Source organism: Streptomyces sp. NPDC049915 (assembly GCF_040656475.1).
In the GTDB taxonomy this organism is placed as follows: Bacteria; Actinomycetota; Actinomycetes; order Streptomycetales; family Streptomycetaceae; genus Streptomyces.
In genome coordinates this window covers 1-54511 of the sequence record NZ_JBFAMH010000022.1, presented here as the reverse complement: position 1 = coordinate 54511, position 54511 = coordinate 1, and the positions used below count along the sequence as shown (strand labels likewise).

The following is a 54511-nucleotide window of genomic DNA, read 5'->3' as shown; positions in this document are numbered from 1 at the left end:
CGGGAAACCCTGCCGGGCTGACCCGACGGGGGCGTTTCCCGGCTGGGGGCGTTGTAGGAGACGGGGCGTTTCCCCGCCGGGGGCGTATCCCCAGGGGCGTCTCCGGACGGGGCGTCTCCCAGGGCGGGTGCCTCCCGGCCTGAGGTGGCTTGCGGCCGGGGGCGCCTCCCTGACAGAGGTGCGTCTCCCAGGGCGTCTCCCGGACGGGGGCGTCTCCCGGCCACCCCCAGACGCCTCACGCGGACGGGGCCTCTCCCGGCCCGACGCCCTCCGGAATGGACACGCCTCCCGAACGGGGCACCGGACGGGGCATCCCCTGGGGGACGTCTCCCGGCCGCCGCGCCCCCACACGCCTCACGCGGACCGGAGCCTCTCCCGGCCGAGCGGCCCCCTTCCGGACACGGACCTCCCGGTCGGGGCCACCTCCCCGGCCGCCTCGCCCGGACCGGGGCTCCCGGTCAGCCGCCCCTCCCAGCCGGCGCCTTGCGCCGGCCTCTCCCCCACCCGGTCGCCTACCGGCGGCCGGGTTCCGCCATGCACCGGGCACCGGTACCGGCAGCCGGGCCCACGCCCGCCTGAACCGCCCGCCCGACCACCGGTGGTGACGAAGCAGGGTCCGCCGCGCCGGTGGCACGGACGACGGCAGGACGGTGAGCCCGGCAGCAAGCCGGTGCCGTGTGCGGCGCCGCCGGGCGGCGCATCCCGTGACCGGCAGGGACGGCGCACGACTCAGCCGAACCGCCGCCTCGACCGGCAGCGCCGCGGCGGGGGTGTCGCCCGCCCGGGAGCCCATCCCCGCACCCGGCCTCCCGCCACCAACCGAAGTCGTGCCCCGGGCACCGCACCGGCCCGGCCGGCAAGGCCCGGGGCGCCACCCGCCGGGGTCCCGCACCGGCCGCTGTCGCACCCCTGGTACCGCCCCCGGCCGGCTGCAGGCCCCGCCGTGCGCGCAAAGGGCGCCGGCCGCGAGGCAACGTTCCTCGCGGCCGGCGCCCTTTGCGTGGCGGTCCGTGTCAGGTGGTGGCCGCCACGGGCCTGATGCGGTGGATCACCTCGGTGACGTTCATCGCGCCGTCCCGGCGGTACGGCGCCAGCCTGCGGCGGTGCTCCACGTGCTGCGGGCTCAGTTCGAAGGCGCGGAAGCGGGGCTCGTCCGTCCAGTCCGTGAGGACCCAGTACACGCCCTCCTGCTCGGTGTCCCGCACCAGCGTCTGGCCCAGGTTGTCCGGCTCGCGGGAGATCGCCTCGCCCACCTCCCGCCAAGTGCGCTCGAAGTCCGCCGACTTCTCCGGGAAGATCTCCATCCGGAGGATCACCGTGTGGGTCACTGCTCCTCGTCCTTTCCCGCGTCCTTGCCCAGCAGCCGGGCCACGACCCCGCTCAGCGTGTTCTTCGCGAAGATCGGTACGTCCGCGCAGCGCCACGCCACCACGCCGTCCGGCCGGACCAGCACCGCGCCTCGCGCCGTCACCCCGTACAGCTCGGGCCAGCGGTCGTCGACGTCGGTCAGCTCCGAACCGATGCCGTACAGCGCGAGCGGCACGCCCAGTTCGTGCGAGACCGCCCGGGCCGCCTCCTGCCAGTCCCGGTTGTCCGGCCCGGTCAGCAGCACCGGCCGGTCGCCGAACAGGTCCAGCACCGACAGCTCGGCGCCGCCGCGCCGCAGCCGCAGATGCGGGGCCCGGCTGCCGGGCCGTCCGTCGTTCTCCGCGGACCACACGCCGTACCCCGGCAGCACGCCCTCGTCCCAGGCGGTCACCGCGGAGGAGCGGTAGCGCCAGGACAGCCACACCAGGGCGTCCTCGACGATGCCCGGGTGCACGGACCGGTGCTCTCCCGGCTCGGTCAGCCGCGGCCGGTCCTTGGAGCGCAGGGCGGCCTGCTCGACCGTGGCCTCGCAGATCGGCCGGCGCTCCTCGTCGTAGCTGTCGAGCAGCCCCGCACCCGCCCAGCCGTCGAGGACCGCGGCCAGCTTCCAGGCCAGGTTGTGCGCGTCCTGGATGCCCGTGCTGGAGCCGAAGCCGCCGCTGGGCGGCATCACATGGGCGGCGTCACCGACCAGGAACACCCGCCCCTCGCGGAACCGTCCGGCGGTGCGGGCCGCGCCCTCCCACGGGGAGACGGACCGGATGCGCGGGCGCAGGTCCGCCACGCCCGTCGCCGCCCGCACCAGGTCCGCGCACCGCTCCTCGGTGAACGACTCCAGGTCGCTCTCCCGGGGGTCGTACGCGACGTGCAGCAGCCAGTCGGAGGCGTTGTCCAGCGGCATCAGCGCGCCGCGCACCTCCTCGCCGGCCGTGTAGCACAGCAGGAACCGGCGGCCGGCGAGCGGCTCGGTCAGATCGGCCCGGAAGTGGATGTTGACGTAGTGGCCGAGCGTCTCGCCGTCGAAGGGGATGCCGAGCGTGTCGCGGACACCGCTGTGCGCGCCGTCGGCGGCGACGAGGTAGCGGGCCTTGAGGGTGCGCTCGACGCCCGTGGTGCGGTCCCGGACCCGCGCCGTGACCCCCTCGTCGTCCTGGGTGAAGGACAGCAGTTCGGTGCTGAACCGCAGGGCCACCCCGAGCCGTTCGGCGCGGCCGCGCAGCACGTCCTCCAGCTCGCCCTGGTGGCACAGGCACCAGCCGGTCGGGGACAGCGGGCCCACGTCGGCGGTCACGTCCATGACGTACTTCTCATCCAGCACGGCCAGTTCCGGCCCGGCCAGTGAACGGGCGGCGATAACACCGGAGTTGCCGGCGAGCAGCCGCGCCGAGGGCATGGCGCGCAGCTCGTCCTCGACACCGGCGGCGCGCATCAGCTCCATCGCCCGCGGGTGCACGCCGCGGGCGCGGGGGTGCCCGGACAGTTCGGGGCGCTGCTCGAGCAGCAGGCAGTCCACGCCCTGCTGAGCCAGGAAGACGGCGGTGGACAGACCTGCCAGCCCGCCGCCGGCCACGAGGACATCGGTGTTCCGGAGCGTGCTCCGGGTGGTGCTCAGCACAGTCTCACCCTCCTTGCCGTGCCAGGTGCCGTGGTTGGTGTTCGACGAGCACGGAGGCGTCCTTGTCGCCGTCGCCGGCCGCGAGCACCTCCGCGAACCGCTCGCGCACGCAGGCCAGCACGGGCATCGCGGACCCCTGCTCGGCGGCGGCCTCCATGGCGATGCGGATGTCCTTCTCCATGAGTTCGGAGCGGAAGAACGCCGGCTCGTAGCTGCGCTTGAGCATCAGGTCGGCGCGGAAGCGCATCACCACGGAGCTGAAGCCGCTGGCGGAGACGACGCCGATCAGCTGGTCGCGGTCCAGGCCGGCCGCGGTGCCGTAGGCGACGGCCTCGGCGAGCGCGGCGACCTGGGCGCCGAGCAGCAGGTTCAGGATCAGCTTGAGGCTGGTGGCGGTGCCGGGTGCGCCGACGTGGACGACCTCGCTGCCCAGGACGTCCAGGACGGGGCGGGCCTCGTACAGGTCCTCCGGCTCCCCGGAGACGAACACCCGCAGCTCTCCCTTGCGGGCCTGGAGCGGGTTGCCGACGACGCAGGCCTCGACCCGGCGCAGGCCCCGTTCGGCGAGGCGGGCGGCGGCCTCGCGGGCGTAGCCGGGCGAGACGGTGGAGGTGTCCACGATGACGGTGCCGGGCGCGAGCACCGGGACGACCCGGCCGAACAGGACCTCCTCGACGGCCTTCTCGTCGCTGAGGCTGAGCAGGACCAGGCGGTGGCCGGCCGCCGCCCGTTCCGGGGCGTCGGCGAGCCGCGCGCCCGCCTCGACGAGGGGCGCGGCCTTGTGCGCGGTGCGGTTGAAGACGGTCAGCGTGTGCCCGGTCTCCAGCAGCCGCCGGGCCATGCCGCCGCCCATGTTGCCGAGGCCGATGAACGCCAACTGACGCTCTGTCATGGTGAGTTCTCTTCTCTTGTGGTCGCTGGGCGGGTGGCCGAGGAGGGGGACGCGCACGCCGTGTGCTCAGTACGCGGCGTCCACCTGGTACACGGCGAACGGGACGCCGGTGCGGGTGTCGCGGAAGGGCCGCAGCGGGGCGGTGTCCTGGCGGTGGCCGGAGCCGGCCTCCCAGGTGCGGAAGGCCTCCAGGGACTCCCAGCGGCTCATCACGGCGAGCGCGGTGGGGTCGGCGGGGCTGCGCAGCAGCTCGTTGCCGAGCATGCCGGGCACCCCCGCCAAGCGCTCGCTGACCCGGTGGTAGGCCTCGCGGACGGCGGTGAGCTGCGCGTCGTCGTAGGCGGCCTGGTAGACCACCACCCGGACCTCGCCGCCGCGCTCACCGGGCATGGGCGGCCGCCCTGCCGTCGATGCCGTGCAGCACCTCCATGACGTGGAAGGTGCCGCCCTTGCGGTACGGGTGCAGGGTGGCCCGGTGCTCCAGGTGGGCCGGGCTGTCCTCGAACTCGCGGAAGCGCGGCTCGTCCACCCAGTCGCTGACGATGACGTACGTGCTGCCGGGGCCGTCCTCGCGGGCCAGCGACTGGCCGAGGTTCGCGGGGTGGCCGGTGACCGCCTCGGTGCCGGCGAGCCACGCCTGCTCGAAGTCGGCTTCCTTGCCCGGCTCGATCTCCATGCGGAGCATCACGCGGAAGGTCATCAGGAGATCCCCCCGTCGACGCCGATGGTGTTGCCGGTGACGTACCGGGACAGGTCGCTGGCCAGCCACAGCACGGCGCCCGCCACCTCGTCGGGGGTGCCGAGCCGGCCGAGGGCGGTCTTGGCGCCGTACCGCTCGGACATCAGCTTCTGCTGCTCGGCGGGCATGGCGTGGAAGTTCTCGGTCTCGATGACGCCGAGCGCGAGCATGTTGAAGCGGATGCCCTGCGGGCCGAACTCCTTGGCCAGGGAGCGGTTCAGGCCGGCCAGGGCCGCCTTGGTCATGGTGTAGTGGGCGCGCAGCGGGATGCCTGCCTCCACGGCGCGCGAGCCGATCGACACCACCGAGGAGCCGGCGCCGAGCAGCGGCAGCGCGTGCTGGATGACGAGGTGGGCGCCGGTGACGTTGGTGGCGAGGACGCGCTGCCACTCCTCCAGCGGCAGCTCGGCGTACGGGATGTGGCTGATCGCGCCGGCGTTGTTGACGAGCAGGTCGAGGCGGTCGCCGTGTATCTCGCGGACCTGGGCGAGCAGGCCGGCGATCTCTTCCGGCTTCGACAGGTCGGCGCGCAGCACGTGGTGGTCGCCGCCGGTCTCCTTCAGCTCCCGCTCCAGGGAGGCGACGTACTCGCTGTCGCGCTGGTAGCAGGTGACGACGTCGACGCCGGCGTTGGCGAGTGCCAGGACGACGCCCCGGCCGACACCGCGGGTGCCGCCGGTGACCAGGGCCTTCTTGCCCTTGAGGCCGAGATCCATGGGTTCCTCCGAAAGGTGAGGGAAGGTCAGAGCAGGAAGCCGAGCGCGGCGCAGTTGGCGACGAGCGCGACGATGGTGAGCACGCTGCGGCGGCGGTTCCAGGCGCCCCAGGAGCCGCGGGGGTCCTGGAAGTCCGCCGGCAGGTGCTCGGGGTCGATGGTGCGCATCGTGCGGTTGACGGGCGCGTTCTTGGTGACTGAGATCAGCGCGGTGGCCGTGGCGAGCACGCCCGCCACGGCGAACAGGGTCCGCGCGGAGGTGTTGTCGGCGCCCACCGCCAGCGCCGCGTCCAGGGCGACGGTGCCGACCAGGCAGATCGGCATGGCCGGGTCGTAGCGCTGGCCGAAGAAGGCGTGGGCGTGCACGTAGCGGTCGGTGGGCAGCGAGGCGAGGTAGGGGAAGCCGCCGAGCTGGGTGCCGAACAGGACGCCGGCGGCGAGCCCGTTGAGCAGCAGCAGGAGGGGGGCGAGAACGTTCAGCACGGGGGCTCCCTCAGCGGACCAGGGCCCGCGCCGCGGCCTCGACGCGCTGCTTGATGAGCTTCATCTGCACCTTGGTGTTGATGTCGAGGTGCTCGGTCATCGCGCTGTCGGTGGCGGGGGCCTCGGGCTTCATGTGGAAGTCCTGCACCCAGCGCATGCGCACACCGCCGCCGGGCTCCTCGGTGTACTCCCAGAAGATGTGCATGAACTCGAACGGGCCGGTCTCCACGCGGTCGGCGCGCACCGTGCGGGTGGCCGGGTCGCCGGTCCGCCTCGACACCCAGCTCCAGACGTTGCCGTCCTCGTCGGGGTGCATGGTGAGGCGGAAGACGACGGTGTCGCCGTCGCGCTCCAGCACCTCGGCGGAGGCGTACTCGCTGAACAGGTTGGGCCAGTTGGGGACGTCGTTGGTGATCTCCCATACGACGTCCATGGGGGCGTCGATGACGATGTGGTTGTCGGTGTGTCCAGCCATCACGAACTCCGTGGGTCGTCTTGCGGAAGGAAGGGGTCAGCGGCCGAGCACCAGGGCGGAGGTGAAGCCGCCGTGTCCGCGCGCCAGGACCAGTGCGTGACGCAGCGGCAGTTCCTGCGGGGCACCGGTGACCAGGTCGATGTCCAGGCCGGGGGCGAGGTCGCGGACGTGTGCGGTGTGCGGGATCACGCCCTCGCGCAGGGCGAGCAGGGCGGTGGCCACGTCGAGCGGGGCGCCGCCGCCGTAGAGCCGGCCGGTGAGCGTCTTCGGCGCGGTGACCGGGACGCCGCGCGGGCCGAAGACGGCCGTGATGGCGTCCGCCTCGTCGCGGTCGTCGGCCGCGACACCGGCGGCGTCGGCGAAGACGACGTCGATGCCGGCGGGGGTGAGCCCGGCGTCGGCGAGGGCCGCCTCGGCGGTACGGCGCAGGGCGCGCGGCCGGCCGGAGCCGGGGGCCGGGTCGAAGCCGGCGGCGTAGCCGAGGACCCGGCCGTAGCCGGCGCCCGCGCCGCGCTCGGCGGCGGCCTCGGCGCTCTCCAGCACGAGGATGGCGCCGCCCTCGCCGGGCAGGTGGCCGCAGGCGTCGGCGTCGAAGGGCAGGTAGGCCCGCTCCGGGTCGTCGACGGTGGACAGCCGGCCGGTGCTGAGCTGGGCGGTGAGGCCGTACGGGCACAGCGAGGCGTCGGTGCCGCCGGTGACGACCAGCTTCGAGCCGCGCCGCACCAGGCGCCGTGCCTGGCCGATGGCGTCGAGGCCGCCGGCCTGCTCGCAGGCCAGCACGCCGCACGGGCCGCGCATCTTGTGCCGGATGGAGAGCTGGCCGGTGGTGGCCGCGTAGAACCAGGCGATGGACTGGTAGGCGCCCACCCAGCTCGGGTCGTTGCGGTAGAGCGCGGTCATCTCCTTCTGGCCGAACTCGGTGCCGCCGGAGGACGAGGAGGTGACGACCGCCATCTCGTACTCGGGTACGGCGGTGAGGTCGGCGCCGGAGTCGGCGAGGGCGGCCTCACCGGCGGCCAGCGCCAGGTGCGTCCAGTGGTCGGTCTGGGCGATCAGCCGGCCCGGCACGCTGTCGGCGGCGGCGAAGCCCGGCACCTGCCCGGCGTGGCGCACCGGGTACGGGGACGGGTCGAAGCGCTGGATGCGGCCGATGCCGGACTTGCCGGCCAGCACCGACGACCAGTGGGCGTCGACGCCGATGCCGGTGGGCGCGCAGATGCCGAGGCCGGTGATGACGGGCGCCGTCGAGCTGCTCATGGTGGTCACTCCCCCCGTCCCGCGGCGGCCGCGGCGGTGCCGGGCCGGGCGAGGACCATCGCGCTCTGGAAGCCGCCGAAGCCGCTGCCCACGGTCAGGACGGCGTCCATGGCGTGCTCGCGTGCGGTGACCGGCACGTAGTCCAGGTCGCAGAGCGGGTCCTTGGTCTTCAGGTTGGCGGTGGGCGGCACGACCTGGCGGTCCAGCGCGAGCGCGCAGGCGGCGACCTCGATGGAGCCGATCGCGCCCAGCGAGTGGCCGACCATCGACTTGATGGAGCTGACCGGGATGTCGTAGGCGTGCTGCCCGAGGCTGCGCTTGAACGCGGCCGTCTCGTGGCGGTCGTTCTGCTTGGTGCCCGAGCCGTGCGCGTTGATGTAGTCGACGGCGGTCGGGTCCAGCCTCGCCTGGTCCAGGGCGACCCCGATGGCCTGGGCCATCTCGCGGCCGTCCGGTTTCAGGCCGGTCATGTGGTATGCGTTGCTGCGGCCGGCGAAGCCGGCGATCTCGGCGTAGATCCTGGCGCCGCGGGCCAGGGCCGCTTCCCGTTCCTCGATGACCATGACCGCGGCGCCCTCGCCGAGCACGAACCCGTCGCGCTCCCCGTCGAAGGGCCGGGAGGCGTGCTCGGGGTCGGCGTTGTTCGGCGTGGTCGCCTTGATCGCGTCGAAGCAGGCGGAGGTGATCGGGGAGATGGGGGCGTCGGTGGCACCGGCGACGACGACGTCGGCGGTGCCCTCCTCGATGAGCTGCACCGCGTGCCCGACGGAGTCCAGGCCGGACGTGCAGCCGGTGGAGATCAGCGCGACCGGGCCCTCGGCGCCGGTCTCCCAGGCGACCTCCACGGCGAGGGTGGACGGCACCATGTAGCCGTACAGGTGCGGTACGCCGTACTCGTGGTCGACGAGCCACTTCCTGCCGCTGTCGGAGAGGACGACGTACTCCTCCTCCAGGCCCATCGTGCAGCCGACCGCGCTGCCCAGGGAGACACCGATCCGCTCGGGGGCCAGGGTGTTCAGCTCCAGGCCGCTGTCCGCGACCGCCTCGCGGGCGGAGACGACGGCGAACTGGGCGGCCCGGTCCATGCGCCGGATCTGCCGGGTGGTCAGGCCGGCCGCGGCCGGGTCGAAGTCCACCTCGGCGGCGACCTGCGAACGGAACGCGGCCGGGTCGAACAGCGAGATGCGCCGGGTCGCGGTGCGGCCCGCGGACAGCGTCCCCCAGAAGGCCTCGCGGCCCACCCCGCCCGGCACCACGGCACCGATGCCGGTGATGACGGCGCGTCGGGTCACCGGGCACCGCCGACGTCGGGGTTGGCCTGCTCGGGGCGCTGCGCCTGCTCGGTGTCGACGTGGCCGAGTTCGGGGCGCGGCGCGAGCGGCGACAGGTGGAAGGCGCAGCGGGCGGTGGTCTCGCCGGTGTTGACGAGGCGGTGGCGCACGCCGATCGGGACGAGCAGGGAGTCGCCCGCGCCGAGGACGACGACGTCCCGGCCGTCCAGGGTCATCTCCAGGCGGCCGTCGACGACGTGGATGAACTCCTCGGAGTACGGGTGGTAGTGCTCGGTGACCCAGTCGCCGGGCTCCAGGGTCATCGTGCCGCCGAAGCCGGAGCAGCAGCCGACGGTCTTGGGGCTGAGGGTGACGCGGATGTCGCCGCCGCGCTTGGTGTTGGCCTCGACCTCGTCGGCGGCCACCTTCACGGTGCGGGTGATGGCGGTGGTCACTGGATCCGCCCTCCGTCCTTGGTCCAGATGTAGAACGGCTCGGCCATGGCGTCCTTGGGCTCCTGCCAGTTCGGGTCGTAGGGCTCCACGCACTTGGCGAGCCGGGTGTTGATGTCGTCGTAGAGGGGGTGGCTGCGGGCCCGGTACAGGTTGGGGCCGATGTCCTGCTCGGCCTCGACGAGGTGGAAGTACAGGCCGTGGAACTTGAAGAGGGTGCGGCGGTCGACGCCGACCATGTGGGGCAGGTCGGTGGAGTCGGACTCCTCGAAGATGCGGGCGATGTCGTCCGTCTTGTCCGGCCGGAGCTTGGCGACGATCAGGGTGCGGTGCACTGGTCCCTCCCAACGGTTCGGTGGTCGCAGGGAAGGTCGCACCGCGGTCTGGAGAGGCGCTCGAACTCCCCTCCAGTGAGGGGGCTTCGAGCGGTGCGCGAGGCGCGGTGGGTTGGCTGACCGTGAGAAACGTCTGTCACTTGCAGAAGGGGCGTCGAGCACATGCCGTTCGCAGCCATCACGTACGACATCAAGCCGGGGCACGAGAGGGAACTCACCGAGATCTTCGGCTCGTTCCGCCGGGTCAAGGGCAGCCGCGTCGAGGACCCCTCCGGGCAGGAGGCCGGCACGATCCTGGCCACGGCGGTCTTCCTGCGCGACGACACGCTGGTACGGGTCATCGAGTACACCGGCGACCTGGAGGCCGTGGCCCGCCACATGGCGATGCAGCCGGGCGTCCGCGAGGTCGAGCGGAAACTGAAGCCGTACCTGACCAGGCCCCGCGACACGGACACGGTCGAGGGCTTCGTCGCCACGTTCAAGCGCAGCCTGCTGAACACGGTGGCGCAGATCTCGATCCGGGACGTCCCGCAGCCGGCGGCGTAAAGGGCCCCACGGGCGGTCCGCCGGCCCGGACCCACCCGGCACCACCAGCACCCACCGCACGAGAGATCCGCGCCGCCCCCCGGCGAACGCCCACACGGACGCCCGCCGGGGGGCGGGGCAGTGCGGGGACCGCACACCCGGGGCACCGTCACGACCTCGTCGGGAGCCCAGTGGGCGGTGGTGCGTGGCGCGGGCCCCCGCCGGTGTGCGTGCGCGCGTGAGGGCGCGGGGGACGGTCACGGTCGACCGTCCCCCGCGCCCTCACGCGCAGCGCCCCGCACCCTCAGCCGGGATGACCCGCGCTCACATCGACGTCACCGCCGCCGCCGTGACCGCGAGTGCCAGGACCGACAGGGCCGTGCGCAGGTGGTGGAAGCGGCGCCACAGCGGGCGTGGGTCCTGCCAGTCCGCAGGGATGACGGACGGGTCGGTGATCGCCTTGACGCGCCGGTTGATCGGCACGTTGCACAGGTGGGACACCCCGGACACGCCCAGCATCAGCACCGCCGCCACCACGAACAGCGTCCGCGCGGTGCCGCCGGCGATCACCGCCAGCACCACGTCGACCAGCGTGCTGCTCAGCACGATGACCGGCATCGTGGGGTCCCAGTTCCGGCCGAGCAGCTGGTGCGCGTACACGTAGGTGCCGGTCTCCATCGCGAACAGCGCGGGCAGCACGCTCAGCGCGACGGCGAACAGCACTCCGGCGGTGACACCGCTGCCGAGCAGGGCCGCGACGGCCAGCACCTCGGTCATGACGCCGCGGCCCCCGCGGGGTGGGTGTCCACGGTCAGCTGCGCGACCGTGCGCATGGTGGCGTTGCGGAAGTACTCCGCGAACGCCTGCGGCGAGGTCGTGTCGCGCGGCTCGGCGAGGTACGGCCCGAGCTCGTCCTCCGCCGTGTGCACGCCCTGCTGCCGGGCCATGTGCCGGCCGACGGCCGCGAAGTCGCCCTCGTAGTGGATGACACGGACGACCACGTCGTCCTTCAGGAACACCGCCGTACCCAGGAGCCGGCCGGCCTGATCGCCGTCCTCGCCGGTGAAGACCGGGGTGTCGACCCGCTTGAACTTGGCGAAGATCTCCGCGATCTCCTCCTCGAACCCGGGCTTGACCCGGTAGGTGATGGCTGCGTACGGCATCAGATTCCTCCGTCGACTTCGATGGTCGTGCCGGTGACATAGGCGGCCGACGCCCCGGCGAGATACAGCACGGCGCCCGCCACGTCCTCGGGGCGGCCGAGCCGCCCGAGCGCGGTGAGGCCGGCGAGCTTGGCGGCCAGCTGCGGTGGCAGCCCGGCCCCCGGCTCCGTCTCGGTCACGCCGGGCGCGACCAGGTTGACCCGGACGCCCCGGGGCCCCAGCTCCTTGGCGAGCGCCCGGGTGAACCCGACCAGGGCGGCCTTGGAGGTGGTGTAGTGCACGCCGAGGGGCCGCCCGCGCAGCGCCACGGAGGCGCCGATGTTCACCACGGACGCGCCCTCGGCCAGCACGCCGAGCAGCGACTGGGTGACCAGGTAGACGGATGTGGTGTTGTGGTCGAGCACCCGCCGCCACTCGGCGTCGGACAGCGCGTCGAACGGCGTGTGCCCGTCGACGCCGAGATTGTTGACCAGGACGTCGAGGCCGCCCTCGCCGAACCGGCCGGTGACCGCCCGGGCGAGCGTCTCGGCGCCCACCCGGGTGGTCAGGTCGGCCTGCACGGCGTCGAAGTCGGCCCCGAGCGCCTCCAGTTCGGCGGCGAGCGCCTTGGCCGCCTCGCCGTCATGGCCGTAGGAGACGACGAGCCGGGCGCCGGCCCGGGCGAAGGCGAGTGCCGTCGCCCGGCCGATGCCCTTGGTCCCGCCGGTGACCAGGACCCGCTGTGCCGCCGCGGCAGCGGTCACCGGACCGCCCCGGCGCGCGGCGCGACACTGATCATCTGCAGCAGCATCCGCGGGGTCTCGGCCTCGCCGACGGCGTCGTCGTCCAGCACGATGCCGTACCGGCGGTTGATCACGCTCGTCACCTGCAGCAGGGCGAGGGAGTCGTAGCCGAACTCCAGGAACGGGGTGTCGAGGGCCTCCTCGCCCTCCAGTGCCATGCCCTCCTCCGGGGCACCGACGCATTCGAGCAGCAGCTCACCGAGTTCGGACAGGGTCATGTCGCTCACGATGCTTCCTCTCAACTTCCTTGACGGGTCAGTGGGCCCGCGCCAGCAGGGGTCCGGTGGAACGCGCCGCGGTGTCCAGTTCGAGCTGCGGCGAGGAGTCGAGCACCGCGCGGTGCAGATGCTCGACGCTGGGCGAGGGGTCGAGTCCGAGGCTCTGGTTCAGGCAGCGGCGCAGCTGCCGGTAGACCACCAGGGCGTCGCTGCGGCGTCCCACCCGGTACAGCGCGAGCATCAGCTGCTCGTGCATGGCCTCGTGCAGGGGGTGCCGGGCGGCGAGCCCGGAGAGCTCGCCGATGAGTTCATGGTGGCGGCCCAGCCTCAGGTCCGCCTCGATCCGGCGCTGAAGGACGCTCATCCGCGACTCGTCGAGCCGGGTGGCCTCCACTTCCAGCAGCGGCCCGCACTGCACGTCGGCGAGCGCGCGGCCGTGCCACAGCGACAGCGCCCGGCAGAAGTACGAGGACGCCTCGGCCCAGTCGCCGTGGTCCAGGGCGCGGTGCCCGGCCAGGGACAGGGCGTCGAACTCGTGGGCGTCCAGCAGTCCGCCGTGCACGTCGAGCCGGTAGCCGCCGGGCTCGGTGACGAGGACGCTCTTGGCGCCGTTGGGCAGGCAGGCGCCGTCGTCGTCGAACGTGGCCGCGATCGCGTTGCGTATCTGCAGCACGTACGTCTGCAGGGTGGTCTGCACACTGCGCGGAGGGTTCTCGCCCCAGACCTCCTCCACCAGCGAGGACACCGAGACGACCTGGCCGGCCTGGAGGGCGAGCAGGGCGAAGACCTTGCGCGGTTTGACGGCGGTGAGGTGCACGGGCACCCCGGTCAGGGTGGCCCTGAAAGGGCCGAGCACGCTGATGTCCATGCGCGTGGATCTCCTTCGGGTTGCGGGATCAGCCGGCCTGGTACGGCGTCACGTCGGACGTCGCCGCCTCGCAGCGCAGCGCCTCGCCGACGGCGCGGGGCAGCTCCCGGCCGCGGACGAAGAAGTGCGTGCCAAGGACGGTCCGGAAGGTGAAACGGGCCGTGGTGCAGTGCTCCCAGCTGCGGACCTCCGCCGGGGAGACCAGCGGATCGACCTCCGAGGCGTAGGCGGCCAGGGAGCACGGCAGCGGGGTCATGGGTGCGGAGCGCAGGCTCTGCGCGAGGAACAGGTCGGCGCGCAGGGTGGCGAGGGTGCCGTGCAGCCAGCTGAGCCGGCTGCGCAGGGGTGCGGGGATGCTCTCGTGTCCGCCGAGGGAGGCGATCAGCTCCTCGTCGGGCAGTTCGGGCCGCAGCAGCGCGTCCACCAGCGGCGAGGGCAGCTGCGGCGCCGAGCACGCGCCGACCGCCAGCAGCTCCGGCGGCCGCTGCCCGGTGCGCACACGGTGCTCGGCGAACCGGTACGCGGCCAGGGCGCCCATGCTGTGCCCGTAGAAGGCGTACGGCTCGTCCAGCAGGCTGCCGAGATCGGCGTCGAGTTCCTCGACCAGCCGGGCGCCGTCGGTGACCCGGGGGTCCTTGCGACGGGTCTCCCGGCCCGGCAGCCGCACCGGCAGGACGGAGATTCCCGGACCGACGCGCTGTCGCCATCCGGCGAAGCTCATGGCGCCCCCGCCGGCGTGGTGGAAGCAGAACAGCCGGATGCCGTTTTCGCCGGTCAGCGGCCGGACCGCAAGGTAGCGCTGCACCCGAATCCCCCTTCGCTCCGCATCTTTTCGGTCAGATGCGCGATCCGAGCGTCACCGCAGGGGCTCGCTCTCAGCTCAACTTGTGCTGGAGCGCGGGTCGGGGAGCGGCGGGAGCAGCGGGAGCGTGCCGCCCGCCTGGTCGCGGTCGCCGAATCCGGCGTCGTAGACGGCGGCGCTGACGGTGTAGGCGTCCTCGACCAGCCAGCTGTGGAAGGACCACTCCTGTCCGGTGCCGGGCGTGCCGTCGGGCCGCAGCATGCGCATGCGCGTGTCGCGGGGCCCGAAGCCGAACTCGGTGAAACGGAACCGCAGTCCCTGCCCGATCGCCTTGCTGTAGGCCTCCTTCAGCGTCCACAGCCGTACCAGCTCCCGGTTGCGTCGCTCCTCGGGCACCCCTCGCAGCGCCTCCAGCTCGTGCGGCGTGCACACCCGCAGCTCCGTCCCCAGCTCGAGCATGCGCCGGTCGGCGGGCTCGGTGTCCACACCGAGCCGCCCGAACCGGGTCAGCCCGACCACCAGCAGCCCGTCGGTGTGACTCAGGCTGACGCCGAGCTGGTCGATCCCGCGCAGATACGGCCGCCCGCCCGGCTTGTACGCCAGCTCCAGCTCACGGGCCGACGTGCCGAGCACGGCGGCGGCCGCCGACTTCAGCAGCAGCCGCGAGGCGACGAACCGGTCCCGGTTGCGCGAGGCCGGCATCCGCGCGAGCCGCCGGTGATCGAAGCCCAGGTCCTCCAGGAGCCGGGGTTCTTCCAGATCCTTCGGCAACCAGTCGTCGACGTCGGCGTACACGACACAGGAGCCGAGAAGGCCCACGGCACGGCGTACGTCCTCCCAGGGGTGAGAGGGCCCACGATGCCGCAGGGGCCGCAGGGCGGATCGCATAGGGGGTACCTCCTGCACAAGGGGACGGTGGACGCCCCGAAGCGGGCGGGGCTGTGCCGGTATGCGGCGTCACCGCCCGATCGCCGTCGCGTAAAGGTCGTAACTGCGCGCGTCCTCGAACCGGTGCAGCACTTCCGCCAGCATCCGGTCCGCCGCGCCGTCGGACACACGAACTCCCCGCTCGAGCCGCGCGGCGACCCGTGCGAGCGCCACCCCGATCCACGCGGGGTCCGCGAGAAACCCGCCCGCCGGCCGCTCCCGCCACACCCCGAGACACGCCGCCCCCGCGACGAGCAGCGCATAGCGATCGGCCAGGGCATACGCGCGCGGGCTGACGTACTTCCCGGCGGGCCGGGCGGCAAGCTCCTCGCACCCCTCCCGCAGCACCCGCAGCTGGGAGACGAGCACGGCCGCCGCCGGTGCCGCCGCGCCGCCGGCACACCGCGCCGACTCCTGAAGGGAACCGATCAGCGAGTCCCGTGCGCAGCCGTCCGCGTCGTCCGCCACCCTGCACGGCGGCAGCCCGGCGCCGAACGGCCGGAACACCGCGGCGAGTTCGCCGTCGTCCGCCGCCCCGCCCAGCGAGGGCAGCCGCAGCATCTGGGAGACGAGCACGGCCCGCGAGGCCGACGCCCCGGCGCTGCCGAGCCCGATCATCGGCAGGTCCCGTGCCGTCTTGTGGAAGATGCCGTACGCCCCGCCGGTCGCGTACGCCTCCGCGCCGAGCACGATCGACAGGTCGTCCATCGTCTCGGTGAGGATCGTCGGCAGCAGGTACTTCGCCACCGCGCCGAGCGTCCGGCACTCCCGCGGCAGCAGATGCACCGCCCGGGTGGCGACGAGCGAGAGGCAGTCGCACACCAGCAGGTCGGCGAAGGCGTTCACCAGGGCGGTGCGGGTGCGCGCGGAGTGCAGGGAGGCGGGGCTGCGCAGCCGGTGCGAGCGGGCGAAGGCGGTGGTGGTGCGCAGCGCGGTGTCGGCGCAGCCCAGCGCCATGGACAGACCGGCGCTGCGGGTGAGCGGGAAGACGTGTTCGGCCAGGCGTGTGCCGTCACCCACCGCGGAGAGAAGCCGCCCGGCGTCCAGGCGGTGGTCGTCGAAGGCCACGCCCTGGATGACGCAGCCGCGCACGCCGACGGTCCGCCGGCGCGGCAGCAGCGTCATCCCCGAGCCGGCGGTGTGCGCGGGGCCCGGCGTGAGGAAGGCGCTCGGGCCGCGCGGGGTGTCGGCGAACAGCACGAGCGCGTCGGCGCGGGCGGCGTTGTTGACGGCCTCCTTGCGTCCGCTGAGCCGGTGGCCTTCGCCGTCCGGCACCGCGGTGAGCCGGTTGCGCAGGAAGTCGTTGCCCTGGGGCGGTTCGGGATAGCCGCAGGCCATCCGGCCGCCGGCGAGCAGCAGGTCGGCGGTGGCCCGGCGCTGCTCCTCGCTGCCGCCCGCCCACACCACCACGGAGGACAGGTACGAGGTCCAGCCGTAGCCGAGGCCGAGTGCGGCGTCACGCCGGAACACCGCGCGCAGCACCCGGCCCAGTACGTCGAGGCGGTCGAGCCGGCCGCCGAGTCGCCGGGGCACGAACTCGGCGTTCAGCGAGAAGGCGTCGAGCAGCCGCTCGGCGGCCGGCAGCAGCCGCTGCTGTTCGTCGGCGGCGAGGAGCTGCTGGGAGCCGAGCGGGTTGCCCGGGTCGTCGAGGTCTCCGAGGTCGTGTTCGAGCCGGGCGATGCGTTCCTGCACGGCGGCTTCCGAGGAGTCCGCCGTGTTCACCGCGGTGGTCATGACCTGTCTCCGTCCTCGTCCGGCCCCCCGCGGGGCCCTGCCCGACCGCCACGGCTCAAGACGCGCTCAAGGTCGTCCGGCCAGACTCGTTCACATCGCTCGCGCCGTGCCGGGCCACGGAGGTCAGGTGCGTCACCGGAACCTCCGGCGGCGCCGGCGCCATCGGCCAGGCGAGCGGTTGGCCGTCGTTGCGGTAGGCCTGCCAGAGCGGGTTCTGGTCGGCGGGCAGCCACATGGCGCCGTAGACCACGAGGCAGTTCCAGATCGGCCGCAGCAGCCGCTCGAGTACGACTCGGGCGACCGTGCTGCCGCTCCTTGCTGTTGCGGGCATGTCGTGCCGTCCCTTCTGAGGTGGGAAGAGCCACGATCCCCGGAGCGGCTCGGCCTCTCCTCGAGGAACTCTCGTGCGTGGCGCGCGCGGTGGTGTGCTCGAGTGCGGCTCGAGCGGGGTGTGGTCGGATGTCGGGGCGAGTGCAGTGCCGAGGCACAGAAGGGGGGCCGGACGGTGTATCAGTGCGAGCACGAACTGACGGTCGTCGAACGCTTCACGGCCACGTCGGCCCCGGCGGCGTTCGACAGCGAACTCCTCGAGTACGCCCGCTACCGGGAGTCCCGCAAGGGGTTCGTCTCCCGGGTGACGGCGGCGCTGACCGGGCGGCCCGGCGGATATGTGCACCTGGAGCAGTGGACGGGGCTGGACAGTCTGCTGCGGGTGGTGCACCAGGACACGGCCGCCCTGTCCGGTGCGCACGGGCTGGCGGCGACGTTGCGGACGGAGTCCCATCTGCTGGTCAGCGTGGGGCGGATGGTGTCGTCCGGCACCCCGGCCGAGGCCGCGCTGCTGGTGCTGGTGCGGGCCCGGGTGACGGACGACCCGGAGCGGTTCGAGATGGACTTCGGCGCGCTGGTCGGCCAGTGCGTGGGCGAGGAGACGTTCGGCGGCAGCGATCTGCTGCGCTCGGTGACCGACGCCTACGCCTACACCGGTGTGATGTGGTGGCAGGACGCCGCGGCCTGTGAGCGGGTGCGCAGCGGCGCCGCCTACCGGGACCGCCGCGAGCGCCTGACGGCCACGGCGACGGTCGTGGAGGAGACGGCCCGCCCGTTGTCGCCCGTCTGAGCCGTCGCGGCCGCCCGTGTCCGGCGCGAGTCCCTCTCGAGGGGACGCCCGCAGCATCGGCCGTATGGACGAGCCCATGGAACCCATCGAACCGAGGGAAGCCGCCGTCGTGCAGCCGGCGTTCGCCGTCGTCCGCGGGCGGCCGGACGCCTACGAACTGGCGGCGCTGACCGCCGTGCTGCTCGCCCGTTTGCGGGCGCGGGAGGACGGCGCCGGCGGCGAGGAGGACGGCGCGCTGCGGGCCCCCTGGGACCGGCCGCGCCGCGCCCGGCCGCAGACCGGCTGGACGGGGCGGCGCTGAGCCGACGCGCACCGGCCGACGCACAACCGGTGCCCCCGAGTACGGGTCAAGCGCCCTTCAAGAGGCTGCACATACCGTGCTGTACCGGGCGAACCAGGCGTCGAAACGGGGGACGCCGAGCGCCCGTACGACTCGCAGGGGGTCCACATTGAACGGCTACCGCACCTTCACCGAAGTGATCATGGACAGAGCCGCGCGGACACCGGAGCGCGCCGCGCTGCTCCTGCTGCCGGACAGCGACGAACGCGGCCGCCCCGCCCCGGTCTCCTACCGCGCGCTCGACGCCCAGGCCCGCCGTCTCGCCGCCCGGCTGTGCGCCGACGGCGCCACCGGGGAGCCGGTGCTGCTCCTGCACGCCTCCCGCAGCCAGTTCGCCGTGTCCTTCCTGGCCTGCCTGTACGCGGGTGCCATCGCCGTACCGGTGGCGCCGTACGGCGGCCGCAGCCACCACGAGGAGCGGGTGGCCGGCGTCGTCCGGCAGACCTCGCCGCGGGCCGCGCTCACCGACGCCGCGCTCGCCCCGGACGTCTCGCGCCTGCTGGCCCGGCACGGCCACGGCTCGCTCCCCTGCCTGGCCGCCGACGCGGTGTCCGGCCCCTCGGACGCGCCGCTGCCCGAGCCGGGCCCGGACACGGTGGCCTACCTGCAGTTCTCCTCCGGCTCCACCGGCGATCCGCGCGGTGTGACGGTCACCCACGCCAATGTGCTCGCCAACCAGGAGGCCCTGACGGCCCTGCTGGGCACGGGGCCCGACTCCCGGATCGGCGGCTGGCTGCCCTTCCACCACGACATGGGCCTGGTCGGCCAGTTGCTGCACCCGCTGTGGCTCGGCGCGACCTCCGTCGTGCTGTCACCGGAGTCCTTCGTGCGGCGGCCGGTGCGCTGGCTCCAGGCCATCGACCGGTACGGCATCGAGGTCAGCGGTGCGCCGGACTTCGCCTACGACCTGTGCGCGCGGCGGGTCACCGACGAGGAGCTGGACGGGCTCGACCTGTCCGGCTGGCGGGTCGCGGTCTCCGGCGGGGAGCCGGTGCGCGCCGAGACCGTCCGGGCCTTCACCGAACGGTTCGCGCGTGCGGGCCTGCGCGCGCAGGCGATGCACCCGGCCTACGGCCTGGCCGAGGCGACGCTGCTGGTCTGCGGCGGCCCGGCCGCCGGGGGCGAGCGGACGGTCGACGCCGACACACTGCAGCAGGGCCGGCTGCGCGAGCCGCGGCCCGGCAGGCCGGCGCACACGCTGGTGCCGTGCGGCACGGTGGACGCGGCGGCGGGCCGGATACGGGTCGTCGACCCGGAGACCCGCGAGGTCGTGCCGGACGGCGGGGTCGGGGAGATCTGGGTGAGCGGACCGGGCGTCGCCCCCGGCTACTGGCGTGACCCCGCGGCGACCGCGGAACGCTTCGGGGCCGCGACGGCCGACGGCCAGGGCGGGATGCTGCGCACCGGTGACCTGGGCGTGGTGGACGGCGGCCGGCTCTACGTCACCGGCCGGCTGAAGGACGTGATCGTGGTCGCGGGCCGCAATCTGTATCCGCAGGACCTGGAGCGCACCGTGCAGCGGGTCAGCTCGCTGTTCGGCACCGGCTCGGCGTTCTCGGTGCCCGGCGAGCGCGAACGGGTGGTCGTGGTGCAGGAGTTGCGCACCCACCAGCGCTACTCCCTCGATCTCGAGGAGCTGGTGACGGACGTACGGCGGCGCCTGACCGAGGAGTTCGAGGTGACGGTTGCCGGTGTGCTGCTGGTCCGCCCCGGCACGGTCCGCCGCACCACCAGCGGAAAGGTCGAACGGGTCGCGATGCGCCGGCTGTTCCTGAACGGCGGCCTGCGCCCCCTGCACCAGTACGTCGCCGACGATCTGGCACCGGCGGCAGGCCGGCTCCGCCAGAGCGTGGCCGGCGGGATCGGGGCGTAGGGAGGCGTCCGCGCCGGGCCGGTGCGGGCGAGCGGGGCCCGTACGTGCAGCCGCGAGGCGGTACGGACCCCGCGTCCACGACAGACACCGCCGGGCGGGACCGGCGGGCGATGGGCCGGCGGACCACCGGCAGGGAAACCGACGGAAGGGGAGGACGTGAGCGACACGGCACCGGGCGGGCCCGACGAGGGGGGCTTCGCCGCCTGGCTCACCGACCGGATCGGCGGGTACGCCCGGCGGGAGGTCGGCGAGGACGAGGACCTGTCCGACTGGGGGGTCGACTCGGTGGCGCTGCTCAACCTCTTCGGGGACATCGAGGCGGAGTTCGGTCCGCTGTTCGACCCCGCGGACATCTGGGCCCACCCGACCATCCGCGACCTCGCCCACTATCTGGCGATGCGCTGCGGCATGCACCGGCACTCCGGGCGGGTCCGGGCGGTGTTCGTGTTCACCGGGCAGGGCTGCCAGCACCCCGGCATGACGGCCGGGCTGCACCGGGAGCTGTCCGCCTACCGCCGCCATCTCGCCGAGGCCGATGAGGCGATCGCCCCGTACCTGGGCCGCTCGGTGCGCGAGCTGATCCTCGGCGACGACCCACGGGTGCACCAGACGGCGCTGACCCAGCCGGCGCTCTTCGCCGTCGGGTACGCCCTGGCGATGACGCTGCTGGAGGAGGAAGGGGTTCGCCCGGTGGCCGTGCTGGGCCACGGCACCGGCGAGCTGGCGGCGGCCGTGATCGCCGGCGCGCTGACGCTGGCGGACGCGGCGCGGCTGGTGTGCCTGCGCGGTGCCTGTATGCAGTACCTGCCCTCCGGCGGCGGGATGATGGCGACGTGCGCCGGCCCCTTCGAGGCGGCCGACGCGGCGGCGGGTGAACCACAGGTGTCCGTCGGCGCGTTCAACGCGGCCCGCGCCACGGTGCTGTCCGGTCCGGTCGAGAGCCTGGAGCGGGTGCGCGAACGCCTCGCCGAGATCGGCATCTCGAGCGTCTTCCTGCAGGTGGCCCACGCCTTCCAGTCGCCGCTGATGGAGCCGGTGGCCGGGCGGTTCGAGGACGCGGCCCGGCATGTGCCGGGCGGGCGCCCCTCGTTGCCGTACTACTCGACGGTGTACGGCCGGGAGTACGGTGAGCCGCTGACCAGCGCCTACTGGACCGCGCAGATCACCGCGCCGGTGCGGTTCTCCGACGCGGCCCGCAGGATGCTGGCGCAGCAGGCGCCCAGCCATGTCGTGGAGATCGGCCCGAAGGCGGTGCTCACCCCGTTCCTGCGGCGGATGGCCGGGGCGCACGGGCCGTCCGTGCTCACGGTGTGCCGCGGCCCGCGCAGCGACGCGGTGGACCTCGCCGGTGTGCTGTCCCAGCTGGACGCAGGCCCGTTGGCGGAGATCTGAGCCGGCCGCCCCTACGGGATCCAGCCGGCCTCCTCGGCGATCCGGATGGCGTCGATCCGGTTGCGGGCGCGGAGCTTGTCCACGATGGCCGTGAGGTAGTTCCGTACCGTGCCCTGGGTCAGATAGAGATGGTCCGCGATCTCGGCGGCGTCGGCGCCGCGGGCGGCGAGCCGCAGCACCTGCGTCTCGCGCGGGGAGAGCGGGTTGTCCGGCGCCTCCCAGGCGCTGAGCGCGAGTTCGGGGTCGATGACCCGCTGGCCGGCCGCGACCGAGCGGACCGCCTGGGCCAGCCGGCTCGGCGGGGAGTCCTTGAGCAGGAAGCCGGAGACCCGCGCGGCCATGGCCCGGCGCAGCGTCCCGGGTCTGCCCAGGCTGGTGAGGATGAGCGTGCGGCACTGCGGTGCCTTCTCGTGCAGATCGGCCGCCGCGGTGAGCCCGTCGACGCCGGGCAGATCGATATCGATGACGGCGACGTCGGGACGGGTCTCGAGCGCCGACGGCACGATGAGGTCCCCGCGCGCCACCGAGGCCACGACCTGGAGATCCGGCTCCAGTTCCAGCAGCGCGACGAGCGCGCCGCGGACCATGTGCACGTCCTCGGCGAGCAGGATTTTGATCAACGGCATTGCTTCCCCCGATATGTCAGTTGCTCAGACCGCGGCTCTGTCCGCTTCCCCGGTCCAGCCGCCCGCGCCCGCCGCGGCGTGCCCGCGCGGCACCAGCGGTTCGGCGTCCTCCTGCTGGGACGGCCTGAGCGGGGCGATCGCCGTCAGCCGGAACCGGTTGCCGGCGACGACGCCGGCGGACATCTCACCGCCGACGGCGGCCAGCCGGGTCCGCAGGTTGCCCAGTCCGCTCCCCCGGCCCGGCGCGTCGGGGCGGTCGGGCGCCGCGACGCCGTCGTTGACGAGGTCCATCCGCACCATGTCCCCCTCGCTGCGGACCTTGATGGTGCACGACTGCACCTTGCTGTGCCTGAGCATATTGGTGACGCCCTCGCGCAGGGCGGTCGCCAGCACGGTGTCCACCAAGGGGTGGAGGCGTCCGCAGTCGATGTCCACCTCGATGCCGACGTCGGCGGCGGCCATCACCTCGACGACCGACTGGGCCTCCGTCTCCAGCGACATCTCCCGGTAGCCGCTGGCCACCAGCCGCACATCGGACAGGGCCTGCCGGGCGACGACGAGCACGGAGGCGATCTCCTCGCGGGCCCGCTCGGGATGGACCGGTACCAGGCGGTGGATCAGTTCGCTCTTGAGCGTGATGGTGGACAGGCTGTAGCCGAGCAGGTCGTGCAGGTCCCGCGCGAAGCGCAGCCGCTCCTGGGTGACCGCCATCCTGGCCATCTCGGCGCGGGTGTCGTGCACTTCGCGCACCAGGTCGGTGAGCCGGGTCAGTCCGTAGATGACCAGACCGGTCAGCGCGGTGGAGACGGCGTAGTAGCCCGTCTCCAGGGGTGTGGCGTGCTCGCCGAGCGACCAGCCGAGGATGAACAGCGGGACCGCGCCGTAGCAGGGCCAGGCGATCCGTCCCGGGAGCATGAGGAGAATCGATCCGGCGAGGGGTCCGGCCATGCTGCCCCAGGCGACGCCCAGCCAGACCAAGGGCCCGAACGTCAGGGCGGCCTGCACGGCGACGACGGCCGCCCGGCGCCGCTCGGACCAGCGGCGCGCCCGGGGCGCGGTGAGCAGGATCTGCACGGTGTAGAGGGCGGCCACGACGGCGGTGCACAGGACCAGTGCGGGCGTGCCCGACACCTCGTTCTGCACGTTCAGCACGGTGACCACCCCGTACCCCGCGAAGACCACCGTGCTGATCCCCTGGGCGAACCGCGGCGCCAGCAGGTCCCTCGCCCCGCTCCTGCTCCTGGCCTGCGCCGGCGCCGCACCGGCCGGACGACTGCTCGCCGTGTCCGGAGGCACTCCCTCCGCCGGGCCCCTGACACGGATGAGATCACTGTCCGAAGTCCAGAAACGGCCCGCCATGTGTCGACTCCTCGCATGGATGTCGGGAGCATGCGTGACGGAACTATAAGCCGACACATGCCCGGTACGGGACCTGTGCAGCGTCTTCACGCGAGCTACAGCAGAAGCGGTACCGGGTTGAGTTCCTCGTACGGCGTGGGGCGGGCGAGTTGGCCGAGACGGACCGGTACCTCGTACAGCCTGCCGGGGGCGAACCTGGCGTAGAAATGCCGTAGTCCCGGTACCAGGACCTTGACCACCGGAATCCCGACGTCCGGCCGGGTCTGGTCCAGTACCAGCAGCTCAAGGCCGTGCGCCGCGACGAGGGCGCGGACGTCCTCGACGTCGGCGAGGAGGTCGTCGTGGCGCAGGTGCGGCCGCCAGCTGCCCGGGGTGCGCGCCGACTGCCCGGTATCGGGCAGCAGATGAGGCTCGTCGGGGACGTGACCGGCCGCGCCGGAGCTCGCGGGGGGCAGCATCTGGACCATTTCGGTCAACGCCCGGCGCAGCGCCAGCCGCGGGTCGAAGTGCGCCCCGAACCCGTAGACGGTGTCCGGCCTGTCCGCGCTGCGGGAGGCCGCCACCACGACCGGGATGCCCAGGTCGGAGGTGAGGTCGAGGGCCCAGACACGGCGGCCCGCCCGGCCCAGGGTCTCGCGCAGGCCGGTCAGCCACGGCTCGTCGAAGGCGTCCAGGTCGAGGCCGGGCCGGCGCAGCCGGTTGTACCACCACAAGGACACCGCGTCCCGTTCGACGAGTTCCAGGAACCCCTGCACCACGGCGTCCTCGGTGCTGCTGCCCGCCGCGTTGCCGTTGGAGTCGGCCCACTGCCCGTCCGCTGCGCCGCCGGGCGCGCTGTCGAAGTACAGCGTGGAGGTGGGCAGCAGCCGCTGGGCGCCGGCGGTGAGCGACCACACCGGGGTCCACTCGGTGGGCCGGTGCGCCTCGAAGGGCGCGCACACGTGGTGGAACGGCGTGTGGGAGGCGTTCCAGCGGCCCCGGTCGGCGTACTGCCGCTCGTGGAACAGCTGGTAGGTGTTGGGGTGGACGGCCGCCTCGCCGAGGCCGGCCAGGGAGTCGGTGACGGTCAGCTCGTCGCCCTGGCGGCTAGCGCAGTAACGTTCCACCGCCTCGCACAGGGCGCTCGCCCGCGCCTCCGTCGCGCTCACCCCCTTGCCCGAGCTGCGCGCGCGCAGCACCCGGTGCATCCCGGCCGTGGAGTGCCCGCGCAGGGCCAGGTTGTGGCCGGAGTCGTAGGCGTGCAGCCCCTCGGGGAGGCCCGCCATGGGCCTGATGTCCGTGACGATGCCGGTGACGGGGCCGATCAGATGGCCGTGCCGCTCGAGCATCTGCCGGGCGGACAGCGCACGGTCGTTGCTGCCCGATCCGGCGGCCTTGGGCCGCGAGAGAAGGACCACCGGCCGCCGGGTCCGCTCGGCGACCAGCGAGGGCTCACCGCAGTCCGGGCACTGCGGGCGCCGGCGCACCGGGTGGTGGGTGGTGCGCAGCGTGAGACTGTCCAGCACGCACACCGCCCCCTGCTCCGGACCCCGCAGCCCGGCAAGCCACTTGGCGGTCTCCAGGACGGCGCTGTGCAGCCCCACGGCCCGTAGCGCGGCCAGCGAGGGCGACGGCCGTACGGCGGCGGCCGGCCCGAGCGCCCGGCGCACCGACAGCTCGCCGCGCCGGTGCTCGCGCAGCCGGTGCGCCAGGCAGGACCAGCACGCGCCGTCGCCGTCCGCTGCGAAGACCGGCCCGGTCCACGGCTCGGCGGCGAACGGGCGGGCCAGCAGCCAGGGACGGCGCGCCGCCCGTAACCGGGCCGCCATCGCGGCGAGTTGCGGCGCGAGGTAGTCCTCGCACAGGACGAGGGCGAAGTCGGCGTCGGCGTCCTCGGCGACCGCGGTGACGCCGGAGGCGCGGCAGGCGGAGCGGGCCGCCTCGATGTCGACGTCCCCGACGCCGATCACCGCCACCGCCCGGGCGCGCACCTCGTCCTCGGCGACGGCCCCGTCCAGGCCGGCGCGGTCCCAGTAGGCCTCGGCCGAGCCGCGCTCGGAGCCGGCGGACGGGCAGGGCCCGTCGTGCCGGTAGCCCACGAGGTTGGCCTCGGCCAGCTGCCGCACCACCCGGCCCGCCACATCGGCGGGCATGGCGGCCGCGGCCTCCCGCAGCAGCTCGGGCAGGGTACGGCTGCCGTCGAGCAGCTCCAGCAGGGTCTCCGCACCGGCGCCCCGCACGGCGGTGACGTCCTGGTCGGACCACACGAACACGGCATCTCCCGGGACCGACACGGCCCGCACGTGGCGCTTGAACGCCACGAACGGGCCGCGAGCCGGGCTCCGCTGCTCTCTCACGCACCCGCCCGGGTGCCGAGCACCGAGGAGATGCACATGCACCAGCCGGCCCGCCCGGCGTCGGCACGGGACAGGCTCTCGACGAGGATCTCCCCGAACGCGCCGCCGGCCGGGCCGGACTCGCCGGAGCGGGACTGCTGTTCGGTCAGGCGCGAGATGTCCTCGGTGATGTTCATGCGTACCCCCTGTGTGATGAACGAACTCGTCGGTGGACGTGGCGAAGCGGAGGCGAACCGGATGGCGCCCCCGGCGTCCGGTTCGAGAGTCTGCTGTCGGAACTTCAAGCTCCGGCAGTGCGCCACTCACCGGAGCGGCATGACATTTTCATGAGGGCGGTCGTGCGCCCGTCACTGGGCCGCGAGCGGACCGCGGTGCGAGTCTCATGAGCCGGACTCCGAACGGGCCGCCACGGGGACGCCGGCGGCCGTGGCCCAAGGGGGAGAACGCTTATGGAGATCCAGATCCTGGGGTCGCTCGCCGCGCAGGAACGCGGCGTGTCGGTCGTACCGAGCGCCGCCAAACCCCGCCAGCTGCTGGCTCTGCTGGCGCTGCACGCCGACCGGGTGGTGTCGGTGCCGACGCTGATGGAGGAGATCTGGGGGGAGGGCATCCCGCGCAGTGCCTCCACCACCCTGCAGACCTACATCCTGCAACTGCGCCGCCGGCTGACCGCGGCGCTGGACGGCGATCCGCTGCGCGACGCCAAGGACATCCTGGTCACCCGGTTCGGCGGCTATCTGCTCCAGGTCGAGCCCGGCCGGGTCGACGCCCACGAGTTCGAGCGGCTCGCCGTGGCCGGCGGCACCGCCTTCGAACTCGGCGACTACCGCACCGCCTCCGGCCTGCTGCACCGCGCGCTGGCCCTGTGGCAGGGCCCGGCCCTGGTCGACGTGCCGGCCGGGTCGGTGCTGGAGCTGGAGGTGCTGCGCCTGAACGAGGAACGCACGGCAGCGCTGGAGCGGCGCATCGAGGCCGACCTGCGGCTCGGCCGGCACGCCGAGGTGGTGCCCGAACTGCGGGTGCTGTCCGCGCGCCACCCCCTGCACGAGGGCTTCTGCGCCCAGCTGATGCGCGCCCTGCACCGCACGGGCGGCAGCTGGCGGGCGCTGGAGGCCTACCAGCGGCTGCGCGGCTCGCTGGTACGCGAGCTGGGCCTGGAACCGTCGTCCGCCCTGCAGGAACTGCACCAGGCGGTCCTGTCGGGCGACCCGGAACACACCCTGCACCCGGCGGGGGGCCGCGTGGGCGGGGGCGGGGGGCTGTCGGTGGGGTGAGCGGCCGGTTCGGGCGGTTGGCCCGGCATCGGGCCTGTTCGGGCGGTGCCCCGGCATCGGGCCTGTTCGAGCGACGCCCCGACCTGGGCCGCCGGTTCGGCAGCGCCACCGGCAACGGGCCTGTTCGGGCAGCGCCCCGGCATGGGCCGCCTGTTCGAGCGGCGCCCCCCGCATCGGGCCTGTCCGGGCGGTGCCCGGCGACGGGCCACCGCACCACGGGCCGTACCACGGGCCGGGCCCCGGCCCCGGCCCCCGTCCGTGCCCGATCGAGCAATTCTCCAGAGGGCGTACCGGAGCCTTCGAGGCCGTCTCCCTACGGTGCCGCAATGACGACCTTCGACGAACTGCTCGCCCTCGCCCCCGCACCCGATCTGCAGCGCTCCACCGACGAGCTGAAACGGCTGAAGGAGGAACTGAGCCGCGGCCCCGACCCCGAGGCCACCCGGCGCCAGCACGCCAAGGGCAAGCTGACCGCCCCGGAGCGGCTGCAACTCCTCTTCGACGAGGGAACGTTCACCGAGATCGAGCCGCTGCGCCGGCACCGCGCCTCGGGTTTCGGCCTGGAGGCGCGCAAGCCGCACGGCGACGGCGTGGTCATCGGCTGGGGCCTGGTGCACGGCCGCACGGTCTTCGCGTACGCCCACGACTTCCGGGTCTTCGGCGGAGCCCTGGGCGAGGCGCACGCGGAGAAGATCCACAAGGTGATGGACCTGGCGGAGGCGGCGGGCGCGCCCGTCGTCGGCCTGAGCGACGGCGCCGGCGCCCGCATCCAGGAGGGCGTCACCGCGCTCGCCGGGTACGGCGGCATCTTCCGCCGCAACACCCGCTCCTCCGGCGTCATCCCGCAGATCAGCGTGATCCTCGGCCCGTGCGCGGGCGGGGCGGCGTACTCCCCCGCGCTGACCGACTTCGTGTTCATGGTGCGCGGCACCGCCCAGATGTTCATCACGGGCCCCGACGTGGTCCAGGCGGTCACGGGCGAGCAGATCACCCACGACGGCCTCGGCGGCGCGGACGTGCACTCGTCCCTGTCCGGCGTGTCCGGGTTCGTCTACGACGACGAGGCGGACTGCCTGGCGGACGTGCGCCATCTGCTGTCGCTGCTGCCGCAGAACAACCGCGAACTGCCGCCCGTGGCGCGCGGCGGCGACCCGGCGGACCGCCGCACGGAAGCGCTGACCTCCCTGGTCCCGGCGGACCCGCAGCGGGCGTACGACATGCGCGCGGTGATCGAGGAGATCGTCGACGACGGCGAGTACTTCGAGGTGCACGAGGCCTGGGCGCAGAACGTGGTGTGCGCGCTGGCCCGCCTGGACGGCCACGTCGTGGGCCTGGTCGCCAACCAGCCCACCGCGCTGGCCGGCGTGCTCGACATCCACGGCTCGGAGAAGGCGGCGCGCTTCGTGCAGTTCTGCGACGCGTTCAACATCCCGCTGGTCACGCTGGTGGACGTGCCGGGCTTCCTGCCGGGCGTCGACCAGGAGCACAACGGCATCATCCGCCACGGCGCGAAGCTGCTGTACGCCTACTGCAACGCGACGGTCCCGCGCATCTCCCTGGTCGTCCGCAAGGCCTACGGCGGCGCGTACATCGTCATGGACTCCCGCTCGATCGGCGCCGACCTGTCCTTCGCCTGGCCGACGAACGAGATCGCGGTGATGGGCGCGGAGGGCGCGGCGAACGTGGTCTTCCGCCGCGAGATAGCCGCCTCCGACGACCCGGACACGACCCGCGCCCGCCTGATCAAGGAGTACAAGTCCGAGCTGATGCACCCGTACTACGCGGCGGAACGCGGCCTGGTCGACGACGTCATCGACCCGTCCGAAACCCGCATCGTCCTGATCCGCTCCCTGGCGATGCTCCGCGCGAAACACGCGAACCTGCCGGAACGCAAGCACGGCAATCCGCCGATGTGACGCGCACCCCGAAGGGGCAGACGAGTCGGGCTGTACGCCGGGTTCTGTTCCCCGGGTTCCTCGCGGAGCCCGGGGCGACGGCCATCCATCTAGGGCCGGCGTTGCCGCCGGTCTCGTGCGGTCTACCCGCGGACTCGGGCGGGCAGCCCTCGAACGTCCGCGCAGAGCGCCTTTTACAGCGCTCCTTTTGACCTTGCTCCGGGTGGGGTTTACCTAGCTGCCCAGGTCACCCTGGGCACTGGTGGTCTCTTACACCACCGTTTCACCCTTACCGAGGGCCGAGGCCCCCGGCGGTCTGTTTTCTGTGGCACTGTCCCGCGGGTCACCCCGGGTGGCCGTTAGCCACCACCCTGCCCTGTGGAGCCCGGACGTTCCTCGGGAAGCCCCCCGTCAAGGGGACTCCACGCGGCCGTCCGCCCGGCTCGTCTGCCGTGTGGACCATGGTACCGGGCGGGGGGTCGTGCGCGGACCGGCGGCCGTCGCGAGGACCGAGCCCGCCAGGATCAGGGCGAAGGACACCGTGATCGTCACCGTCAGGTGCTCGTCCAGGAACATCGCGCCCGCCGCCACCGCGACCGCCGGGTTGACGTAGGTGATCACCGTCGCCCGCGTCGGACCGGCCTCCTTGATCAGCTCCATGAAGGCGACGAACGCCACGGCCGTGCAGATCACGCCCAGCCCGGCCAGCGCCGCCAGCACCGAGGGGGCGGGCACCTCGGACGGCCAGGTCGCCGCCGCGGCCGGCGCGTACACCAGCGCCGCCAGGGCCAGGCAGGGCGCCGTCAGGTGCAGGGACGGAACGTCCTTGAGGTGGCGCGCGGCGATCAGCGGCGCCGTGGCGTAACCCACCACCGTCAGCAGCACCTCGGCCAGGGAGCGCGCGTCGCCGCCGGTCAGGTGCGGCGCGGTGAGGACGCCGACGCCGGCGAGTCCGAGGGCGAGGCCGCTCAGACGTCGTATGCCGAGGCGTTCGGTGTCGCCGAAGAAGCGGGCCAGGGCCACGCCGACGACCGGGACGCCCGCGATCAGCAGGCCCGCGGTGGAGCTGGACAGGTGGCGTTCGGCGTCGGTCAGGGTGAACCACGGGCCGATGATCTCGATGCACGCGAAGGCCAGCAGCGGCCGCCAGTGGGTGCGCACGGTGTGCGCCAGGCCCGGCTGCCGCAGGGCGAAGGGGAGAAGGAGGGCCGCGCCGAGCGCGCAGCGCACGAAGACCACGGTGGCCGGGGACACCGCGTCCACCGCCACCTTGATCATGAGATAGGGGATGCCCCAGACCACTCCCATGAGGGAGAAGAGGAACCAGCCGCGTGCAGTCATGCGCCGAGTTTCGGCCAGGGAGTCACCGTGCGTCTTGAACGCTGTTGCGGTACGCCGCCGGGGTCACCCCGAGCACCCGGCGGAACCAGCGGGTCAGGTGCGCCTGGTCGGCGAAGCCCACCAGGCCCGCCACCTCCGCCGGGCGCAGACCCGTCTCCAGCAGGCCGCGGGCCCGGGTCACCCGGTGCTGGGCGAGCCAGGCGTACGGCGGTATCCCCATCGCCGTACGGAAGGCGCGCAGCAGCTGGTAGCGGGAGAGGCCCAGCTCGGTGGCGAGGTCGGCGAGGGAGGGCGGGGCGAGCAGTTCGCCGGCCAGGCGGTCGCGGACGACGGCCGCGACGCGGTCGGCGCCGGGCACGATGTCGCTGGCCGCGCGGGCCGTGGAGTGGCGCCGGGCCAGGGCCGTGAGCAGCCACGGCAACCGGGATTCGGCCTCCAGGGGGTCGGGGCAGGCGGCGAGTTCGGTGTGGGTCAGGCGCAGCGCGGCGGCCAGTTCGGGGTCGTGCAGGACCGGTTCGCGAAAGTGCGGGAGGGCGTCGCCGAGCACGCCGTCGCCCAGCAGCTCGGGCGCCGCGTACAGGGCGCGGTAGGCGTAGCCGCCGTCCGGGGCTGCGGGGCCGCCGGTGTGCATCTCACCGGGTTCCAGGACGACGAGGGAGCCGGGCGCGGAGTGGATCCGTCCGCCCCGGTAGGCGATGACCTCCAGGCCGCCGAGGGTGACGCCGACGGTGTACTCGGCGTGGGCGTGCGGGGCGTAGACGTGCCGGTCGAAGGAGGCCGTCAGCAGGTCGAGCGCCGGCCCGCACCGCCCCAGCCGCGCCCTGGTCCACCGCGCCTGTTCCCGTCCGCCCATGCCGCACACCCCCAGTTTTTCCCAGGGGGTGCAACGCCGAAGGGCTCAGAGAAAGTCCGCGGTGTCCAGGTCGAAGCCGAAGGGGTCCGGCAGGGCGAGCGGCTTCCCGAAGGGGCGGGTGCACTGCTCGCGGTAGTCGTCGTTCTTCGGGTCGCTGAAGAGCGTGACCTGGGAGGTCTCCCGGTCAGCCAGCAGGTACAGGGGGATCGCCGCCTGTGCGTAGCAACGTCGCTTGGCCTCGCGGTCGGCTTGAGGTTTGGTGGATGTCACCTCGAGAACCATGGCGACACCGTCGCATGGCATCCACCCGCCGGTGCCCCCGAAAACGTCGGCCTCCAGGGGCGCGAAGGTGAGGTCGGGGATCACGTGGTTCTTCGGACACCCCCCGCCGCTCTTCAGCCTCAGCCCCTTGTTTCCGGAGACGTCCATCTCCGTCAGGGACCACTTGATCACTTGCCTCGCGATCCGGCTGATGTACTTCTCGTGATCCCCGTCCGGCGGCGGTGTCACTACGATCTCCCCCTCGATCAGCTCGGCCCGGAAACCCTCCGGGGTGTCCAGGGCGAGAAAGCCCTCGAGCAGGACCTCTTCCTGCGTGAGCGGCTCGTGGGCCATGGCAGTCATGTCACGCCCCTCCTTCGGTCGCTCGCCAGACTGGGACATCGCGTGATCACCTGTCCGAGAGATCGGGAACCGTTCCCTCGATCGTGGCACACGACGAATGCCGGCGTCAGGCGGCGAACCGCCGCTTGACCCTCCCGCGACGTCAGCCTCTTCACTGGGGTCATGCGGATCGGAGAACTCGCCGCGGCCGTCGGGGTCACCACGCGGGCCGTGCGGCACTACCACCACCTCGGCCTGCTGCCCGAGCCGGAGCGGCTCGGCAACGGTTACCGGGACTACACCCTGCGGCACGCCGTCGTGCTGGCCCGGATCCGGCGGCTGACCGAGCTGGGGCTCGGGCTCGCGGAGGTGCGGGACGTGCTCGCCGACGATGCCGGGAAGGACCTCGTCGAGGTGCTCACCGAGCTGGACGCCGACCTCGCCCGGCAGGAGGAGGCGATCCGGGAGCGCCGGCGGCGGCTGCGGGAGCTGCTGGAGGCGGATGCGCTGCCCGCCGAGGGGCCCGTGTCGCCCGGGATCGCCGAGTTGCTCGCCCGGGTGCCCGGCTCGGCGTCGCCCATGGCGGCCAAGGACCGCGAGATCCTCGCGCTCCTGGACACCGCCGCGCCGCCCGAGGCGCGGGAGCGGATCACGGCCGTACTCGCCGAGGCCCTCGCCGGCCCGGAGGCCGTACGACGGGCCGAGCACGCGTACGCGCTGCTCGACCTGCTCGCCGACGCGGCGGCCGACGATCCGCGGGTGGCGGAGGCCGCGCGGGCGCTGGCGGACGCCGTCCCGGCCGGTCTGCTGCCCGAGGGCGGTGTCCCCGAGGGCGACGCCTTTCTGCGGGCGGTGTGCGCCGACTTCTCCCCCGCGCAGGCCGAGGCGTTCCGGCGGGCGCTGCGGTTGATCGCCGGACAGCGGCGATGAGGGCCGCCCGGTCGCTGGCCCGGCACGAGGCACGGCTGATGGTGAGTCTCCTGCTGTGGCTCGCCCGGCGGCGCCACGGCACCCGCGACGCCACGCACACCTTCGGGTACGCCCGCGGGCAGGGCGCCACGACCGCCGGACTCGCCTTCGTCTGCGTCGTCGAGACCTTCACCTTGTCGGTGCTGCTGCGCGACTGGCCGACCGCGCACGCGGTGGCGCTCGTGCTGGACGCCTATACGGTCGTGTTCGTCGTCGCCCTGCACGCCGCGTCCGTCGTCCGTCCCCATGTGCTCGACGGCGCCGCCCTCCGCGTGCGGCACGGCACGCACGTGGACCTGCGCATTCCAAGGCACGGCATCACGGCGATACGGCGTGAGCTGCGCGCCTCTTCCGCGCGCGCCCCCGGCGAGCTGGACGTCGCCGTCGGCGGGCAGACCTCTCTCACCCTGGAGCTGGACCGCCCGGTCACCCACGTCACGCTGCTGGGCCGGCGGCGCGAGGTGCTTGTCGTGCGGTTGCACGCGGACGATGCCGACGGCCTGGTGCGGGCGCTCACGCCGGCTCGAAGCTCACCTTCGCCGTCGGGGGATCGGCCTGGGTGAGCCGTACCGGCAGGCGCTCCCCGAGGGAGCCGGGGCCGGCGCCGCGGATCTCCCCGATGACCGCGGGTGACTCCACCTGGACGGTTCCCCGGTGGTCGTCCAGCTCCACGACGCACCCCTGGAAGACCTCCCCCACCCGGTCCTGCAGCACCACCGCCTCGACCAGGTCGATGCAGGCCCGGTCGACCTTGCTCGCGAGGCGGCCGCCCTCCGCCATCCGGTCGTGCACCACGTCCAGCGCGGCGCGCGCCCACTCGGGCGGTTCCTGCCCGGCACAGGCCGCGAGCGCGAGCTCCGAGGCCCAGCGGTCGACGAGCCGGCGCAGGGGAGCCGTGCAGTGGGTGTACGGCGCGGCGACCGCGGCGTGCGTGGTCAGCTCCGGGATCCGCCCGTCGCGGAAGACGGTGTACTCGGCGTGGCCCATCACCGTGGCGCACGCCTGGAGGAAGGCGGCGTGCCGCGGCCGGTGCGGGTCGAGCGAGCGGACGAGCTGCGCGTACGACACGTGGTGGGGCCAGTCGATGTGCAGCGCGAACGCGGTGCGGCGCAGCCGGTCGACGGCGCCGACCGGGGTCGGCGGCAGGGTGCGCAGGATGCCCGTGCCGTGCGCCAGCATCAGCTCGGCGGCGGCCATGCCGGTGAGCAGCGAGATCTGGGCGTTCCAGCCGTCGGTGGCGAGCGGGGCGCGGTAGGCGAGTTCGTAGGTGTGGTCGCGCGGGACGATCTCCTGCTCGGGCACGCGCAGCGAGACACCGCCGCGCTCGGCCTCCAACGCCTCCCGCAACTGGCCGACGGTCTTCAGCAGCGCGAGCGGTTCCTCCGCCGTACCGGCGTCGATCTGCTGCTGCACGCCCGCGTAGTCCAGCCGGGCCCGGCTGCGCACCAGGGCGCGGCGGACGTCGACGCCGCGGGTCCGGCCGTCGGCGTCCAGGTCGATCGTCCACAGCACGGCGGGCCGGGTCTGCCCCGGCAGCAGGCTCGCGGCGCCCTCGCTCAGCACGGGCGGGTGCAGCGGGACGCGGCCGTCGGGGAAGTACAGGGTCAGCACCCGCTGCCGCGCCTCGCGGTCCAGCGGCCCGCCCGGTACGACGAAGGCGGCCACGTCGGCGATGGCGTACCGCACCCGGTAGCCGGTGCCCTGCCGGGACAGGTGCAGGGCCTGGTCCAGGTCGAGGGAGCCGGGCGGGTCGATGGTGAACAGCGGGACGTCGGTGGTGTCGTGCACCGGCAGCGCCGGGTCCCGGGCCGCCCGGTCGGCCTCGGCGAGCACCTCGGGCGGGAAGGGGCCGGGGACGGCGAGCCGGGTGCGCAGGGCGTCGAGGGCGCCGCGCATCGGGCCCTCGGGGGCACCGGTCACGTGCACGGGGCAGCGGAGCATACCGCCACCGTAGGGCGCGGGCGGCCGGGTGGCACGCCGTACGCTGTGGCGGTCCCGTTCGATAAGGAGAAACTCCCGTGCTCGTCCTTCTCCCGCCCTCCGAGGGCAAGGCCCCCTCCGGCACCGGCGCCCCGCTGTCGCCGGAGTCGCTGTCGCTGCCGGGGCTCACCCCCGCCCGCGAGGCCGTGCTGGAGGAGCTGGTCGAGTTGTGCCGGGCGGACGAGGAGAAGGCGCGCGAGGTGCTCGGGCTGAGCGAGGGGTTGCGCGGCGAGGTCGCGAAGAACGCGGCGCTGCGCGAGGCCGGTGCGCGGCCCGCCGGTGAGGTGTACACGGGCGTGCTGTACGACGCCCTGGGCCTCGCCTCGCTGGACGCGGCGGCCCGGGAGCGGGCGGCGGAAGCGCTGCTGGTGTTCTCGGGGCTCTGGGGTGCCGTGCGGGTGACGGACGCGATCCCCTCCTACCGCTGCTCGATCGGCGTGAAGCTGCCCGGCCTGGGGGCGCTCGGCGCGTACTGGCGCGCCCCGATGGCGTCCGTGCTGCCGGAGGCGGCCGGGGACGGACTGGTGCTGGACCTGCGGTCGGCGGCGTACGCGACGGCGTGGAAGCCGAAGGGCGAGGTCGCGGGGCGCACGGCGACGGTGCGGGTGCTGCACGCGCCGACCCGGAAGGTGGTCAGTCACTTCAACAAGGCGACGAAGGGGCGGATCGTGCGCAGCCTGCTGACGGCCCGGACCGCGCCCGAGGACCCGGCGCGGCTGGTGGAGGCGCTGCGGGACCTCGGATACGTCGTGGAGACGGAGGCTCCGGCGAGGGCGGGGCGGCCGTGGTCGCTGGACGTGCTGGTGGACGAGCTCCACTGAGGGCTCACCGCTGAGGGCTCACCGAGGTGTCGTTGCATGCATTGCAACGCCCTTTGCACCCTCCGCAGCGGGCGGGCAGGATGACGCCATGCCCGAGTCTCAGCCTGCCTCCGTACCCCTGCCTGCGCCCGTCTCGTCGCCCGCCTCCGTGCTGGACCTCGCCCCCGTCCTCCCGGTGGTCGTGCTGCAGGACGCCGCCGACGCCGTACCACTGGCGCGGGCGCTGGTCGCCGGGGGGCTGCCCGCGATCGAGGTGACCCTGCGCACGCCCGCCGCGCTGCCCGCCCTGCGGGCGATCGCGCAGGAGGTGCCGGGCGCGGTGGCCGGCGCGGGCACGGTCATCACGCCGGAGCACGTGGCCGACTGTGTCGCGGCGGGGGCGCGGTTCCTGGTCAGCCCGGGGTGGACGGACGGTCTGCTGACGGCGATGACGGCGTCCGGGGTGGCGTTCCTGCCGGGGGTCTCGACCGCCTCGGAGGTGGTGGCGCTGCTGGAGCGCGGAGTGCGGGAGATGAAGTTCTTCCCGGCGCAGGCCGCGGGCGGCACGGCGTACCTGACGTCACTGGCCGGCCCGCTGCCGCAGGCCCGTTTCTGCCCCACCGGCGGCATCACGCCGGACCTGGCGCCCGACTACCTGGCCCTGCCCAACGTCGGCTGCGTCGGCGGCAGCTGGATGGTGCCGGAGGACGCGGTGGCGGCCCGCGACTGGGCCCGGATCGAGCGACTGGCCCGGCAGGCGGCCGGGCTCGGCGGGCGCGGCCGCTGACGGCTCAGCGCAGGTGCCCGGTGTCGTTGAACAGGCGGACGCTGGCGTTGCCGTCCGCGTAGTAGGCCACGACGGACAGGGACGCCGCCGACAGTTCCATACGGAACAGGGACTCCGGGGGCGCGCCCAGGGCCAGCCGGAGCAGGGTCTTGATCGGCGTGACATGCGTGACGAGCAGGACCGTGCGGCCCGCGTACGCCGCGATCAGCTTGTCGCGGGCCGCCGCGACCCGGGTGGCGGTGGCCGCGAAGCTCTCGCCGCCGCCGGTCGGCGCGGCGTCCGGCGAGGCGAGCCAGGCGTTCAGGTCCTCGGGGTGACGCTCGCGCACCTCGGCGAAGGTCAGCCCCTCCCACGCGCCGAAGTCCGTCTCGCGCAGGCCGTCCTCGACGGTCACCTCCAGGCCGAGGCGGGCGGCGACGATGCCGGCGGTCTCGCGGGTGCGGGCCAGCGGGGAGGCGACGATGTGCTGGATGGTGCCGCGCCGGGCGAGCACGGCGGCGACGCGTTCGGCCTGCTCCCGGCCGATGTCGGAGAGGGCGGGGTCGGTACCGCCACTGCCCGAGAAACGCTTTTGCGGGGTGAGCGGCGTCTCACCGTGCCGGAGCAGCACGAAGGTGGCGGGGGCTCCGAGATCGGGAGCGGAGCCCCAGCCGGGGGCGGAGGTCTCGGAGGAGGCGGCGCCTGTCTGGGGTGGGGCGGCACCCGTCTGGGCGGAGGTGGCGCCTGCCTGGGCTGAGGTGGCGTCTGCCTGACCTGAGGCGGTCGTGGCATGAACTGCCGGAGCAGCACTGCCCGCCAGGACGGCATCCCCTGCCGCCGTCGCGGGAGCCTCCTGGGCTGTGTCACCGACGGCAGCCCCGACTGCACCACCGGTGCCCGCCGAAGTGGCGGCACCGCCGCTGACGGCACCCCCGCTGTCCGCCCAGCCGGCACCGCTCGCCGGAGCCGCATCGGACGCCGGGACGGCCTCACGGGCCGGCTCGGCAGGCGCTCCCGACGCCGTGGGTGCTGTCGTCCCGGACACCGTGGGTGCCGTCGTCCCGGACACCGTCCGGGCCGCGCGGACGTCGGCCAGTGCCGCGCGGGCGCGGGCCGCGCCCGCCGCCGCGTCGCCGGGCGGGCCCGACGGCTCCGGGGCGTCAGAGGCGGCCGCGTCCAGTTCCGCGCGGGACGCCGACGGCGTCCACTGCTCGCCGCGGCCGCCCGCGTCCATCGCCTCGTTGGCCAGGCGGTCGGCGTGCTTGTTCCGCTCGCGCGGGATCCACTCGTAGGTGACCTGGCCGGGCGGGAACACCGTCGCCGCCTCGGCCGCCAGCGGCTTCATCGACGGGTGCTTGATCTTCCAGCGGCCCGACATCTGCTCGATGACGAGCTTGGAGTCCATCCGGACGTGCACCGAGGCCGACGCGTCCAGCTCGTGTGCCGCGCGCAGCCCGGCGAGCAGCCCCCGGTACTCGGCCACGTTGTTGGTGGCGACGCCGATGTACTCGGCCCGCTCGGCCAGCGTCTGCCCGCTCGCCGCGTCCCGGACCACGGAGCCGTACCCGGCCGGGCCGGGGTTGCCCCGCGACCCGCCGTCGGCCTCGACGATGAACTCCCGCACCCGCGCGGCTCCCTACAGCCCGGACTCGGCCGTGCGCACCAGGATGCGGCGGCAGTTCTCGCAGCGCACCACGGTGTCCGGCGCGGCCTTGCGGATCTCGCTCATCTCGGTGATGGCGAGCTCCTGGCGGCAGCCCTGGCAGGTGCGCTGGTACAGCTTGGCCGCACCGATGCCGCCCTGCTGCGCGCGCAGCTTGTCGTACAGCTTGAGCAGGTCCGCGGGGACCGCGGCCGACACGACCTCGCGCTCCTTGGTCACCGAGGCGATCTCGCCGTCGATCTCCTCGGTCGCGGCGTCCCGGCGCGCGGTCGCGTCGTCGATCTTCGCCTGGACGGAGGAGACCCGCTCGGTCAGCTCCCTCACCCGCTCCTGGGCGGCCTCGCGGCGCTCCATGACCTCCAGGACGACGTCCTCCAGGTCACCCTGCCGCTTGGCGAGGGAGGCGATCTCGTGCTGGAGGTTGGACAGGTCCTTCGGCGAGGTCACGGCGCCGGAGTCCAGGCGCTGCTGGTCACGGACGGCGCGCTGGCGGACCTGGTCGACGTCCTGCTCGGCCTTGGTCTGTTCGCGGGCGGTGTCGCTCTCCTCGGTCTGGGCGGCCACGAGCAGGTCGCGCAGCTGGGTGAGGTCCTTGGTGAGCGACTCGATCTCGGCGTGCTCGGGCAGCGACTTCCGCTTGTGCGCGAGCTGCTGCAGGCGCACATCCAGGGCCTGGACGTCGAGGAGTCGGATCTGGTCGGCGGGCGCGGCGTTCAGTTGGGGGCTCCAGGTGACGGGGAGTGGCTGGTCCAGGGGTCGGTGACCGTCTTCGAGACGTGGACGCGCAGGTCCCATCCGTGCCGGTCGGAAATCTCGTCGAGCTGGCTCGCGGCCAGCTCGCACCAGGGCCATTCGGTGGCCCAGTGCGCCGCGTCGAGCAGCGCGAGGGGACTGTGGGCGACCGCCTCGCTCGCCGGGTGGTGGCGCAGGTCGGCGGTGAGGAAGGCGTCGACGCCGGCCGCGCGGACCTGGTCGAAGAGGCTGTCGCCGGAGCCGCCGCTGACGGCGACCGTGCGGACCGTCCTCCCGGGATCGCCGGCCACGCGGATGCCCTGGGCGGTCGCGGGCAGGCGTTCGGCGGCGCGCGCGGCGAATTCGCGCAGGGGCAGCGGGTGGTCGAGCTCGCAGACCCGGCCCAGGCCCCGGCGGCCTTCCGGATCGCTCGGGTCCGGCACGAGCGGCCGTACGACACGAAGGTCCAGCGCACCGGCGAGCGCGTCGCTCACGCCCGGATCGGCGGTGTCCGCGTTCGTGTGCGCCACGTGCAGCGCGATGTCGTTCTTGATCAGCGTGTGCACGACGCGGCCCTTGAAGTGGGTGGCCGCGACCGTGGTCGTCCCGCGCAGATAGAGCGGATGGTGGGTGACCAGCAGGTCGGCGCCGAGCTTCACCGCCTCGTCGACGATCTCCTGTACGGGGTCGACGGCGAACAGAACCCGCGTGATCTCCTGCCCGGGATCGCCCACGACGGTGCCGACCGCGTCCCAGGACTCGGCCCGCTCGGCGGGCCACAGCTTCTCCAGCGCGGCGATGACTTCAGACAGACGGGGCACGGGTGCAAGGCTACCTGGCTGATCTGCCCCTCCGTACAGCTGTCGCCGCCCCTGTGACCGGGCTTGCGCCACTCAGCACATTCGCCCCGTTTTCCTCAGGTGAATCGCTTCTGCACCACCCGTATGTGTGAAGGTGCGGCCGCCGCGTCTCACGCCCGTGCGTGCGAAAACTAGCTTCGTCGCCGGAGGTGACCGAACGATGACGGCCTGTGCGATCGAACCCCCGGCTGCGGACGAGGACGGCCTCTCCCCGCGGGCAGGGTGCGTGATCACGGCGGACGGCGGCTACGGCGCACGCCTCGCCCACGACGGTGAGTCCCCCTTCCCCGAGCGCTGGACCCTGGGCGGCCCCGAGCCGTACGCCGTGCCGCTGCGCGGGAACCAGCCCGAAGAGGCCGGCACCGAGGTGCAGCCGATGGCCGACGGCCGGGTGCTGATCAAGCGCCGGGTCGGCGAACGCTACGACTTCCACCTCCTCTACCCCACCGGCCCCGGCACCGGCGAGGCGCCGCTCGGCGCGGTGACGGCACCCGAGGACGGCACGCTGCGGCTGCTGCCGCCGGCGCCGGGCGGCGAGCGGGCGTACGCGCTCGCGGTGGGCCCGCGCTCCAGCACGGTGTGGCTGGTCGCGGGCGGGGCGTTCGGTCCGGAGCGGCTGGCCGAGGTGCCGGGGCGCTGCTCGGGCGGGGTGTGGCTGGATCACGCCGGTCGGATGCTGGCGCTGGACCGGGAGACCGGCGGGCGGACCAAGGCGGTCGTGGTGGACCTGGGGCGCGGCGGCGAGGTGTCGCCGCTGCTGCAGATCGCCGAGGCCAGCGACGACCGGCTGCTGCTCGCCGACCCCGACAGCGGCCTGCTGCTGATCTCCTCCGACGCGCCCGCGCCCGGCGAGCCCCGGCTCGGCTGGGGCGTGATGGGCAGCACCCTGCCGGTGCGCTTCCCGGACAGCCTCAGGCTGCCGGAGTGCCGGGTGACACCGTTCGCGATCCAGCCGGGGCAGGTGCTGACGCCGGAGAGCTGCGCGGTGGCGCTGCGCATCGACGGGTCGCTGGGCACCTGGGCCGGGGTGTGGCGGCCGGCCGAGCGCCAGGTGCACCATCTCCCGGCCCCCGCGGGCTGGTTGACCGGCGCGGGGCTCGTCACGCCCGGGGGCGCGCTCCTGCTGCCGTACGCCACCGAGGAGGTCTCCTGCGGACTGGCCCGGCTGACCGTGCCGCATGTGGCCCCACCGGCAGCACCCGAGGACCCGGCCGAGGAGGCCCCCGAACCGGTCGCGCCGCGTCCCGTGCCGTTGCAGCAGGCGCCCTTGGGACGACTTGTAACGAACTAGTGGCGGTTGGCGTGTGCGGCTGGATTACGCCCGAGGTGCGTTGGTTACACTCGCCCGGCTGTAAGGAAAGATCATGTTGACGGGGTGAGTTCTTCCGATGAGCGACGCCAGCACGACGCAGCCGCAGAGCCGTGAGGCCGAGATGGCGGCCGCCGGGCACGGCAGGCACCGGGGTCCGGTCTCGACGCAGGACGGCGAGACGGCTCCCCGGGGCCGCCACCGCAGGACGTCCGAACAGGCCGGATCGGCGGCCTGACGGCACGTGCGCGAACGGCCCCGCCCCCGGGTACTCGGGGGGCGGGGCCGTTCCGCGTCTCAGGAGTGGTGGACGACGGTGTCGGTGAGGACGGGCGCCTCGTCCCGCTCGACGGCGCTCACGGTGACCCGCACACCGTCCTCGGCGCGCCACATGCGGACGCGCAGGGTCTCCCCCGGATAGACGACCCCGGCGAACCGCGTGCTGTACGACCGCACCCGTGTGACGTCCCCGCCGAGCAGCGTGTCGACGACGGCCTTGAGGGTCATGCCGTAGGTGCACAGTCCATGCAGCACGGGCCGCTCGAAGCCGGCGGCCCGGGCGAACTCGGGGTCGGCGTGCAGGGGGTTGTCATCGCCGGAGAGGCGGTACAGCAGCGCCTGGTCCTCGCGGATCGCGCGCTCCACGACCCGCTCGGGCTCGCCGGTGGGTGCCTTGAGGCGCGTCCCGGGCCCGCGCTCGCCTCCGAACCCGCCCTCGCCGCGTACATGGACGTGGGCCTCGTCGCTCCACAGCGGGCCGTCGCCGTCGGCGACGTCGGTGCGCAGCACGAGGACGGCCGCCCGGCCCTTGTCGTACACCGCGGTGATACGGGAGGTGGCCCGCGCGGAGCCCTCGACCGGGACGGGACGGTGCACGGTCAGCGCCTGCCCGGCGTGCAGGACGTGCGCGAGGTCGACGTCGACGCCCGGCATGGACAGCGCGCGGATCACACCGGGCGCGCCGGAGCCGGCGACGGTGGCGAAGCTCGGCAGGACGTGCAGCCGGGACCGGAGGGTGTAGCGCAGCTCACCGGGGTCGGTGGCGGGGACGCCCGCGCCGATGCCGAGGTGGTAGAGATGGACGTCCTTGGCGGTCCAGGAGATGTCACCGGTGAGGGGCGCGGCCGCGAGGGCCCGGGCTGGGTCGATGGGCATGGGGCTCCTGTACGTCGCCGACTGCCCCTTGTATAACCCAGCGGACCGGGGGGCGAGGGAAACTGACGATTCATCAGCCATCCCCGGTGTCGTGACATTTGTCCTGCCGCACTCCGTACACACGCATCTCCCCGGCGGCGCCGCACCTCCGTACCGTCGGGGACATGACGACCACGGAAGCGGCCGTCTCCTTCACGGGGGCGGTCAAGACCTTCGGCGCGGTGCGCGCCGTCGACGGCATCGACCTGGACATCTCCCCCGGCGAGACGGTGGCCCTGCTCGGGCGCAACGGCGCCGGCAAGTCCACCGCGATCGCCCTGCTGCTCGGCCTGCTGGCGCCCGACGCGGGCGCGGTACGGCTGTTCGGCGCGCCGCCGCGGACCGCGGTGCGCTCGGGGCGGGTCGGCGCGATGCTCCAGGAGGCGCGCGCGGTGCCCCGGATCACCGTCGGTGAACTCGTCGGCTTCGTCGCCGGCCGCTACCCGAAGCCGATGCCGACGGCTCAAGCCCTGCGGCTGGCCGGGATCGAGGAGCTGGCCGGGCGGCGGGTGGACCGGCTGTCGGGCGGGCAGGTGCAGCGGGTGCGGTTCGCGGTGGCGCTGGCCGGGGATCCCGCGCTGCTGGTGCTGGACGAGCCGACGGCGGCGCTCGACGTGGAGGCGCGGCACGCCTTCTGGGCGTCGCTGCGCTCCCCCGCCCGGCAAGGTCGTACGGTCCTGTTCTCCACCCACTATCTGGAGGAGGCCGACGCGCACGCCGACCGGATCGTGGTCGTCGACCGGGGCCGGATCGCCGCCGACGGCACGGGCGAGGAACTGCGCCGGGCGGCCGGCGGCCACCGGGTCTCCTTCGATCTGGCCGGGGGTTCCACCGAGAGCCTGCATCTGCTGCCCGGTGTCCGTTCGGTGGAGGTGCGCGGGGACCGGGCGCACCTGCGCACCGACGACTCCGACGCGACGGTGATCGCGCTGGCCGAGCGCGGCGCGATACGCCGCCTCGAGGTCGCCCCGGCGTCACTGGACGACGCGTTCCTCGCCCTGACCGCGCCGGCGGTGGTGTGATGCTCGCCTACCTGCGTCTGGAGGTGCGCCGCACGCTGCGCGACCCCGGCTTCGTGATCGGCGGGATCGCCATGCCGGTCCTGATGTATCTGCTGTTCACCAACCTCGCTGAGATCACCGGCGAGTGGCGGACCGGCGCGATGGTCGGCATGGCCGCCTACGGCGCGGTCGGTTCCGCGCTCAGCACCGGCGGCGGGGTCGCCGAGGACCGGGCGGTCGGCTGGCTGCGGCAGTTGCGGGTGACGCCGATGACGCCCGCTCAGGTGGTGACCGGCCGGGCGCTGACCGGCGGTGTGACGGTCCTTCCGGCCATCGTCGCGGTGCTCGCGGCGGGCGGTCTGGTCAACGGCGTACGGCTGGCGGTGTGGCAGTGGGCGGCGCTGGCCGTGGTGTTGTGGCTGGGCTCTGTGCCCTTCACCCTGCTGGGGCTCGGCAACGGTTACCGGCTCACCGGGCAGACCACCGGTGTGGCGAACATGGTCTGCAACCTGGGGCTCGCGGTGCTCGGCGGACTGTGGTTCCCCCTCGCCCTGTTCCCCGGCTGGCTGCGGGCACTGTCCGCGTGCACGCCGACCGCGCGGTTCGCGGAGGTGGCGGGCTCGGTCGCGACGGGACAGGTGCCGGGGGCGGCTGCCATGCTCGTTCTCGCCGGCTGGCTGACGGCGTTCGGCGCGTACGCGGTGTGGGCGTACCGGCGCAGTGGCGAGACCGGCTGATCGGGGGAGAGAAAATGGCGTTCAGGGACGGCGTGGCCTGCCGGATCCGCGCGGTGCGGACGAAGGTCGCGCGGCAGAAGGAGGCGGCGGACACGTTCCGGGCCGAGCAGCGGACGGCCGGCGGAAGCGGGGAGCCGCTGGACCGTCCGGGGCCGCCGCCCAGTGGATTCACCTTGCTGCCATGGCTGCTCATGGGTCTGGGTGCGCTGTCCAACGTCTTCCAGGGGAAGGCTCCCAACCCCTGGATCGGGGGCCTCGGGCTGTTCACGTTCAACTCGCTGTACGTGTACGTCGTCTTCCACGCCTTCGACCGGACCGAGCGCGAAGCGCTGCGCACCCGGGTGGCCCTGTGCCTGATCGGCGTACTGACCTGCGGCCTGGCCATCGGTTACGGCGGGGCGTGGCTGATGTTCTTCCCCCTGTTCGGTCTCGCGCTGGGCGCGATCCTGCGGGGGCCGCGGCTGGGCCGTTACGGCACCGCCCTGGGCGTCCTGTCGGGCACCGTGGCGGTCGTGCGCGACGGGTGGGGCAGCATCAGCATCGGTTACAGCACCTTCCTGGCGACGATGGTGACCGCCGCGATGCTGTCCCTGTCCGAGGCCGTGCGTGAACTGCGGGCCGCGCGGGAGGAGCTGGCGCACCGGGCGGTGGAGCAGGAGCGGCTGCGCTTCTCCCGCGACCTGCACGATCTGCTCGGGCACACCATGTCCGTGATCGTGGTCAAGTCGGAGGCGGCGAGGCGGCTGGCGGCGCGCGATCTGGACGCGGCGCTGGCGCAGATCACCGACATCGAGTCGGTCGGGCGCCAAGCCCTCACCGAGATCCGGGAGGCCGTCACCGGCTACCGGGACGGCAGTCTGTCGACGGAGCTGGACCGGGCGCGTTCGGCGCTGACGGCGGCGGGCATCGAGCCGGTCGTGCGCCGTTCGGGGCCGCCGCCGTCAGCGCAGACGGAGGCGCTGTTGGGGTGGGTGGTGCGCGAGGCGGTGACGAACGCGGTCCGCTACAGCGGGGCGCGGCGTTGCGAGATAGCGGTGGCGGGATCGGGGGAACGGGTGCGGCTGACGGTGAGCGACGACGGGCGAGGGCCGGTCGCTGAGCGGGAGGGCACGGTGGGGGGTACGGGGCTGAAGGGGCTGACGGAGCGGCTGGCGGCGGCCGGTGGCACGTTGACGGCCGGCGTCGGGGAGCGGGGCGGGTTCGTGGTGCGGGCGGAGCTGCCGGTGACGGCGGATCTCGCACAGCCGGCCACGACGTGAGCGGGGTGCGGGGCGCCGGTGCGGCCTACGCTGAGCGGGTGAACGAGGAGATGCCCCGTGGGCGCCGCCCCGGCAAGTCGATCCGGGTGCTGCTCGCCGAGGATCAGGGGATGATGCGCGGCGCCCTGGCGTTACTGCTGGGGATGGAGCCGGACATCGAGGTGGTGGCGCAGGTCGGCACGGGGGACGCGATCGTGGACGCCGCGTTGACGCACCGCCCGGACGTCGCGCTCCTCGACATCGAACTGCCCGGCATCAGCGGGCTGGACGCCGCCGCCGAGCTGCGTGAACAGGCGCCCGACTGCCGGGTGCTGATCCTGACCACCTTCGGCCGGCCCGGCTATCTGCGCCGGGCCATGGAGGCGGGCGCCGCGGGGTTCCTCGTCAAGGACGGGCCGGTGGAGGAGCTGGCGGAGGCGATCCGCCGGGTGCTGACCGGTGAGACGATCGTCGATCCGGCGCTGGCCGCCGCCGCGCTCAGCGCGGGGCCCAGTCCGCTGACCGCCCGCGAGTGCGACGTACTGAAGGCCTCCGTGGACGGCGCGACGGTCGCCGACATCGCCGCCGTGCTGCATCTGTCGGAGTCCACGGTCCGCAACTACCTGTCCGCCGCGATCGGCAAGACCGGCACCCGCAACCGCATGGAGGCGATGCGGGAGGCCCGCAGGCAGGGGTGGCTGTAGCCCCCCGGCCCCTGCTCGCGCCGTCACGGCTCCCGCCGGAAGACCGCCGTCCACAGGAAGGGCTCCCCGAAGTACGGGGAGTCCGCGGGCTCGTCGCGCATCGGGCGCAGTTCCAGCTCGGTCAGGCCGCGGAAGATCGCGCGCAGCGACTGAGCGGTGTAGGCGAGGCCGCCGTGCAGCGCGCCGGTGCGGTACAGCTCGGCGTCGGGCAGCTCCGAGCCCATGGCGCCGGACGCGAAGCAGGTGAGGGTGAAGTGACCGCCGGGGGCGAGCAGCCGCTCCAGCAGGGCGAGGTGGCTGATCCGGCGATGCGGCGGCAGGTGGTGGAAGCAGCCGGAGTCGTGGATGAGGTCGTACGGTCCCGTCAGCTCCGTACCCATCAGGTCGAAGGCGTTGCCGCACAGGTAGCGGACCGCAGCGGTGTCCGTCCTCTCGCGGGCCCACGCCACCGCCGCCGGGGACAGGTCGACGGCGTCCACCTCGAAGCCGCGCGCGGCGAGGTGGCGGGCGTTGCGGCCGGGACCACAGCCGAGGTCGAGGGCGCGCCGCCCGGTGATGCGGCCCGCGTCGAGCCAGGCGGCCAGGTGCTCGTCCGGCTTGTCCGCGAAGAACGGCACCGGCCGGGCGCGGTCGGCGTAGAAGTCGTCCCACCATCCGGCCGCCCCGGCCGTCCAGCGGTCCGCGCCGGGCGCGAACAGCCCGTCCAGCAGCGTCAGTACGTCGTCCGTGGTGCGGATGTGGCGGTCCATGGGGGCCTCGCTTCCCTCGCCTGGCGGGTCCCGTGATGGTAGGCGGGTGAAGGGTTTGATGCCCAGGTCAGAGAGTTCTCAACGGCCCTTCGTGTGGGCCGTGTTGGACCGTCGGCGGGCCGGTGTGAGGGGGTGGAGAGCAGCACCCCGGGGATACTCTGAAACCGCGGCGGGCACCCGCTGCCGGGGCGTGACGAGGGCGCTGGGCGGCGCGCCCGGGCCGTTTTTTTTCTCCGGCTCCTGACTCATCGGCGTGCCGCGACCGCGTCGCACCCCCTCACCGTTCCGCACTCCTGCGCGGCAGCCAGAGGAGCATCAGGACCGCAGCCGCCAGCAGGACCGCCGTGGACGCGCGGAAGACCAGGGCGTAGCCATCCGTCAGGGCCTGCGGGGTGCTCTCGTCGCCCGTGCGGGCCGCGGCGACCGTCGACATCACCGCCAGCCCCAGGGAACCGCCCATCGTGCGGGAGGTGTTGATCAGGCCGGAGACCAGTCCCGCCTCCCCCGGCGCCGTGCCCGAGGTGGCGAGAGCGGCGAGGGGGGTGATGGCCATGCCCCCGCCGAGCATCATCAGCACCCCAGGAATCATGATCGTCGTGAGGTAGGGGCCGTGCGCGGTCATCGCCGACTGCCAGCCGAAACCGGCCGCCGCCACCAGCGAGCCGAGCACCGCCACCGTGCGCGGCCCGGCCGAGCGCATCAGGCGCGGGGCGGCCTTGGAGCCGAGGACGACGGCCAGCGAGCTGGGCACCAGGGCGAGGCCGGCCTCCAGCGGGCTGTAGCCCAGCACGTTCTGGGCGTACAGGGTCATGAAGAACCACATGCAGAACATCGTCGAACCGCTCACGAACATCGCCGCGTTCGCCGAGGCGACCGAGCGCAGCCGCAGCAGGCCGAGCGGCATCAGCGGGGACGCGGTGCGCGCCTCCACGGCGAGGAACAGCGCGATCACCGCGAGCCCCGCGGCCAGCGGCGCCAGCGTCTGCGGCGCCGTCCAGCCCGCCGCCTCGGTCTGCGAGATCCCGTACGCCAGGGTGGCCAGGCCGGCCGTGACCAGGACCGCGCCCGGCAGGTCCAGGCGCCGCCCGTCGCCGGCGCGGCTCTCCGGGAGCCAGGCCAGCGCACCGGCCAGGACGATCGCGCCGACGGGCACGTTGATCAGCAGGACCCAGCGCCAGGACAGCACGTCGACCAGTACCCCGCCGACCAGGCCCCCGGCCGCGCCGCCGCCCGCGCCGACGGCCGCCCAGGTGGCGATCGCGCGGGCCCGGGCGGCGCCCTCGGGCACGGCCGCGGTGAGGATGGTCAGCGTGGAGGGCGCGAGCACGGCCGCGCCCAGGCCCTGCACGGCACGGGCGAGCAGCAGCTGCCCGCTCTCCTGGGCCAGCCCGCCGCCCACCGAGGCCAGCGTGAACAGGGCGAGCCCCACCAGGAACATCCGCTTGCGCCCGTACAGGTCGCCGGCCCGGCCGCCGAGCAGCATGAACCCGGCGAAGGCGATGGCGTAGGAGTTCACCACCCATTGCAGGCCCGACGCGCTCAGGCCGAGGTCGGCGCGCATGGAGGGCAGGGCCACGTTCACGACGGACACGTCGAGGACGACGAGGAACTGCCCGGCGCAGGCGAGCGCCACGACCAGCCAGGTCGGCGGGGCGGAGCGGCGGGGGGTCCGGGTGGGGGTGGCGGCTGCTTCGAGCATGAGTGTCATGCTCTCAACCGGTCGGCGCCCCTGCATCGGGATTTCGCCGGGGCGCCCGGTCCGCCCGCGGTCCTAGGACCGCCCCTCCCGGCCGGCCGGGGCCTGACGCCCGTTCAGATGGTCATGACATGGTCAAGAAATCGTTAGCTGACCAAAGCATCGGAATAGTTGCCCATGCATACGGGTTGCTGCTGATCATGACACGAACGACGACCGACCAGCCCGCCCGGTCAGCGAGCGGGGCCGTCGTCCCGGTGCTCGCGTTCGCGGGCATCGCGGTCGCGGTGATGCAGACGCTGCTCGTCCCGGTGATCAAGGACCTCCCGCAGCTGCTCCACACCGCGCCGAGCAACGCCACCTGGGTCCTGACCTCCACTCTCCTCTCCGGCGCCGTCGCCACCCCGATCATGGGCCGCCTCGGCGACCTGTACGGCAAGCGGCGCATGCTGATCGCCAGCCTCGCCGTGATGGTGGTCGGCGCGCTGATCAGCGCCGTCACCGACGACCTGATCACGATGATCGTGGGCCGCACTCTTCAGGGCTTCGCGATGGGCGCGATCCCGCTCGGCATCGGCCTGATGCGCGACACCCTGCCGCGCGAGAAGCTCGGCTCGGCGATGGCCCTCATGAGCTCCTCCATCGGCGTCGGCGGTGGCCTGGCGCTGCCCGCCGCGGCGCTGGTGGCCCAGCACGCCGACTGGCACGCCCTCTTCTACGGCGCCGCCGGCCTCGGCGTGCTCTCCATCGCCCTGACCCTCCTGACCGTCCCCGAGTCCCCCATGCGCGCGGAGGGCACCTTCGACCTGCTCGGCGCGCTCGGTCTGTCCGCCGGTCTGGTGCTGCTCCTGCTGCCGATCACCAAGGGCAGCGACTGGGGCTGGGCCTCCGGCATCACGCTCGGCCTGTTCGCCGCCGCCGTGGCCGTCCTGCTGCTGTGGGGCGTGATGGAGCTGCGCCTCAAGGCGCCGCTGGTCGACCTGCGCACCACCGCGCGCCGCGAGGTGCTGCTCACCAACCTCGCCTCGATCATGGTCGGCGTCAGCTTCTACGTCGTCTCCCTCGTCCTGCCGCAGCTGCTCCAGCTGCCCACCGCGACCGGGTACGGCCTCGGCCAGTCCATGGTCGTCGCGGGCCTGTGCGTGGCCCCGCTGGGCCTGACGATGATGTTCACGGCACCGGTCTACGCCCGCCTGTCCGCCCGCTACGGCCCCAAGGTCACCCTGATCCTCGGCCTGCTCGTGATCGCCGTGGGCTACGCCGGCGGCCTCGGCCTGATGAGTGCCGCCTGGCAGACGGTCGTCACCTCCGTCATGCTCGGCGCCGGCATCGGCCTCGCCTACTCCTCGCTGCCCGCGCTGATCGTCGGCGCCGTCCCGGCCTCCGAGACCGGCGCGGCCAACGGCCTGAACACCCTCATGCGGTCCATCGGTACGTCGGTGTCGAGCGCGGTGATCGGCATGGTGCTGGCGAACACGGCCGACCATGTCGGCGGCACGGCGATCCCGACCATGCACGGCTTCCGGGTGTCGTTCCTCATCGCCACGGGGGCGGTGGCCCTGGGCCTGATCATGGCTCTGCTGCTGCCGGGGCGGCGGCCGGCGGCGACGGTGCAGCTCGTCGCCTCCAGCGAGGAGGACGCGAACCTGGAGCGGGCGGAAGAGGTGCTGCGGGGCTTCCGCGGGCGGGTGCTGTCCGCCGACGGCGTGCCCGTGGCCCGGGCCAAGGTCACGCTCATCGACCGGCGGGGGCGGCAGGCGGGGGCGACGGTGTCCTCCGGAGACGGCAGCTACGCACTGGCCGTGCCGGCTTCGGGGCCGTACGTCATCGCGGCCAAGGCCGCGGGGCACGCTCCGCTGGCTTCGGCTGCGAGCCACGCAGGGGGTGACCTTTCGGTCGAGCTGGATCTGTCCCTCCCCGGTGAGACGGTCGACGCATAACGCGAGACGGGGTGCCGCTCGGTGGCGTCCGGCGGCTGCGGCGCCATCGTGGCTTGGCGCGCCCACGCGGCGGAGCCGCACAGAGATACAGCCCCGCGCCCCTTCGTATCCGCACCCCCGGTCGAGTAGTCGGCCGGGGGTGCGGCACCATGGGCTGCCTGCATCGACGTACGACCGAGAGGCCGCCCATGCCGTCCGCCCCCCAGCCCGAGATCCTCGCCGCGTTCGAGGCCGCCAAGGGGTTCATGCCGGTCGATGAGGGGCTGGCCCTGTACGCGGCTGCCGTCGGGGCGGGGGCGTTGGGGCTGCCGTTGCTGGAGGTCGGGACGTACTGCGGGCGCTCGACCGTGCTGCTCGCGGACGCCGCGCGGCAGGCCGGGGTCACCGCCGTCACGGTCGACCATCACCGGGGCAGCGAGGAGCAGCAGCCGGGGTGGGAATACCACGACCCCGAGACCGTCGACGCCGAGATCGGTCTGATGGACACGTTGCCGACCTTCCGGCGGACACTGCACCGGGCAGGTCTCGAGGAGCACGTCGTCGCGGTCGTGGGGCGCTCGCCGCAGGTGGCGGCGTTCTGGCAGACCCCGCTCGGTCTCGTCTTCATCGACGGCGGGCACACCGACGAGCACGCGAACGCCGACTACGAGGGCTGGGCGCCGCACGTCGCCGAGGGCGGGCTGCTCGTCATCCACGACGTCTTTCCGGACCCGGTGGACGAGTTCACGGGTCAGGCGCCCTACCGGGTCTATCTGCGGGCGCTGGCGTCGGGTGCGTTCACGGAGGTGTCCGTGACGCGGTCGCTGCGGGTGCTGCGGCGTACGGGCGGCGGATTCTGAACACCGGGCGTTCGCCCCGGTTAGGGTGGCAGGCGTGTCGTACCTAGGCCCGGAATTCGATCCACCCCAGCCTCGCCGCTTCCGCCGCCGCCCGCTGGTCGTGGGGCTCGCGGCACTCGTGCCGGGGGCGCTGCTCGGCTGGCTGGTGTACGAGGCGGTGGGCGCCCCGGGTGACACGGGCGGCCCGCACCGGGCGTCGGCCGTGGCCACGCCCCGGCACACCGGCGGCTCCCCCTCCGCCCGGGACGACGACAAGCCGCCCACCGGATCGCCCACGCCGGCCGCCCCCGCGCCCTCCGCGTCGGCCGCCGTGCCCTCCGCCTCCGCCCCCGCGGCCTCCGGTCCGCTCAAGGGCAAGGTCGTCGTCATCGACCCGGGCCACAACCCCGGCAACGTCCAGCACGGCGCCGCCATCAACCGCCAGGTGGACATCGGCACGAACCGTAAGGAGTGCGACACCACCGGCACCTCCACCAACGACGGATACGCCGAGGCCCGGTTCTCCCTCGACGTCGCGCACCGGCTGCGCACGCTGCTGCAGCAGCAGGGCGCCACGGTGAAGCTGACGCAGGACGGCGACCGGCCGTACGGCCCGTGTGTGGACGAGCGGGCCCGGATCGGGAACACCGCCCATGCCGACGCCGTCGTGTCGATCCATGCGGACGGGTCCGCGCCCGGCAACCGCGGCTTCCATGTGATCCTGCCGGCGGCCGTGCACGCGGGCGCCGCCGACACCCGCCCCATCGTGGGGCCTTCGCGCGATCTCGGCGAGCGCATCGCCGGCAACTTCGTGCGCGTCACGGGCAGCGCGCCCTCCAACTACCTCGGTGACGGTACCGGGATCGTCACGCGGAAGGACCTGGGCGGTCTCAATCTGTCAACGGTTCCCAAGGTGTTCATCGAATGCGGCAACATGCGCGATAGCAAGGACGCGGCACTGCTGACCAGCGGCGCCTGGCGGCAGAAGGCGGCGCAAGGGATCTCCGAGGGAATCGTGAGTTTCCTGCGCGGGTAGGGATCAGTGCGCTCTTCCCTGCGGACAGCCTCGTCGGACGGACGATAAGGTCGTCCCTACGATGAGGGGCCACCCCCGCGCTTCACACCGGGGCCTGACGGCGACATGGTGACAGCGACGCCTCTTCCGACGACGAGACGACCTATGAAGGACCTGAAGTGAATATCCGCTCCCTCACTCGAGGCGACGGCGTGGTGATCGGAGCAGCGGTGTTGCTGTTCATCGCGTCGTTCCTCGCCCTCTACTCGTACGCCGGCTACTCCGGCAACCAGAACGCGTGGGAATCGCTCGGGACAGGCCTAGGTACCTACATGGGGGCGGTCGTCGGGGCCGCTCTGATCGTCGTCAGCCGCTGCCTGGGGCAGCCGCGCAAGGTGGCCGGCCTCGATCTGGGCATGGTGGGCACCGGGTTCGTGATCCTCTCGGCCTGGACGCTGTTCTGGACCCTGGTGGACGTGCCCGACAACATCGACGCGGGCGCCGGCCTGGTCCTCGGCTTCATCGCCGCACTGGTCCTCGCCGCCGCCGCCATCGCCACGCCGCTGGTGTCGGCCCTGCAGGCCCCCCTGGCCCCCGCGTCGCAGCCGTCGGCCCCGCACCCCTACGGCGCCCAGCCGCAGGGTGGGTACGGCTACCCCGGTGCGCCGCAGCCGTCGTACGGCGGTCAGCCGCAGCCGGGCGGTGCCCAGCCGTACGGCGCCCAGCCGCAGGCCGCGCAGCCGCAGCAGGCCGCCCAGCCGGATGCGCAGGGGCAGGCGCCTGCCGGGGACTTCTCCCCGTTCTGGTTCGCGGTGCCGGTGCCGCGTCCGCTGTACGCGGAGGACGGCTCGCCGACGCCGATCGCCGAACTGGCGCCGGGCACCTGGTACTTGGCGGTCGAGCAGCGCGGCGCGCAGCTGGTCGCGCAGACGCAGGACGGCCGCCGCGGCGTGCTGCAGGACACCTCGGGCATCCAGCGCGGCTGACCGCCCGCCCTTGTGACCTCACGGCCCCTCGCCCCTTCCGGGCGGGGGGCCGCTGCCGCACCACTGCGGCGAACTCCTAGGAGGCGGCGGCCAGTTCACTCGCGCTCGGGACCTTGTCCTTCACCTCGGCGCCCGCACTGCGGCCGGCCTCCTTCACCTTGCCGATGACGTCGTCGAAGGCGCCGGCGGCGGAGGTGTCGCCCTTGCGGAGCTTGGCGGGCAGGTCCTTCAGGGCGTCGATGCCCGCGGTGAGCGGGGCGATGGCCCTGGCCAGCGTCGGGTCGCCCTGGGCGTTGCGGGCGGCCGCCTTGAGCCGGTTGTAGGCGAAGGCGCCGGCCAGACCGGCCTTGATCAGGGCCGCCGTACGCCCGTCGGCGCCCTTGGCGAACTTCCCCGCCTTCCAGGGCTTCACGATCCACTGATAGGTGGCGCCGGCGGCCAGGCCGGCGTTGGCCACGAAACGGGTCTTGGCGAACTTCTGCTTCTCGGCAGAGGTCGTCGCGGTGGGGGTGGCGCCGGTCGTGGCGGCGGCGTCGGCCTTGTCGTCGCCGCCGCAGCCGGTGGTACCGGCGAGCAGGGCGCAGCACAGGACGACAGCCACGGCGAGGCGGCGCAGGGGTGCGGGCACGGGGTCCTCCGAAGGCACGCGTGTCACTTCTCCCGCAGCCTCAACCGGCACACCGGAATCCGCCAGCGGTGCGGGGCCGTTCGGGTTTCAGGCCCCGGCCGGAGGCAAGACGACGGGTATGTCCCCTCGATATCGCAGCAGCGCGAATCAGGCCGGGACGGTCGTCGCCGTCGTCGCCGACGTCATGGCCGTCATCCTCGGCCTGTGGATCCTGATGTACCTGCTGGAAGCCAACCGGGCCAACGACCTGGTGCAGTTCGTCCACCACACGGCGAACTGGCTGGCGAGCTGGTCCCGCGATCTGTTCACCTTCGACGAAGCCTGGGCCCGAGTGGTCGCCGGCTACGGCCTGGCCGCCGTGGTCTACCTCTTCATCGGCCACGCGATCGCCAACCGCATCCACCGCCACTGACGGCTCCGCCGCTCCCCCGCACTCGGGTGCCGGGGAGTCGGCGCCGCCGTGTCGCGGGTAGAAAACTTGATCGAAAAACAAGACAAGTTACCGCCGAGTTGACGTAGTGTCACTCCTGCTCGCCTGACCTCGAGCGAGCTCATGAAGGGGGAACACCTTGCGTCACAAGATCGCGGCCCTGGCCGCGAGCACCATCGTCCTGGCCTGCGGGTCCATCGCCACCGCCACCTCGGCGTCGGCGACCGTCGACCCGCCCGGCGGCGGCTGGGACCACACGTACACCACCTCGGACGCCAAGCAGGGCGGCACGGTGTACATCGCCGAGCACGGCGACATCGTCTCGCTGTGCGACACGGCAGCCGACGGACTCGCTCCCCGGGTGTCGATAGCCGCCGAGGAGAGCATCGGCGGCATCTACGACATCCGCTACACCCTCACCGCCTCGGGCGGAGAGGGATCGTGCGTCTCCGCCAAGGCCTCACAGGGCGGCGTGTACGACCTCCCCGAGGGGCGGCACGTCGGCGTCACGATCTGGCTGGGCCCGGACCGCAAGTCCCAGACCCAGCACTACTACCTCAACGACAACTAGGCCCTGTCGTTTGGATCAGGCCGGCTGTGAGGTGCGGTGCCTTTCGGCCGACCCGAGCGGGGTCTGGTGCGTGCAGCTGCAAGGCGGAGGAG

Annotated in this window: 59 protein-coding genes, 1 other RNA gene and 1 pseudogene (1 of these 61 cut by a window edge); 24 read left to right on the top strand and 37 right to left on the bottom strand. The window is 73.6% G+C overall.

Going from position 1 to position 54511, the window contains the following annotated elements; all coding sequences use genetic code 11:
- A protein-coding gene (locus tag AB0J12_RS29615) for an MFS transporter (RefSeq protein WP_363267581.1) crosses the window boundary here: on the top strand, window positions 1-21 show its 3' portion. It extends 1446 nt beyond the left edge of the window; 21 of the gene's 1467 nt are visible here — the last part of the coding sequence; its start codon lies beyond the left edge, outside the window; it ends in the stop codon at window positions 19-21.
- 992 nt (window positions 22-1013) lie between these two features.
- On the opposite strand, the gene AB0J12_RS29610 is transcribed toward AB0J12_RS29615, so the two are convergent.
- From AB0J12_RS29610 to AB0J12_RS29555, 12 genes are all read right to left on the bottom strand, one after another.
- Window positions 1014-1328 (bottom strand): antibiotic biosynthesis monooxygenase family protein, encoded by a 315-nt coding sequence (locus AB0J12_RS29610; protein WP_363267580.1) that lies wholly within the window; start codon window positions 1326-1328, stop codon window positions 1014-1016.
- Window positions 1325-2983, bottom strand: a complete 1659-nt coding sequence (locus AB0J12_RS29605; RefSeq protein WP_363267579.1) for an FAD-dependent monooxygenase — start codon at window positions 2981-2983, stop codon at window positions 1325-1327. The genes AB0J12_RS29610 and AB0J12_RS29605 overlap by 4 nt, the downstream gene beginning before the upstream one ends.
- Before the next feature lie 4 nt (window positions 2984-2987).
- Complete coding sequence (locus AB0J12_RS29600) at window positions 2988-3875, bottom strand: NAD(P)-dependent oxidoreductase (protein WP_363267578.1); 888 nt, start codon at window positions 3873-3875, stop codon at window positions 2988-2990.
- A 66-nt stretch (window positions 3876-3941) separates the two neighbouring features.
- Entirely contained in the window at window positions 3942-4265 is a 324-nt protein-coding gene (locus AB0J12_RS29595) for an antibiotic biosynthesis monooxygenase (RefSeq protein ID WP_363267577.1), read from the bottom strand.
- Window positions 4255-4575, bottom strand: a complete 321-nt coding sequence (locus AB0J12_RS29590; RefSeq protein WP_363267576.1) for an antibiotic biosynthesis monooxygenase family protein — start codon at window positions 4573-4575, stop codon at window positions 4255-4257. Before AB0J12_RS29590 ends, AB0J12_RS29595 begins: the two co-directional genes overlap by 11 nt.
- Window positions 4575-5330, bottom strand: coding sequence for an SDR family oxidoreductase (locus AB0J12_RS29585; protein WP_363267574.1), 756 nt, complete (start codon window positions 5328-5330; stop codon window positions 4575-4577). Before AB0J12_RS29585 ends, AB0J12_RS29590 begins: the two co-directional genes overlap by 1 nt.
- Window positions 5331-5356: 26 nt before the next feature.
- A complete protein-coding gene (locus AB0J12_RS29580; protein ID WP_363267573.1) occupies window positions 5357-5812 on the bottom strand; it encodes a DUF1772 domain-containing protein in 456 nt (151 codons plus the stop codon).
- Window positions 5813-5822: 10 nt separating this feature from the next.
- The gene (locus tag AB0J12_RS29575; RefSeq protein ID WP_363267572.1) at window positions 5823-6287 is read right to left on the bottom strand and encodes an SRPBCC family protein; all 465 of its coding nucleotides are present in this window, start codon (window positions 6285-6287) and stop codon (window positions 5823-5825) included.
- 36 nt (window positions 6288-6323) lie between these two features.
- Window positions 6324-7544 carry a ketosynthase chain-length factor gene (locus AB0J12_RS29570; protein ID WP_363267571.1) on the bottom strand — a complete coding sequence of 407 codons (1221 nt, stop codon included), beginning with the start codon at window positions 7542-7544 and terminating at the stop codon, window positions 6324-6326.
- A 5-nt stretch (window positions 7545-7549) separates the two neighbouring features.
- Window positions 7550-8836, bottom strand: a complete 1287-nt coding sequence (locus tag AB0J12_RS29565) for a beta-ketoacyl-[acyl-carrier-protein] synthase family protein (RefSeq protein ID WP_363267570.1) — start codon at window positions 8834-8836, stop codon at window positions 7550-7552.
- Complete coding sequence (locus AB0J12_RS29560) at window positions 8833-9270, bottom strand: cupin domain-containing protein (RefSeq protein ID WP_363267569.1); 438 nt, start codon at window positions 9268-9270, stop codon at window positions 8833-8835. Before AB0J12_RS29560 ends, AB0J12_RS29565 begins: the two co-directional genes overlap by 4 nt.
- Entirely contained in the window at window positions 9267-9602 is a 336-nt protein-coding gene (locus AB0J12_RS29555) for a TcmI family type II polyketide cyclase (RefSeq protein WP_363267568.1), read from the bottom strand. The genes AB0J12_RS29560 and AB0J12_RS29555 overlap by 4 nt, the downstream gene beginning before the upstream one ends.
- A 162-nt stretch (window positions 9603-9764) precedes the next feature.
- On the opposite strand from AB0J12_RS29555, the gene AB0J12_RS29550 reads away from it, so the two are divergent.
- The gene (locus tag AB0J12_RS29550; RefSeq protein ID WP_363267567.1) at window positions 9765-10148 is read left to right on the top strand and encodes a SchA/CurD-like domain-containing protein; all 384 of its coding nucleotides are present in this window, start codon (window positions 9765-9767) and stop codon (window positions 10146-10148) included.
- Between the two features lie 303 nt (window positions 10149-10451).
- Here the strand turns inward: AB0J12_RS29550 and AB0J12_RS29545 are convergent, their stop codons facing one another.
- The 9 genes from AB0J12_RS29545 to AB0J12_RS29505 all read right to left on the bottom strand — a co-directional run bounded on the left by AB0J12_RS29545 (window position 10452) and on the right by AB0J12_RS29505 (window position 16952).
- The gene (locus AB0J12_RS29545; RefSeq protein ID WP_363267566.1) at window positions 10452-10904 is read right to left on the bottom strand and encodes a DUF1772 domain-containing protein; all 453 of its coding nucleotides are present in this window, start codon (window positions 10902-10904) and stop codon (window positions 10452-10454) included.
- On the bottom strand, window positions 10901-11290 hold the full coding sequence (locus AB0J12_RS29540; protein WP_363267565.1) for a SchA/CurD-like domain-containing protein: 390 nt from the start codon (window positions 11288-11290) through the stop codon (window positions 10901-10903). The genes AB0J12_RS29545 and AB0J12_RS29540 overlap by 4 nt, the downstream gene beginning before the upstream one ends.
- A complete protein-coding gene (locus AB0J12_RS29535) occupies window positions 11290-12033 on the bottom strand; it encodes an SDR family oxidoreductase (protein ID WP_363267564.1) in 744 nt (247 codons plus the stop codon). Before AB0J12_RS29535 ends, AB0J12_RS29540 begins: the two co-directional genes overlap by 1 nt.
- Window positions 12030-12299 (bottom strand): acyl carrier protein, encoded by a 270-nt coding sequence (locus AB0J12_RS29530; protein ID WP_363267563.1) that lies wholly within the window; start codon window positions 12297-12299, stop codon window positions 12030-12032. Before AB0J12_RS29530 ends, AB0J12_RS29535 begins: the two co-directional genes overlap by 4 nt.
- 28 nt (window positions 12300-12327) lie before the next feature.
- Window positions 12328-13158: an AfsR/SARP family transcriptional regulator gene (locus AB0J12_RS29525; protein WP_363267562.1), complete on the bottom strand. Its 831-nt coding sequence runs from the start codon at window positions 13156-13158 to the stop codon at window positions 12328-12330.
- 28 nt (window positions 13159-13186) lie between these two features.
- Window positions 13187-13963, bottom strand: a complete 777-nt coding sequence (locus AB0J12_RS29520) for an alpha/beta fold hydrolase (protein ID WP_363267560.1) — start codon at window positions 13961-13963, stop codon at window positions 13187-13189.
- A gap of 75 nt (window positions 13964-14038) precedes the next feature.
- The gene (locus AB0J12_RS29515) at window positions 14039-14779 is read right to left on the bottom strand and encodes a 4'-phosphopantetheinyl transferase superfamily protein (protein WP_363267559.1); all 741 of its coding nucleotides are present in this window, start codon (window positions 14777-14779) and stop codon (window positions 14039-14041) included.
- Window positions 14780-14917: 138 nt separating this feature from the next.
- On the bottom strand, window positions 14918-16621 hold the full coding sequence (locus AB0J12_RS29510) for an acyl-CoA dehydrogenase family protein (RefSeq protein ID WP_363267558.1): 1704 nt from the start codon (window positions 16619-16621) through the stop codon (window positions 14918-14920).
- 55 nt (window positions 16622-16676) lie between these two features.
- Window positions 16677-16952, bottom strand: a complete 276-nt coding sequence (locus AB0J12_RS29505) for a hypothetical protein (protein WP_363267557.1) — start codon at window positions 16950-16952, stop codon at window positions 16677-16679.
- Window positions 16953-17126: 174 nt separating this feature from the next.
- Between AB0J12_RS29505 and AB0J12_RS29500 the strand changes: the two genes are divergently transcribed.
- The 4 genes from AB0J12_RS29500 (at window position 17127) to AB0J12_RS29485 (ending at window position 21346) form a co-directional block, all read left to right on the top strand.
- Window positions 17127-17741 (top strand): hypothetical protein, encoded by a 615-nt coding sequence (locus AB0J12_RS29500; protein ID WP_363267556.1) that lies wholly within the window; start codon window positions 17127-17129, stop codon window positions 17739-17741.
- A 64-nt stretch (window positions 17742-17805) separates the two neighbouring features.
- The gene (locus AB0J12_RS29495) at window positions 17806-18042 is read left to right on the top strand and encodes an acyl-CoA carboxylase epsilon subunit (RefSeq protein WP_363267555.1); all 237 of its coding nucleotides are present in this window, start codon (window positions 17806-17808) and stop codon (window positions 18040-18042) included.
- Between the two features lie 148 nt (window positions 18043-18190).
- Complete coding sequence (locus AB0J12_RS29490) at window positions 18191-19954, top strand: fatty acyl-AMP ligase (RefSeq protein ID WP_363267554.1); 1764 nt, start codon at window positions 18191-18193, stop codon at window positions 19952-19954.
- Between the two features lie 156 nt (window positions 19955-20110).
- Window positions 20111-21346: an acyltransferase domain-containing protein gene (locus AB0J12_RS29485; RefSeq protein ID WP_363267553.1), complete on the top strand. Its 1236-nt coding sequence runs from the start codon at window positions 20111-20113 to the stop codon at window positions 21344-21346.
- An 11-nt stretch (window positions 21347-21357) separates the two neighbouring features.
- On the opposite strand, the gene AB0J12_RS29480 is transcribed toward AB0J12_RS29485, so the two are convergent.
- From AB0J12_RS29480 to AB0J12_RS29465, 4 genes are all read right to left on the bottom strand, one after another.
- Window positions 21358-21966 carry a response regulator transcription factor gene (locus tag AB0J12_RS29480; RefSeq protein WP_363267655.1) on the bottom strand — a complete coding sequence of 203 codons (609 nt, stop codon included), beginning with the start codon at window positions 21964-21966 and terminating at the stop codon, window positions 21358-21360.
- Between the two features lie 30 nt (window positions 21967-21996).
- Window positions 21997-23268: a histidine kinase gene (locus tag AB0J12_RS29475; RefSeq protein WP_363267552.1), complete on the bottom strand. Its 1272-nt coding sequence runs from the start codon at window positions 23266-23268 to the stop codon at window positions 21997-21999.
- Window positions 23269-23426: 158 nt separating this feature from the next.
- Window positions 23427-25583 carry a TOMM precursor leader peptide-binding protein gene (locus AB0J12_RS29470; RefSeq protein ID WP_363267551.1) on the bottom strand — a complete coding sequence of 719 codons (2157 nt, stop codon included), beginning with the start codon at window positions 25581-25583 and terminating at the stop codon, window positions 23427-23429.
- 80 nt (window positions 25584-25663) lie between these two features.
- Window positions 25664-25843, bottom strand: a complete 180-nt coding sequence (locus tag AB0J12_RS29465; protein WP_363267550.1) for a hypothetical protein — start codon at window positions 25841-25843, stop codon at window positions 25664-25666.
- Between the two features lie 273 nt (window positions 25844-26116).
- On the opposite strand from AB0J12_RS29465, the gene AB0J12_RS29460 reads away from it, so the two are divergent.
- Window positions 26117-26941 carry an AfsR/SARP family transcriptional regulator gene (locus AB0J12_RS29460; RefSeq protein ID WP_363267549.1) on the top strand — a complete coding sequence of 275 codons (825 nt, stop codon included), beginning with the start codon at window positions 26117-26119 and terminating at the stop codon, window positions 26939-26941.
- A 326-nt stretch (window positions 26942-27267) separates the two neighbouring features.
- Window positions 27268-28857, top strand: a complete 1590-nt coding sequence (locus tag AB0J12_RS29455) for an acyl-CoA carboxylase subunit beta (protein WP_363267548.1) — start codon at window positions 27268-27270, stop codon at window positions 28855-28857.
- Between the two features lie 17 nt (window positions 28858-28874).
- Here the strand turns inward: AB0J12_RS29455 and rnpB are convergent.
- From rnpB to AB0J12_RS29435, 4 genes and pseudogenes are all read right to left on the bottom strand, one after another.
- Window positions 28875-29282: RNase P RNA component class A (rnpB, locus tag AB0J12_RS29450), an RNA gene on the bottom strand.
- Window positions 29283-29397: 115 nt separating this feature from the next.
- Window positions 29398-30114 (bottom strand): annotated as a pseudogene (locus AB0J12_RS29445) (DMT family transporter); the annotation flags it as partial.
- 85 nt (window positions 30115-30199) lie between these two features.
- Window positions 30200-31030: an AraC family transcriptional regulator gene (locus AB0J12_RS29440; RefSeq protein ID WP_363267547.1), complete on the bottom strand. Its 831-nt coding sequence runs from the start codon at window positions 31028-31030 to the stop codon at window positions 30200-30202.
- Between the two features lie 45 nt (window positions 31031-31075).
- On the bottom strand, window positions 31076-31654 hold the full coding sequence (locus AB0J12_RS29435; RefSeq protein WP_363267546.1) for a Uma2 family endonuclease: 579 nt from the start codon (window positions 31652-31654) through the stop codon (window positions 31076-31078).
- A 162-nt stretch (window positions 31655-31816) separates the two neighbouring features.
- Between AB0J12_RS29435 and AB0J12_RS29430 the strand changes: the two genes are divergently transcribed.
- Entirely contained in the window at window positions 31817-32563 is a 747-nt protein-coding gene (locus AB0J12_RS29430) for a MerR family transcriptional regulator (RefSeq protein ID WP_363267545.1), read from the top strand.
- Entirely contained in the window at window positions 32560-33165 is a 606-nt protein-coding gene (locus AB0J12_RS29425) for a hypothetical protein (RefSeq protein ID WP_363267544.1), read from the top strand. Before AB0J12_RS29430 ends, AB0J12_RS29425 begins: the two co-directional genes overlap by 4 nt.
- On the opposite strand, the gene AB0J12_RS29420 is transcribed toward AB0J12_RS29425, so the two are convergent.
- Window positions 33116-34543, bottom strand: a complete 1428-nt coding sequence (locus AB0J12_RS29420) for an RNB domain-containing ribonuclease (RefSeq protein ID WP_363267543.1) — start codon at window positions 34541-34543, stop codon at window positions 33116-33118. The genes AB0J12_RS29425 and AB0J12_RS29420 overlap by 50 nt on opposite strands.
- Before the next feature lie 77 nt (window positions 34544-34620).
- On the opposite strand from AB0J12_RS29420, the gene yaaA reads away from it, so the two are divergent.
- Both yaaA and eda read left to right on the top strand, forming a co-directional pair.
- Window positions 34621-35403, top strand: coding sequence for a peroxide stress protein YaaA (gene yaaA / locus AB0J12_RS29415; protein WP_363267542.1), 783 nt, complete (start codon window positions 34621-34623; stop codon window positions 35401-35403).
- 88 nt (window positions 35404-35491) lie between these two features.
- Window positions 35492-36169 (top strand): bifunctional 4-hydroxy-2-oxoglutarate aldolase/2-dehydro-3-deoxy-phosphogluconate aldolase, encoded by a 678-nt coding sequence (eda, locus tag AB0J12_RS29410; protein ID WP_363267541.1) that lies wholly within the window; start codon window positions 35492-35494, stop codon window positions 36167-36169.
- A 4-nt stretch (window positions 36170-36173) separates the two neighbouring features.
- Here the strand turns inward: eda and AB0J12_RS29405 are convergent, their stop codons facing one another.
- The 3 genes from AB0J12_RS29405 to AB0J12_RS29395 are packed head-to-tail and all read right to left on the bottom strand — an operon-like array spanning window position 36174 to window position 39364.
- Window positions 36174-37772 (bottom strand): bifunctional RNase H/acid phosphatase, encoded by a 1599-nt coding sequence (locus tag AB0J12_RS29405; protein ID WP_363267540.1) that lies wholly within the window; start codon window positions 37770-37772, stop codon window positions 36174-36176.
- Window positions 37773-37784: 12 nt separating this feature from the next.
- A complete protein-coding gene (locus AB0J12_RS29400; RefSeq protein WP_363267654.1) occupies window positions 37785-38528 on the bottom strand; it encodes a C4-type zinc ribbon domain-containing protein in 744 nt (247 codons plus the stop codon).
- Window positions 38525-39364, bottom strand: coding sequence for a Nif3-like dinuclear metal center hexameric protein (locus tag AB0J12_RS29395; RefSeq protein WP_363267539.1), 840 nt, complete (start codon window positions 39362-39364; stop codon window positions 38525-38527). Before AB0J12_RS29395 ends, AB0J12_RS29400 begins: the two co-directional genes overlap by 4 nt.
- Window positions 39365-39563: 199 nt before the next feature.
- Between AB0J12_RS29395 and AB0J12_RS29390 the strand changes: the two genes are divergently transcribed.
- Both AB0J12_RS29390 and AB0J12_RS29385 read left to right on the top strand, forming a co-directional pair.
- The gene (locus tag AB0J12_RS29390) at window positions 39564-40694 is read left to right on the top strand and encodes a hypothetical protein (RefSeq protein ID WP_363267538.1); all 1131 of its coding nucleotides are present in this window, start codon (window positions 39564-39566) and stop codon (window positions 40692-40694) included.
- A 97-nt stretch (window positions 40695-40791) separates the two neighbouring features.
- Window positions 40792-40950, top strand: a complete 159-nt coding sequence (locus AB0J12_RS29385) for a hypothetical protein (RefSeq protein ID WP_363267536.1) — start codon at window positions 40792-40794, stop codon at window positions 40948-40950.
- 59 nt (window positions 40951-41009) lie between these two features.
- Here AB0J12_RS29385 and AB0J12_RS29380 read toward each other — a convergent pair whose 3' ends face one another.
- The gene (locus AB0J12_RS29380; protein WP_363267534.1) at window positions 41010-41867 is read right to left on the bottom strand and encodes a MaoC/PaaZ C-terminal domain-containing protein; all 858 of its coding nucleotides are present in this window, start codon (window positions 41865-41867) and stop codon (window positions 41010-41012) included.
- A 164-nt stretch (window positions 41868-42031) separates the two neighbouring features.
- Here AB0J12_RS29380 and AB0J12_RS29375 point away from each other — a divergent pair, with 164 nt between their 5' ends.
- The 4 genes from AB0J12_RS29375 to AB0J12_RS29360 are packed head-to-tail and all read left to right on the top strand — an operon-like array spanning window position 42032 to window position 45586.
- Complete coding sequence (locus AB0J12_RS29375; protein WP_363267533.1) at window positions 42032-42928, top strand: ABC transporter ATP-binding protein; 897 nt, start codon at window positions 42032-42034, stop codon at window positions 42926-42928.
- Window positions 42928-43644, top strand: coding sequence for an ABC transporter permease (locus AB0J12_RS29370; protein WP_363267532.1), 717 nt, complete (start codon window positions 42928-42930; stop codon window positions 43642-43644). The genes AB0J12_RS29375 and AB0J12_RS29370 overlap by 1 nt, the downstream gene beginning before the upstream one ends.
- 14 nt (window positions 43645-43658) lie before the next feature.
- Window positions 43659-44903: a histidine kinase gene (locus tag AB0J12_RS29365; protein ID WP_363267531.1), complete on the top strand. Its 1245-nt coding sequence runs from the start codon at window positions 43659-43661 to the stop codon at window positions 44901-44903.
- Between the two features lie 50 nt (window positions 44904-44953).
- Window positions 44954-45586, top strand: a complete 633-nt coding sequence (locus tag AB0J12_RS29360) for a response regulator transcription factor (RefSeq protein WP_363267653.1) — start codon at window positions 44954-44956, stop codon at window positions 45584-45586.
- Window positions 45587-45609: 23 nt separating this feature from the next.
- Here the strand turns inward: AB0J12_RS29360 and AB0J12_RS29355 are convergent, their stop codons facing one another.
- Both AB0J12_RS29355 and AB0J12_RS29350 read right to left on the bottom strand, forming a co-directional pair.
- Window positions 45610-46335: a class I SAM-dependent methyltransferase gene (locus AB0J12_RS29355; protein WP_363267530.1), complete on the bottom strand. Its 726-nt coding sequence runs from the start codon at window positions 46333-46335 to the stop codon at window positions 45610-45612.
- 277 nt (window positions 46336-46612) lie between these two features.
- A complete protein-coding gene (locus tag AB0J12_RS29350; protein WP_363267529.1) occupies window positions 46613-48043 on the bottom strand; it encodes a DHA2 family efflux MFS transporter permease subunit in 1431 nt (476 codons plus the stop codon).
- A 188-nt stretch (window positions 48044-48231) separates the two neighbouring features.
- Here AB0J12_RS29350 and AB0J12_RS29345 point away from each other — a divergent pair, with 188 nt between their 5' ends.
- The 4 genes from AB0J12_RS29345 (at window position 48232) to AB0J12_RS29330 (ending at window position 52790) form a co-directional block, all read left to right on the top strand.
- Window positions 48232-49971, top strand: a complete 1740-nt coding sequence (locus tag AB0J12_RS29345) for an MFS transporter (RefSeq protein WP_363267528.1) — start codon at window positions 48232-48234, stop codon at window positions 49969-49971.
- 188 nt (window positions 49972-50159) lie between these two features.
- The gene (locus AB0J12_RS29340; RefSeq protein WP_363267527.1) at window positions 50160-50810 is read left to right on the top strand and encodes a class I SAM-dependent methyltransferase; all 651 of its coding nucleotides are present in this window, start codon (window positions 50160-50162) and stop codon (window positions 50808-50810) included.
- 34 nt (window positions 50811-50844) lie between these two features.
- Entirely contained in the window at window positions 50845-51825 is a 981-nt protein-coding gene (locus AB0J12_RS29335) for an N-acetylmuramoyl-L-alanine amidase (RefSeq protein ID WP_363267526.1), read from the top strand.
- 158 nt (window positions 51826-51983) lie between these two features.
- Complete coding sequence (locus AB0J12_RS29330) at window positions 51984-52790, top strand: hypothetical protein (protein ID WP_363267525.1); 807 nt, start codon at window positions 51984-51986, stop codon at window positions 52788-52790.
- A 76-nt stretch (window positions 52791-52866) separates the two neighbouring features.
- Here AB0J12_RS29330 and AB0J12_RS29325 read toward each other — a convergent pair whose 3' ends face one another.
- A complete protein-coding gene (locus tag AB0J12_RS29325; protein ID WP_363267652.1) occupies window positions 52867-53418 on the bottom strand; it encodes a hypothetical protein in 552 nt (183 codons plus the stop codon).
- Between the two features lie 118 nt (window positions 53419-53536).
- Between AB0J12_RS29325 and AB0J12_RS29320 the strand changes: the two genes are divergently transcribed.
- Both AB0J12_RS29320 and AB0J12_RS29315 read left to right on the top strand, forming a co-directional pair.
- On the top strand, window positions 53537-53830 hold the full coding sequence (locus AB0J12_RS29320) for a hypothetical protein (protein WP_363267524.1): 294 nt from the start codon (window positions 53537-53539) through the stop codon (window positions 53828-53830).
- A 157-nt stretch (window positions 53831-53987) separates the two neighbouring features.
- Window positions 53988-54419, top strand: a complete 432-nt coding sequence (locus tag AB0J12_RS29315) for a hypothetical protein (RefSeq protein ID WP_363267523.1) — start codon at window positions 53988-53990, stop codon at window positions 54417-54419.
- Window positions 54420-54511 lie beyond the last annotated feature (92 nt).

What these genes read in the sequence shown, in the direction of transcription:
- AB0J12_RS29340 (WP_363267527.1), top strand. Translation starts at nt 50,160, where the DNA reads ATGCCGTCCGCCCCCCAGCCCGAGATCCTCGCCGCGTTCGAGGCCGCC.
- AB0J12_RS29350 (WP_363267529.1), bottom strand. Translation starts at nt 48,043, where the DNA reads ATGACACTCATGCTCGAAGCAGCCGCCACCCCCACCCGGACCCCCCGC.
- AB0J12_RS29365 (WP_363267531.1), top strand. Translation starts at nt 43,659, where the DNA reads ATGGCGTTCAGGGACGGCGTGGCCTGCCGGATCCGCGCGGTGCGGACG.
- AB0J12_RS29505 (WP_363267557.1), bottom strand. Translation starts at nt 16,952, where the DNA reads ATGCCCGCAACAGCAAGGAGCGGCAGCACGGTCGCCCGAGTCGTACTC.
- AB0J12_RS29455 (WP_363267548.1), top strand. Translation starts at nt 27,268, where the DNA reads ATGACGACCTTCGACGAACTGCTCGCCCTCGCCCCCGCACCCGATCTG.
- AB0J12_RS29385 (WP_363267536.1), top strand. Translation starts at nt 40,792, where the DNA reads ATGAGCGACGCCAGCACGACGCAGCCGCAGAGCCGTGAGGCCGAGATG.
- AB0J12_RS29545 (WP_363267566.1), bottom strand. Translation starts at nt 10,904, where the DNA reads ATGACCGAGGTGCTGGCCGTCGCGGCCCTGCTCGGCAGCGGTGTCACC.
- eda (WP_363267541.1), top strand. Translation starts at nt 35,492, where the DNA reads ATGCCCGAGTCTCAGCCTGCCTCCGTACCCCTGCCTGCGCCCGTCTCG.
- AB0J12_RS29585 (WP_363267574.1), bottom strand. Translation starts at nt 5,330, where the DNA reads ATGGATCTCGGCCTCAAGGGCAAGAAGGCCCTGGTCACCGGCGGCACC.
- AB0J12_RS29390 (WP_363267538.1), top strand. Translation starts at nt 39,564, where the DNA reads ATGACGGCCTGTGCGATCGAACCCCCGGCTGCGGACGAGGACGGCCTC.
- AB0J12_RS29375 (WP_363267533.1), top strand. Translation starts at nt 42,032, where the DNA reads ATGACGACCACGGAAGCGGCCGTCTCCTTCACGGGGGCGGTCAAGACC.
- AB0J12_RS29460 (WP_363267549.1), top strand. Translation starts at nt 26,117, where the DNA reads ATGGAGATCCAGATCCTGGGGTCGCTCGCCGCGCAGGAACGCGGCGTG.
- AB0J12_RS29435 (WP_363267546.1), bottom strand. Translation starts at nt 31,654, where the DNA reads ATGACTGCCATGGCCCACGAGCCGCTCACGCAGGAAGAGGTCCTGCTC.
- AB0J12_RS29430 (WP_363267545.1), top strand. Translation starts at nt 31,817, where the DNA reads ATGCGGATCGGAGAACTCGCCGCGGCCGTCGGGGTCACCACGCGGGCC.
- AB0J12_RS29600 (WP_363267578.1), bottom strand. Translation starts at nt 3,875, where the DNA reads ATGACAGAGCGTCAGTTGGCGTTCATCGGCCTCGGCAACATGGGCGGC.
- AB0J12_RS29465 (WP_363267550.1), bottom strand. Translation starts at nt 25,843, where the DNA reads ATGAACATCACCGAGGACATCTCGCGCCTGACCGAACAGCAGTCCCGC.
- AB0J12_RS29550 (WP_363267567.1), top strand. Translation starts at nt 9,765, where the DNA reads ATGCCGTTCGCAGCCATCACGTACGACATCAAGCCGGGGCACGAGAGG.
- AB0J12_RS29380 (WP_363267534.1), bottom strand. Translation starts at nt 41,867, where the DNA reads ATGCCCATCGACCCAGCCCGGGCCCTCGCGGCCGCGCCCCTCACCGGT.
- AB0J12_RS29360 (WP_363267653.1), top strand. Translation starts at nt 44,954, where the DNA reads ATGCCCCGTGGGCGCCGCCCCGGCAAGTCGATCCGGGTGCTGCTCGCC.
- AB0J12_RS29575 (WP_363267572.1), bottom strand. Translation starts at nt 6,287, where the DNA reads ATGGCTGGACACACCGACAACCACATCGTCATCGACGCCCCCATGGAC.
- AB0J12_RS29525 (WP_363267562.1), bottom strand. Translation starts at nt 13,158, where the DNA reads ATGGACATCAGCGTGCTCGGCCCTTTCAGGGCCACCCTGACCGGGGTG.
- AB0J12_RS29345 (WP_363267528.1), top strand. Translation starts at nt 48,232, where the DNA reads ATGACACGAACGACGACCGACCAGCCCGCCCGGTCAGCGAGCGGGGCC.
- AB0J12_RS29355 (WP_363267530.1), bottom strand. Translation starts at nt 46,335, where the DNA reads ATGGACCGCCACATCCGCACCACGGACGACGTACTGACGCTGCTGGAC.
- AB0J12_RS29495 (WP_363267555.1), top strand. Translation starts at nt 17,806, where the DNA reads ATGGACGAGCCCATGGAACCCATCGAACCGAGGGAAGCCGCCGTCGTG.
- AB0J12_RS29370 (WP_363267532.1), top strand. Translation starts at nt 42,928, where the DNA reads ATGCTCGCCTACCTGCGTCTGGAGGTGCGCCGCACGCTGCGCGACCCC.
- AB0J12_RS29420 (WP_363267543.1), bottom strand. Translation starts at nt 34,543, where the DNA reads ATGCTCCGCTGCCCCGTGCACGTGACCGGTGCCCCCGAGGGCCCGATG.
- AB0J12_RS29540 (WP_363267565.1), bottom strand. Translation starts at nt 11,290, where the DNA reads ATGCCGTACGCAGCCATCACCTACCGGGTCAAGCCCGGGTTCGAGGAG.
- AB0J12_RS29320 (WP_363267524.1), top strand. Translation starts at nt 53,537, where the DNA reads ATGTCCCCTCGATATCGCAGCAGCGCGAATCAGGCCGGGACGGTCGTC.
- AB0J12_RS29425 (WP_363267544.1), top strand. Translation starts at nt 32,560, where the DNA reads ATGAGGGCCGCCCGGTCGCTGGCCCGGCACGAGGCACGGCTGATGGTG.
- AB0J12_RS29590 (WP_363267576.1), bottom strand. Translation starts at nt 4,575, where the DNA reads ATGACCTTCCGCGTGATGCTCCGCATGGAGATCGAGCCGGGCAAGGAA.
- AB0J12_RS29510 (WP_363267558.1), bottom strand. Translation starts at nt 16,621, where the DNA reads ATGACCACCGCGGTGAACACGGCGGACTCCTCGGAAGCCGCCGTGCAG.
- AB0J12_RS29595 (WP_363267577.1), bottom strand. Translation starts at nt 4,265, where the DNA reads ATGCCCGGTGAGCGCGGCGGCGAGGTCCGGGTGGTGGTCTACCAGGCC.
- AB0J12_RS29440 (WP_363267547.1), bottom strand. Translation starts at nt 31,030, where the DNA reads ATGGGCGGACGGGAACAGGCGCGGTGGACCAGGGCGCGGCTGGGGCGG.
- AB0J12_RS29570 (WP_363267571.1), bottom strand. Translation starts at nt 7,544, where the DNA reads ATGAGCAGCTCGACGGCGCCCGTCATCACCGGCCTCGGCATCTGCGCG.